Origin of the sequence: Flavobacterium tegetincola DSM 22377, assembly GCF_000425485.1 — a bacterium.
GTDB classification, from domain to species: Bacteria; Bacteroidota; Bacteroidia; order Flavobacteriales; family Flavobacteriaceae; genus Flavobacterium; species Flavobacterium tegetincola.
In genome coordinates this window covers 1-57,671 of record NZ_AUDN01000024.1, presented here as the reverse complement: position 1 = coordinate 57,671, position 57,671 = coordinate 1, and the positions used below count along the sequence as shown (strand labels likewise).

Sequence of the window (57,671 nt, the reverse complement as noted above, 5' to 3'; positions counted from 1 at the left end):
CTCCATGATCAATGAGCCATAATTCTTTGTGCCAAAGTAATAAGTTGGTATTTCTAAACGTGCGATCGACATTGGTAATAAAAGAATCAAGCCAGACGACTTGCGATGCTAATTTAGCATTGACTTCCTGTGTATTTGGGTCAAAATTTAAAGCACCAGAAAGAAAGTGCAAACCTAAATTGAGTCCGCGACTTTTTTGAAGTAATTCTTGGATTTCTTCATCGGCTTCAGTGCGTCCAAAAGCTTCATCGAGTTCAATGAAAACCAGTTCAGGAACGGGTAAACCCATTGCTCGAGCGATTTCTCCACCTAAATATTCGGCAATAAGTGCTTTTGTACCGTGACCGGCACCTCTAAATTTAAGTACGTACTTAAAATCGTCACTGGCATCTGCCAATGCGGGAAGTGATCCACCTTCGCGAAGTGCTTGAATGTATCGTGTAACGTGAACTGTTCTTAATTTCATTTTTTATAGGAAGTGTAAGGGCAATATTGGAAGCAAAAATAACAATTATTTTTTCTTTACCATGGCAAATAATCCTGCAATAGCAACGACAGCTCCGACAATGAGGAACGTCAATCCGGTCTTATCTTCCATTCCAAAAAATGATTTAATTTCGGATCCCGCCGAATTCATGTGATTGATCCCGTAAGCTGCCAAAGCAATTCCTATGATTAGAATGATTATTCCTGCTGCGTTTTTCATAGTATTTGATTTAAATATTAATTTTTAATAAAGCTATGAAATTTTAATTGAACGGCAAGAATCTAAGCTAAAATAGAAGTTAGAATGTGGGGAAGATAAAATTTTGAGATCAGTGTATCTTAGGACTGCGTGGGTTAAAATGACAGAAAAAAAACTCGAAACCATGTAGTTCCGAGTTTATGTAAATGAAATGCGAATTTAAAAGAAGAAGAAGCCAACGGTAACTTGCACCACAGCGTTTTGATTGCTTATTTTCTCACCAACATACTTATTGATGTTAGTAAGCCCGTGATAGTAACGTGCCGAAAAATTCAGTCCATTATCTAATTTATATCCAATACCAGCATTAACGCCAAGGTCAAACTTTTTTATATTGTGGCGCGCATCATATGGACCAATAGGAGTTTCAGCAATGGCAACAGTTTGAAAGCCCACCTGAGGTCCTGCTTCGACGCTAAAACCTTTAATCACATAATACTTAGCGATCAATGGTATGTTGACATATTTAATTTTTAATGTAATCGCATCACTTTTAAAACCTTGTCTTGAAAATACAAATTCAGGTTGAAAAGAAAACGTTTCAGTGAATTTTAATTCAGCCATTGCTCCAACCACAACAGCTGTAAGTGGGTCGAAATCACTCGAATTATCACCCGTAACCATGGCATAATTTCCACCTATTTTTGCACCAAATGTAACTTCTTGTCCACTTACGCGAATACATCCTAAAAGAAGTACTGCCGTCAAAATCAATATGTTCTTCATTGCTTTATTGTTTAAAGTGTGGCAAATTTATTGTTTTATAGTGAAATGTTTGTATTTATTTACCAATTTAATCAATAAAAGTTCTACATGTACCGAGGACTTAACATTTCACCGGGTAATAATGGGGCAAAAAGGTGCTTGCTATCTACAACTTTAGTAAAATCAGTGAAGAAGTCGATCAATTTTCCTTTTAATTTGTTGTGAAAAATGAATTAAAACCTCCCTTTCTAAATTTGAAAAACGAATCAATAGCGCAAGCGGCGAGCAAAATAATTGCCCCGATGTTGGCAATATTGGCTACATTTTCAAACGTTTCTTGATTTCGAACTCCAATCGCAATCAATGCCCAAGCGCCTACAACGGCAAATTCTCGTAGATTTCTACTTACAATTGCCCAAATATTTACGAGGACTGCCACCACGATCATGAGTATTGCCCAAGTCTCTTGAGCGAGTCCGAAACCATCCCAACCTGATTTATATAAGTAAGCAGAAATATTCGCTATGCTTGCTACAGTTACCCAGCCTGCATAAAACACGAAAGGCCAAGCTGTAAAGAGTAGTTTACTAAATGGTTCTAAATCCAGCTCTAACCTGCATCGGAAAATAATTTGCATAAGCGAAAATAGAAGTACCAATATGAACAAGCAAGACAGTCCGGTATATCCGTAAATCCATAGAAATACCCACCCACTGTTGGCTATGCAAGAAATCACAAACCACCAGCCAATTTTTAAAACCACCTCATCCGATGCAGTATTTGAAGAAAATAAACTTCTTCCTTGGTAGAAAATGAAGCCAAGTAGCAACAGGTAAATAAATCCCCAAATGGCAAAAGCATAACCTGCAGGAGTAAATAAAGTGGTTAATCCATTGGAAACACCGCCAATCGTTTTGCCATTCAGCAAACCAGTATTCGATAAATAATTGATGATTATCGTAGCTATCAATGCGATTCCGTTGGCAATTTGTAAAGTGCGTTTCATAAGTCGGTATTTTTTGATCTTAAAATTACATTATTTTAGAATTAGTACACTAAAAAAGGATAACGAATTTATATTTAGAAATCGAAAGGGGATTTTTACACTGTTGTTATAAATTGAAACAGATCTGAAATTAGCTGAAGTAATTTCATAATCTATAAAAATATTGGAGACTAAAAATTTGTGAAATGTGTCAAAAGAAAAGCCACTCTCACTTCGATACAGTCTTTATAAAAAAAACTATAGAATGACATTCTAAAGCATTGGTTATGAACTTAAGTACTCTTAATATTTTTATAAATATGCTTTTTAACGCTCGAAATTCAGTCTATAAATTGTACTTTAGATGAAATAAATGACTCACAAAATAAATTTTAATTAAAAATTCAATGCTATGAATGACAGAAGAATCTCCGAAAAAATGGAACAATTATTAAACAAACAGATGACACGCGAGGCTTATCAAGCTCAAGTTTATTTGTCCTACGGTTCTTGGGCCGAAGTAAATAGCTTTCCTGGAATATCGGCATTTTTATACAAGCACTCTAATGAGGAACGCCAACATATGTTCAAATTCCTGAAGTATATTAACGATCGCGGAGGGAATGCAACGATTGAAGCGATTCCGGCAGCACCAGTACACCCTAAAAATATTGGTGAATGTTTGAACGCTGTGCTTCAACATGAAATAAACAATTCAAAAGAAATAGACAAGATTGTAAATCTGGCACATGAAGAGAAAGATTGGGCTACTTTTAATTTTGGACAGTGGTTTGTGAAAGAGCAAATCGAGGAAGAAACACTAATCAAAGATGTGATTGATAAATACAATTTAGCGTCTACCGAAACGTCAAAAAATAATAACTTGTACGAAATGGATAAAGATTTAGGCAGTGCTTCACAAGAGGGAACTTTGCCACGCGAAGAAACACTTTAAGCTAAAATATAGTTGAAACAAAAAGGATGTGGGACAGATGTTGTACATCCTTTTTTTTGTGCCAAATAGTGCTAATTTCCCTGCAGTCTCTTCCACAACTTTTGCAGTAAAAGTCTGCCGTCCCTTTTTGCTTTTGGTACCTCAATTACAGTGTAAGTTCCATTTGAGTTGCGAACAAATTCATAGCTAAAAGCAAACTGTGGCGCCGCTGGATTATCGTTTAACAAGCCAAAACGTAAATCGTTAAAATAGACACGGTTTTCCTGCCGACTGACAATATGCCAGCCTTCCGAAATAGTGACTAATTGGTTGTATTTTGATGTTTTATTTATTTGTGAACCAGCGTATTTATCGGTTTTATATAAAGTAAAACTTATGGATTGTGAGTCCAATAAAGAGTAATCGCCTAGTAAATAGCCATCGTTGGTTTTTACATTTGCATTCCATAAAATCGTGTTGAAAGCGGTGGGTTTGACAATGATTTCGCTGTACGAAATGTGTTGACTTTTCAGTGCGTTTTCAAATTTTTGCAACGCGAATAATTTGATTCCACAGGAAATTAATAAGTAGCAAGAACTGAGGAAGAGGCCTCGAAATACATACTTTTTACGCAGTAATTCTACCTTAGTACGAAAGACAAAAATCAGTGAAATTAATAAGGGAATGGTGTACAATGGATCGATTACAAATATGGTTTTTAATGCGTAACGATTTGGCAACGGCCATAAGATTTGAGTGCCCCACGAGGTAAAGGCATCTAATAAAACATGGGTAAATAGACCGAAAAATGCGATTGCAATTGCACGTTGTAAACTGATTTTTCCCCGTTCTAATTTGGCAATAGCCCAACCCAAAATTGGAGCTAAAAGCAAAAATAAAAACAACGAATGACTAATACCGCGGTGAATGGCCACTCCAGAAACGGGATCCATAAATAAGCCTACCACCACATCCAAGTCGGGAAGCGTGCCTAAAATAGCGCCGTAAATAAAGGTTTTGTTCTTGAGTTGACGTCCCGCAATTGCTTCAACCGTGGCAATTCCTAAAAGTACTTGGGTGAATGAATCCATTCTATCTTCGTTTTCAAATGAGGTGTGAAATGCAAACCTATTAAAAAAGAGTCAAGTGACGAAAGTTTTTGAATAAATTGCTTGTCGTTTGCTTGATTTGTTGAGGTAGTAATTGGGCGTTGGGAAACAAATTGTTTCTCCACCATAAAAATCAGGTACTTCACAAGCAAAAATAGTAAGTTGTAAGTTGATGAAAGTTGAGAAGATTGTAGGTAATCCAAGTTGTAATTGTGTGTGGGTAGGTTTTATAAATGGAAGTTAAAACCGAGTCAGTGAGAATTTTTCAACCTTTGAAGAACTCATTGATGACAATAACTTTTTAAATGTCTTGCTTTCAAATGCAATCGTGACCGACTATTTTGAAAGGAATACAGTTGTGATAAAACTGTTTCATTAGTGTAAGAATTAGCAACAAGGTATCCGTGATGGAAATAATAATTTCATCATAATCTTATTTCACGTTAAACCTAAATTCTATAATTTAGTCTTATCACCAACTTTCAAACAGCAAATATGAAACCAGCCTCACTATGGTCGTTACGCTTGGGATTTTCCAATAAGGAAGCCCAAAAAATAGAATCTCTTGGCTTAGAGCGGTTTTTAAATGCCTCTTTCAAAACCAAATTCGATGCTGTTGTTCCTTCATTTTTAAAGGACAGCCCGAGAACTTTAGAAGAGTTAAAAGCAATTCGGCAGCAACTTAAAGGTCAATCGGCTGAAGAAGGTCAAGAGATGCGGAAGAAAGAAAACCAAGTTTCGCAAGAAATGAAAATTTGGTGGATGGAGAAAATGACGTCGGAGGAATTCCCCCTGAGAGAGAAAATGACGTGTTTTTGGCACAACCATTATGTATCCACCTTTCAAAAAGTAAAAGTCAATCATTGGATTTTTCAACACAATCAGATTTTAAGGGAAAATGCTTTTGGCAATTTCAAGACATTGACCAAACAAATCGTAAAGTCGAATGCCATGGTACGTTACTTGGACAATGTGGACAACCGAAAAGGCAAAATTAATGAAAACTTAAGTAGGGAATTGCTGGAATTATTCACACTCGGCATTGGCAATTACACCGAAGAGGACATTAAAAACGGTGCAAAAGGATTAGCCGGTTTAGGTTTGGGCGAATCAGAAGCTTTATATCGTAAATTTCAACAAGACAACGACCCAATTACCTATTTCGGGCAAAAAGGAACGTTTAAAGCTGATGAATTAATTGACATCATTTTTGAACAGAAATCCGCTCCTTATTTGATTACCCGAAAATTATTGAAATGGTTTATTTACGACGCTCCTTCGGAAGAATTGGTGAAGTATTACGGCGATTATTTGCGGAAAGTGGACTACGAAATCCAACCCCTTTTGCAAAAAATGTTTGCCGAAGAATACGCCAAAAATACGGCAGGTTCAAAAATAAAAGACCCATTGGTGTATGTTTTGCAATTGCAAGATGAATTGCATATTGACAAAATGAATGCACGTTTAATGCTCGCTTTTTTAAAACAGCAAGGCATGGATTTATTTGGTCAACCGAATGTAAAAGGCTGGAACGGCGGAAAGGAATGGCTTTCATCTCAAGTATATTTACAACGGAACACAGCTGCTGATTTACTTTGCAACGGAAAAAATTTAGGTCAGAATAATAAGGTGGAAGAAAATGAAATGATGCAAAATAAAGCAAGTAAACGACTCGATATTGCACTAAACTTTGACGCATCAGGAACCAATAAAACCATTATTTCTGAACTGCAAAACCGCTTATTGTTTCAAAACGATGCCGAGATGCAAACTGATTTTGAAACTATACTCAAATACGATTTTAATCCCAAAAGCGAAGGAGCAGAAAATGCCGTCCTTCGATTGTTTAACGCGATGGTAAAACGACCTGAATTTCAACTCATCTAATTATGAACAGACGTAACTTTTTATCCCTAACAGGTACTTTTACAGGAGGTTCTTTGCTTTTGCCCAACTTTCTACACGCTTTTGGCAACCAACCGAACTTGGTTGTGGGTGAACAATGCATGGTTTTCATCCAACTCAACGGTGGAAACGACGGCTTGAATACGTTCATTCCGTACGAAAACCCGATGTATTATGATTTGCGACCAAAAATTGCACTTGCCAAAGACGTGATTGTGGGAAAGACAAACGGAATGGGTTTTCATCCTGCTTTGAAAGATTTTGCAGCCATGCAACAAAATGGCGATTTGAGTGTAGTGCAAAACGTAGGCTATCCAGAGCCTGTGCGTTCGCATTTTCGAAGTCAAGAGATTTGGCAAACCGGAAGCGACAGTAACCAATACGGAACCAACGGCTGGCTCGGAAAATACTTGGATTTGCAATGCCACGACCACGAACCTACAGCTGGAATCAACCTCGACAGCATTGATAATTTGGCGTTGAAAGGGGAGGAGCCTAATTCCATAACGGTCAAAGACCCGAACCGTTTTAAAATCAATAAGGACAAAGAGGATGCCCTCCAACTTTCCGAAAATCCCCAATTGGATTTTGTGCGAAAAATAGCCAATTCGGTGACGGAAGGTTCAGCAGAAATCCAGAAAGCCTTGGCAAAATCAACCGCTGAAGTCAGCTACCCGAAAACCAATTTGGGTAAAAACCTCGAGTGGATTGCCCGATTGGTAAAAGGGAATTTGAATTCAAAAGTCTACTATACTTCACAAAACGGCTACGATACCCACGACAATCAGTTGATTTTGCACAATAGAAATTTAACCGAACTGAACGATGCTTTAGCAGGTTTTTACAAAGACATGAAGCAAGCCAAACTGCTGCAAAACGTCACGATTGTGGTATTCTCGGAATTTGGCCGACGCGTCAAAGACAACGGCAGCGGAACCGACCACGGAACAGCAGCTCCGATGTTTGTCATTGGCGGAAGTACAAGAGGAAAAGTACTTGGAAACAATCCCAATTTGTCCAACCTAGACAAAGGCGATTTGAAGCACGAGATTGATTTCAGGTCGGTATACGTCACTTTATTGCAGAATAAGATGGACTTTGACCCCAAAAAGATTGGAATAAAGCAGAGTGTGTTGAACGGGTTATTTTAGTATAATAGTATTTAATTGGAAAGGCAATTTATAGTGACAGTCCTTTCAAATGTATTTTCAATAAAAATGCCTCCAAATAGTATTGTTTTTGGTGGCATTTCATTTCTTATTTTTTATAAAAAGCTTCTTCTATTCCTTGTCTAAATGCTTCTTCGCCAACGGCAATTCGTTGTGCATACATTTGCTTGGCATCTGTTCCAGCCACATATCTTAAGGTAGATTTTTCAAACAATCAAATTTTTCTAAACTTCCTGCATCAAAATAGTACAAAATAACTACTTTTGCATAGTGAACAAATCAGTAAACATAGCATCTATTTTTCCTAAACACTTATTTTGGGATATGGACTATAATAAACTTAATCTTTCAAGAGACAAGGAAATTATAATCCCTAGAGCTTTGTACGCTACAACTCCAGATACTTTTGAGGAGGATATTAAAAAGTTAGAAAGTTTATATTCATCCAAAATGATTGTAAAATATCTAAAACAAACTACCGAAAATGTCAGCAATAAAATTTGTTTGTTAGTGGCAAAACGATACAATGTTGAACCATTCGTTCGCTTTTCGTTATAAAAAATGAAAGCAGTTTCTCCAGCAATTATCAAAATTATTTCTCAATTGCAAAGCATACCATCAATTTCAGAGTTTTCTTTAGGTGGCGGTACTAATTTAGCATTGCAGTTCAACCATCGCATTTCCGAAGATATTGACTTGTTTTGCTCAGGAATAGTGGGTAAACAAGGTTTTAAAATGATAGAAGAAGATGTGAAGAAAGTATTTGGTAAAAGCGCTAGAAACTTTGATGATCCTTGTGATATTAACGACCAGTTTTGTTTCATTCGATTTTTTATAGATACCCCAGAAGGAGAAACTATAAAAGTAGAGTTACTGCAAAATATGAAAAACCTGTATCAAATAGAGATTAAAGACGGAATTAAAGTACTTTCAAAAAAAGACATTGGTATATTCAAATTGATAAGTGCATCAAATCGCTTTGCCAAAAAAGACATCTACGATTTAGATTTCATTACCGATGAAATTCCATTAATAGATTTGTTTGAAGTATTAATGGTAAAGAGAATAAAATTCAACAAAGAACAAGACAGAACTATTTTTGACCTCAATGACAATCAATCTCCAATAGAGTTTCCAGAATTGCTTTTAAAATTTGATAAAAATACAACTTCAAGAAATTTACCAATGCACTCTCACGATCACATTAAAATTATTGAGGGGAACAAAAGTTGGATAGAAAGTAAAATTAGTTGGCGTTCCAAAGTCAGAAAATTGTTCACACATATAGGGAAAGACTTTCCTGGTCCGATCGGAATAAAAATTAAATAAAATTTAGAGTACAAAAAAAACTATTACTTTTGTCCGATTGAAGTTGCAATTTTTGCCACCATAGAACATTTCTTTTGGTGGCATTTCATTACTTATTCTTTATAAAAAACATCTTCTATTCCTTGTCTAAATGCTTCTTCGCCAACGGCAATTCGTTGTGCATACATTTGCTTGGCATCTGTTCCTGCCACATATCTCAAAGTAGATTTGCCATCAGTTGCGGCTTCATAAACTACAGCTGCAATTTGTTCAGGTGTCGAATACTCTTTGGCTCTTTCGGGGTCCATAAAAACCGACAAAACTTTGTTCATCTGTTTATTATACGCTTCATGTTGTGTCATTACCAAAGAACGACCTGCAAAATCGGTAGCAATTCCGCCTGGTGAAACTGTTTTCACCGTTATTCCAAATTCTTTTAGTTCGAATGCCAAACTTAGGCTAAATCCTTCCAAAGCCTATTTTGTAGCGTGATAAACGGAGTTAAAAGGCAAGGTAATCAAACCTCCTATAGAAGTGGTTGTTATAAAAGTACCTGCTTTGTTTTCTCTAAAATGCGGCAAAAACTGCTGTGTAACAAGCATGACACCTAAAAGATTAGTGTTCAATTGGTTCGTTAATTGGTCATCTGTTGCTCCTTCAAATGGCCCTGCAAGTCCGTAACCTGCATTATTAAAAACAACATCAATTTTACCAAGTCCCAAGGCCTTATTTACCGTTCCCTCGATTTGGGCAACATTGGTAACATCTAATGGCAAGAGCGTTATGTTTGCTACTTCAGCAAGTGCTGTTTCGTTTTCTGGTTTTATCATAGTAGCGATTACATTCCAGTTGTGTTTTGCAAAAAGCAAAGCCGTAGCTTTTCCTAAACCAGAGGAAGCTCCTGTGATAAAAATTGTTTTACTCATAATAGTATTGTTTTATTTTTTGTTTTACTTGCTAAGAATTTTTGGTTAATGTTTGGCAATAATCAGCTATACTGATGCCTATTTATAAGAGGCAAAAGCATAAATTAATTATAGTAATAACCATATTATTTAGGTGTATTCAAACCGAACGCTGCTTAATTCAAGCTCTGTCTGTACTCGTTTGGACTCATAGCCGTTTTCTTTTTGAACATTTTACTAAAGTATTGCGGATATTCAAATCCCAAGGCATAAGCGATTTCACTGGCACTCGTATTGGAATTCAGCAATTGATTTTTAGCCTTTTCAATAATAAATTGATGAATATGGTCTTGGGTACTTTTGCCGGTTTCTTTTCGCAATAAATCACTCAAATATTTTGGCGACATGTTCATCGCTTCTCCGCAATATTGCACCGTTGGAATCCCTAATTTAATTTGTTGATTCGAATGATAATACGTTTTCAAAACTTGTTCAAATTGGGTGACAAAATCCTGATTCAAGTTGGTTCTGGTAAAAAATTGACGGTCATAAAATCGGACGCAGTAATTGAGCAACAATTCTAAGTTCGAAATAATTAGCGTTTGACTGTGTGTATCGATATTACTGTTGTATTCGCGTTCGATTTTTTCTGCAATTTCAGTTACCGTTTTTCGTTCTTCGTCCGAAAGATGCAACGCTTCATTAGATGCATATCCAAAAAAAGAATACTGCTCAATCTTCTTTCCTAATGCTGATTTTCGAATTAAATCCGGGTGAAAGACAATGCTCCAACCGGTATCTTCACGATTTACATTTTGTTTTTCGACTTCCAAAACTTGATTCGGAGCCATAAAAACCATTGAACCCTCTTGGTAATCATAGGAGTTTCTGCCGTAATTGGTGATGGTAAAAGGACAATTGTCTTTTAAGCTAATTTGGTACAAGCCTACAGCATATTTAAATTTTTCAATTTCTAAATCTTTCAGCTCTTTCGCCAAACGAACTACCGAAACCAATGGATGTTTTGGCTTTGACATACCAAAAAAAGCATGTAATTCTGAAATGGTATTTATGGTGATGATTTCCTTCATGTCTTTCGAATTAAATTATAAATTTTCCCACCAACTATCGTAAATTTCACTTGTAGTGTTTATCAAAATCTCTTGTCCAATTTTTGGCGTAATCACTTCCAAATGGAGTTCTTTGGCTTTGGCCTGAACGCGCTTTATTGGATCTTTCCAATCGTGCATTGCTAGTTTGAAACCTCCCCAGTGAATAGGCATGATCTTTTTGGCCTGAACATCTATACCTGCTTGAGCAGTTTCTTCGGGCATCATGTGTATGTCTGACCATTTGTTGTCGTATTGACCACATTCCATTAAAGCCAAATCAAAAGGACCGTATTTATCGCCGATCTCTTTGAAATGCGATGCATAACCGCTGTCTCCACTAAAATAAAGGTTGTCGTTTTTGGACTGAATTACCCAAGAACTCCACAAGGTACTTTGACCGTTGTTTAACTTTCGACCCGAAAAATGTTGAGCAGGGGTACAAATCAAAGTTAGTGTTTCGAATTGAATTTCATCCCACCAATCGAGTTCTGATATTTTGGAAGCTGGAATTCCCCAGGCTTTTAAGTGTTCTCCAACTCCTAATGGCGAAAAAAAATGCGTGGTTTTATCTTTTATTTTCATCACCGTTTCATAATCCAAGTGGTCGTAATGGTCGTGAGAAAAAATCACGGCATCAATATGCGGTAATTTTTCGATGGCAATTGGTAATTCAGCATTAAAACGGTCCGCTCCTAATAATGGATGTGGTGCCGCGACTTTACCAAACATAGGGTCTAACAAAATCGTTTTGCCTTCTATTTGTAACAAGAAAGCCGAATGTCCAAACCATACCAATCGTGCTTTGCCTTTGTAATCGGCTACGTCAATCGAATCGATTTTTTGGACTTTCAAATCTTCTTTTGGGCGGCCATTTTCTACTTTGGTAGTAAAAAAATAATAAGCCACATCCAACTTTTCCGAAAAGCTAAGTTCTTTGGGAACGGCATTGGTATTATTAAATTTACCGTTTTTGTATTGTGCCGATTTTTGGTACACGAGCTGTTTTTCTTTCGAAACATTTCCTCCAAAATTGGGATAGAAGTTGGTAAAAGCCAAATATACAACTACCAAAAGGCTAATTATTAGGAGCGTTGGTATCATGATTCTTTTTATAATTCGTTTCAAATTTCTGTTCTTCATTTATTTAGGACAAAATTAGACGAATTATATCTTGTAGCTGTATACTAATTACTTTTCGTTGTATGCGTATTGCGGAATTTGGTAGTTTTTGCTTATTCTATTTTTAGTTCAAACCTATTTGAGGACAATAAATAGAATAACATTTAAGTTTTGGCACTTATAGGCATCCCATGGAACGCAAAGAAAATCTACCTAGTTTGTCATTCTGGAAGAATGGCACTCACGCATACTTATCCTTACTAAGCCACAATAGTTTTAATTTTCACTATTTTTCGACTTTATTTGTTTCGTTTTTTTTTATTTCCAATGATTCTTTTGCCCATCTAATAAACGCCTCAGAATCTTCTAATATAGCAGCTGGAATACTGTAAAATGAAAGCACGGTTGCATTACTTTTAAAAGGTTTTAATGGAACCGAACCTGATTCAATAAATTTAGCCTTATTGGTGTCATCTACTTTCAGATAAACCATATCGCTTGCAATAATTCCAAAAGCTAAATCATCCTGGTACAATGCAACACAACCAAACATTTTATTGATATGCACATTACTCCAACCCGATAATTGGTCCAGAACAAATTGTGTAAAATCCTTTGAAACAGCCATTTTTATTTATTTTTTGAATACAGTTTTGACGCTATCCAAGCTCCAATAATCATCTCTGCCCAAGCGATGGGGAATATAATAGCAGCCGCACTCCACGCTCCCAATCCTGAATTGACACTGGCAATCCAGAAAATACCAATGGTTGCAAAAGCAGTAATTGTACCTGAAATAATAATTGACTTTAAGTTATTCCCAAAAGCAACGGAACAAAGCCAAAATATAAATACTAAAATTACAGACAATAAAGTATCCCAAATTCCCCAAATCAAGGCATTACTCACTTCCATTGCGCCAATTGGTATTCTGCCTGCAAAGAATTTTTCTATCAAGGGGAAGGCAACAAACATAGCTCTTGCTACTTCTGCAATATGTATCCAAATGCTGGTTATTAGAGTGATAATAACAAATTGTTTCAAATTAAAAACTTTATTTTCCATGGTGATGCTGTATTTACATTGCACACAAAGTTAGATAAAATGAAGGAAAATAAACATTGCTATTTGCTAAGAAATGGATTGTATTGTTTGAAGTAACGCACTTGGTGTCGTTTTGTGAATTTTAACCTCTGAGCAATCATTAAAACGTTTGAATGCTGCTATCTCTTTTGAAAAGGCAACTTTAAACGCATCATTAAAAGAAAAATTTTCTTCAAAAAACAAATGATGAATATGAAGCGTTGCACTCTTTCTATCAGCCTTACAATCCATTCTGGCCACTAATTTACCTTCCCATAATACGGGTGATGAAAAATAGCCGTATTTACGTTTCGCTTCGGGAGTATAACATTCAATTTTGTATTCAAAATCAAATAAGTGCTGCATGCGTTTGCGCTGAATTAATAAATTATCAAAAGGAGATAGAATTTTCAGCTGACTTTTGATAGGGGTATTTACCAAATTCAAAGTGTCAGGAAAGGCGTAATATAGTTCTCCGTTTACACTTAGTTGCACTAATTCATTGTTTGAATGCATCTCCTTTAATTCGGAAGCGACAACTGTTTTGGTGTTTTTAAGTAAATAGGCTATTTCACTCGCTTGACCAATACCATTGGCCCTTAAATAGCTTGTAATTAAAAACCGGATATGTTGTTGCTGACTAGGACAAGTAGTATCAATGTTGTTGGGTAGGACGCGTTCCGTTAGGTCATACACTTTATGAAAATTCTTCCGACTCGAAATCATCAAATCGCCTTGCATAAACAAATTTTCTAAAGCTTGTTTTGCGGGTTTGCTTTGCCATTCTCCCAGTTTAGCCTTGTGTTCAAAGTCTTTTGCCATTAAAGGTCCTTCGTTTTCTATACGTTTTAGTATCGTATCCATTAGTTTGACATCTTTCTGAAACCAGTGGCTTTGTTCGTTTTTTAGAATAGCCTCTTTACGGGGAAGCGAATACTTATAGTCGCGCATCGGCAGATATGCTGCAGCATGCGACCAATATTCGAATAGTTGTTTAGATTCAATTAAGGTATCAATATGAGAAAGTTCGTATGCAGGATTTCTATTCCACAACGTATGATGATGGGCACGCTGAATAGCAGATATGGTATCTATTTGCACATAACCAAGATGTTCAATACTGGCCAGCGTAGTATCTATCGCAGTTCCGTTTACTGTATTTGGCAAAACGCGTTGGGAAAGCAACACTATCTTTTGTGCTTCTGATAGGGAAAGTATTTCTTTCATAGTAGAATTTTACTTTGTTGTATTTTTTAAATCCTGTAAGATATAGAAAAACATTTAAGTTTTGGCACTTAAAAGTAACTAACGAAACGCAAAGCAAATCCACCTAGTTTGTCATTCTACAAGAATCTTACACACGCATGCACAACGAGCATCCGCAATCAGGATCATTGCGAGGATTGCGGAAATCACGTACAGTGCGTCACCTTATTAAGAATTGTAAATTTGATTTTAAACGTCTAGTAATGGATTTATTTTGCGGGCAAAAAATACAATTTTACGCTAATGTACCGTTGAAATTGTAGTTATATTCGAACGCTCGGGGCGAATTCGGAGACATTTGCACAGCAGCTATACTATAGTAGAACACTTCGTATAGCTGGAGCACGTAATTTAGAAAATAAAAACCAAATAGAAAACAACCGAGTATTTTCGTAAGTAATCGATAACTAGGCAATTAATTATGCACGGTGTTGCCAGTATTTTTTATGTTCTTTGCACAATCAGATGCAATTATTAATCCAGCTGCCATCATAATAATGTCTTTTAAAACCAATCTTCCAGCTCCAGATAGAAAAGGAAATCCAAATTGAGGTGTTGGCATATCGCCTCCTAAATTTGGAACATATACTTCTGGAGTGCTTATGAGGAAGGTTAAGGTAACAATGGACATTCCAAATGTTAACAATCCTCCCCACAGACCGATTCTTGGAAACCAAATTCCCAAAAGTGTCAAAAGTCCTATAATAACAATTACACTTCCTAACCCATAAGAGAAGGTATACGTATTATTTGATTTATGCCATTCTATATTTTTCTCTACCATTTTACCTTCTGGGTTTTTGTGTAGCATGTATTCTTTAACGGTTTTTCCTTCTTCATTGATGGCTGTTTTGTTACTGTTTTCATAAAAGAAGCTCATTAAGGGACTATTTGCTACAAAAGGAACTATTCCATCTGCTTCGTATTGGTACGCTTTTAGACCACCAATCCAAACCATCACTATAAAAATGGCAATACGAATGAAATTGATAAAGTTGGATTGACTGTTTATTAATAAATTAAGTAAGATGTTCATAATTAAATTTTTTTGAGAACAAAATTATACATTAAGAATAAGCTAAAGAATGGATTAAAGCGGATGAACGATGGATTATTTTGCCACTATAGAAATCCCTACTTTCTCACGAAAATGAGTGGGAGACAATCCAACTTCTTTCTTAAAATACCTACTAAAATAAAATTCGTCATCGAAGTTTAGCTCAACTGAAACTTCTTTTACAGTTTTAAAAGTGAGGTGCAATAATTTCTTAGCTTCTATGATAACGCGCTCTTGGATGAGTTGCGTTGGTGTTTTTCCAACTTGAGATTTTATTTTTTTACTAAATGAAGAAAGGGACATATTTAACTTATCGGCATAGAATGAAGAATTACGTTCTGTATGAAAATGCAATTCTAACAAACTTTGAAACAGTAGCAGCTCATTTTCATTAGTTTGTGGTGTGAGTCTATTGCCAAGTTGTTCATCTTTTTCACTACTACAAATAGCTAATATGAGCTGTAGATAAGATTTTATAACAGATTCTGAAAACCTTTTATTGGCTCCAACTTCTTTTTCCATTTTATCGACTAGTTGGGATATTTCTTGAAATTTAATTGTATTGAGTGAAAGGTAGGGTTGCAAATAGATATTATTAAATAACAATCCATTACAAGCAACTTCTTTTTTATGATACTCAATACAATAAAAATCTCCGTGAAATTGTAGTAATTTCACTTTTGAAGAAGTAGAACCGAACCATTTTAAATTTTGATAAGGAGAAAGGAATAAAATAGACTTTCGTTTCGTTTTATATTTTACAATGTTGACAGAAAAATCCGACTCATCATCCAATAAAATAATGGAATACAAGGGAACATTATAATTTTTAATAAAATAGTTGGCTTCTAAAGATTGTATTGAAAACAAATTTCGATTTTTTTAATTGCTGGCCACTCATCTATATGTATCACAAAACGATACAAAGCCACCAATTTTCAGTTTATATTTATCACTACAATGATACTTCAATCATTATGCTAATGTAAGATAAAACAATGAAAATCGATACCAATAAATTGTGCGAAATGATTATAGCAATTGCAAATAGGGGGTTAAGCTCAATACGAGCTAATGATGAATACATTTCTTCTACTTCAAAAAAAACACCAATCTAATGACTGGTCCTTGTTGGTAGCTAATTTTGACCCAAGGGATTGGAGCAACAGTAAACGACACTACTTTAGCATTAGTTACCGACTATGATACACGCAGGGATTGTGAAATGTTGCTTTTCCTTTTATAAATCAGATTTAATATTCATTACGTCCTCTAAGGCATATTTTAACCGGTTTTGTGCTCCTTCCTGCGAGCCAAACAACGACCGAAAAAGAATACCTTCATGATTTATAATTAACCATTGCGGTGTTCCTTCTGAATTGAACTGATCGTAAACTTGGTGCTTTTCATCAATGTAAATAGGAAAAGGCAGTTCATCAATTGTAAAAATGCTTTGAATTTCTTCTTTAGTAGTTTTTGTGTTTCCAAAATTGGTATGAATGCCAATAACTTGTAAATCCTTAAACTCTTTTTGAAAGGCAAAGGCTAATGGAATGGCTCTTCCCGAGCAACCCAAACATTGATTTCGGTAAATGATAAGTAACAGATTTTTACCTTTGTACTTTGCCATTAAGTTGATTTCGTTTTCTTCAAAATCAGTTACCACTATCGACGTTATTTTACTGTTTTCTGTCATTTTCTTTAATTTTGAACTCTTTAATAAATAGCATTTTTCAGTACGCCAAGGACTACAACGGATAAAAAGATTTCGGTGCACCCTTTAGACACCTATAAATGTAGTTGTTTTTTTGTTTATTAGGAACTATGACAATAGTATTTGCAAATAATCCAATCCCAACTGTGTTACCAATCCATATAGAAATAAGGAACTTACAAACTCAAATGATTTCTTTTTTACGTTTAGGTCCGTGAAATAGTAGTTGAAGTAAATGCTTTTTGAAAGCACATCATAAGACTCACAAAATTCTTGGGCATCAATTTGTTCTTTGTACAACCCTTGTAGTTTGCCGTGTTCGATATTATCGACAATAAACTGCAAAATGATAGTGTCACTATAATTTATGGCATTAAAAAAACTATTGGCAGGCCCTTTTTTAATTTCGTTTTTGACCATTGGATAAACCCGATGCATTTTTTTATTGATGTAGGTAATAAAGTACATCAGTTCTTCTAAGGCATTGTGCCCTATCTGCTGAATTCTACTGATATTTTTCTTGAGTATTTTGGCTTGTTTTCGGATCGTTTTAATAACTAAATCTTCTTTGTTTTTGAAATATTTATAGATTGTTTTTTTCGAAATCCCACATTTTGAAGCAATATCATCTAGGGTTACATGATTGATTGCGCTGCTGTAAAAAAGTACAGCAGCGTTTTTCAATATTAGGTTTTTGGTTTGGTTTTTCATTCCAATTATTTTTATGTTATTCTAAACTTGAAGTCGCTTTTTTGTAATTGGCTTCGCTAATTTTGAATACTGCTTTGGCATCAATCACATCAGAGAAAGCGGTTTGCCACATCACTTGTGCTTCTAGAACATCTTTTCCTATCACCGTTCCGGCATCAAAACGATCATTGTTTAAGCGTAAGTTTTCATCGGCTTGCGCTAATGATTTTTGAGTGATTTCTATACGTTCTTTGGCACGAAGCATGTCAAGTTTTGCATTTGCAATTTCGATAGCTACTAATTCTTGGGTTTGTTCCAATTCAAATTTTTGTGCTTCTACTTTAAAATCTTGTTCTTTTACTTTTTGTTTGCGACCTCCCCAATCAAAAACGGGAACTTTCACGCTCAACATGGCATAGTACGAACTAAAATTATTATCGCCTGTAGCAAAATTAATTCCTTTGCCCAGACCGTATAATCCGCTTACGTTCATTGCTACTGTTGGTTTTCTGTCTGCTTCAAGTAGTTTTGATTTTAATTCTTCGATAGAAACCGCTTTTTCAATTATTTTAATTTCAGGACGATTTGCGATCGCGTTCTCCTGCGAAAGCTGACTTTCGATAGCATCAATCTCGATCTCAGCATCTTCGATGGTAAATTCAGTTTCTTTCGAACCAATTAATTGCGCCATTTTTAAATTTAAAATGGTCAAAGCATCTTTCGCTTTCGATAAATTTAATTGTGCTTGATTGAGTTGTACTTGCACACGCAAAACATCATTTTTGTAGATGATTCCGGCATTGTACGAGTTGTTTAAATCTTTCAATAATTGACTCAACATTGCATTGGACTTGGTGGCCAAATCAATTTTACCTTTGACATTGATAATTTGCCAATAAGTGGTCTCTACATCAAGAAGCACTTCGTTATTGGTCAATGTTTTTTGTGACGTATAAAGCGCCACTGCGGCAGTACTAATTTGTTTGGCGGTATTTATTTTGCCACCTGCGTAAATCACCTGTGTTACACCCAAGGTTACACTAGCATTGTACTCTGGTAACAATGCGCTCAACGGTTTACCAACATTTAGGCCAGTTGCACTCGCTTCTAAACTTGGTTTGTTAGCTGTAAAAGCACCTACTTCAGCGGCAGTGGCTGCTTCAATTGAAGAATTAGCTTTTTTGATTTTTTTATTGTTCGATAAAGCCTCTTTTTTAGCAGTGTCAAGGGAGAGATTTCTCCCCTGAGCAAAGCTGTTTGTGGTAAGGCTGGCAGCCAATAGCGTGAAAGCTACTATTGCCATCTTTATATTTTTTGCAGACATGATTATTTCCTTTTTTTTAATTTGTATCTAAAGACGTTTATTCTACGTACTAAATAGTTTTTCTTAGGTTTTGGTTTGTATAGAATGGGTTCAAAAGTTTCAGAATTAGGATGCGGATGTTTTTCTGGTGACACCTCAATGTCTACATATTTGTAATAAAGTACAGGAACAATAAACAAGGTCATTACCATAGAAACTAGTAATCCAACAGCTAAAACACTACCCAAAGGTGCCCATAGCGGAGATTTTCCGGCAATCATAGGCACAACACCTATCGCTGCTGCAACAGAAGTCAAGAAAATAGGACGCATACGTCTTTTTCCGGCTGCTTTGGCGGCTTCAAATTTGGAATAGCCATGTTCTAAAATTAATTCATCGGCATAATCGACTAGTATGATTCCGTTACGAACCACAATACCAATCAAACTAATCACTCCCATAAATGCTGTAAATCCGAAAGGGTTTCCTGTAAGATACAATCCTAAAAAGGCACCTAGTAAACTCAAAGGGAATGTAGCAACAACGATTAATACCTTTGTGAAGTTTTTGAATTGAAACAGGAGTACTAGGAAAATAAGAATCAAACTTATTCCCATTGAAGAAGCCATTCCAGGCCCCGTTTCATTGATGTTTTCAAATTCACCACCGTAATTTATACTGATTCCGTCAGGCAATTTAAGGGCCTCTATTTTCGGCATAATTTCAGCTTGAATTGTTGCTGCTTTCACACCCAATTGCGCTTCTGCTCTTACTGCTAGTGTACGTAAACCGTTTCTGTGCGCAATAACTCCCGTATGCCATTCTGGAGTAATAGTAGCAACTTCTCTTAGCGGAACTTTAGTCCCCAAAGCGGTTGAAATATTTAAAGCACCAAGTTCACCAACATTTTTTCGATCATTTTCATCATAACGCATTACAATATCAATCGGTTTATCACCTTCATAAATAGTGCTCACCGGATATCCTTTTAATCCTGCTCCTAAAGTTTGAGAAACAGCAGTATTGGTAACTCCTAATCTATTGGCAACATCGTCTTTTAATGCTACTTTGGCCCCCAGATAATCGTCTTGATAAGTGGTTCTAATCCAATTAAGCCCTTTAGTATCCCCAAGAATTTCTTCAATTTGTGAAGCGACTTGCTTTTGTTTAATCATGTCATCGCCAACGATTCTAACTTCAATTGGTGAAGGTGCTTCGTTCAAAGATAATTGACGCACTCGTATGTAACCGTCTGGTACAAAGTTTTTAAACTTATCCATATATTCTGCGGCTAGTTCAGTCGTAGCATCTTTACCTGTTGTGGTAATAAATATTTGAGCAAAGTTTTTTCGTGGAAATTCTGGTGCATAAGTGGAGTGAAAACGAGGAGAACTTGTCCCTACAAAACTAGCTACATTTACCACTCTGTCGTCTCCCTTAATTTTTTCTTCCACACGTTTTACAACGGCTTCTGTTTGTTCTAAAGTTCCTCCATTTGGCAACCAAACCTCTATGTTAAATTGGTTTCTCTCCGCTATAGGGAATAATTCTTGCTCTAATTGTGAAGCGACTCCAAATCCTACGAAGACTGATAAAAGTCCCAATAACATAGTCACATTTGGTCTTTCGAAACAAATATCTAATGTGCGGTTGAATAGATTTTGCAAGCGATCCAACATCGTTTCTTTCTTATTAGGATCTTTTTCTTTGTCCTTTAATCCTTTTTTAATGAAGATGTAACACAAATAAGGTGTTAATAAAAGCGCTACTAATAAAGAAGCAAATAAAGCAACTGCTACCGCAATAGGTAAGGCTTGAATAAATTCTTTTGAAATTCCGTTTAAGAAAAAAGCCAAAGGTAAAAACGAACAAATAATAGCCATAGTTGCTGTAAAAACAGGCACCATTAATTGTGTCGCACTTTGCCATCCTGCTGTCCACGGATCTTCGCCTTCGTCTAATTTTTCGACATAATTATCAACTACAACAATGGCATCATCAACCACCATTCCTAATACAATAATTAAGGCCGCTAGCGTTACTTGATGGATTTCGATTCCCATCATATTAAGTATTCCAAAAGTGATAAAAATAGATACTGGAGCCGCAACGGCTGATACTATTGCAAATCGAAACGGAAGCAATATAATTACTACTGAAATTACCGCTAAAATGGCAATGGCAAATTCTAGCATAAAGTGACTTATACTTTCTTTCACTACCTCTGGCTGATTCACAATCGATTGCACTTGTACATCTGGAGGCAACTCTTTTTTTATTTTATCTAAAGCTAGCTCTACCTTTTCACCAAATTGTACAATATTGTTTCCTGGTTGCATTTCGATCGCAATCATGGTCACTTTATCGTCACCTACTTTTATATAACTGGCTGTTTCTTCATAACGACGTTCTATAGTGGCAACATCTTTCAAACGCACTACTTTTCCTCCTGCTGTGCTGTAAACAATTTGATTGCTTAAATCAGTTGCATTTTTATAATGATTTTTTGCAAATACTGAAACCTCAGTGTTTTTTAATGTGATTCCACCCGCAAAACCAGTGTTATTTTGACTTTGAATAACCTGTGCAATAGTAGAAAAATCAAATCCATACTGTCTTAATTTTTCATCTTTTACAGTAACATATATTTGTTCTTTTTGCCCACCATATCGTTTAATTTTAGACGTTTCTGGAATGGTTTTAAGTCCGTCTTCTAGTTGATCCAAGTAGGTTTCTAATTCTGCATAACTTCTTCCAGGAGCAGAAACCGTAATCATTTGAGAAACAACATCTCCAAAATCACTATTCACCATCGGACCAATCATTCCCGGAGGTGTTGCGAAATTTTGTGGAAAAGTAGTACTTAATCCACGTTGTAAAGTAGACCAAAATCGATCAGTATCTTTTACATTTTCGTTTAATTCTACAGTAACAATAACCTGACCTTCTTTGGTGTCAGAAAATGTTTTTTCTTTTCTAATTTCTTCAAAACTAAACAAGTACTGTTCTAATTGATCGGTTAACTGCTTTTCTACTTGTTCCTCGTCTGCACCAGGAAAAGCAGCGATAACCAACCCTTTACGTACTGTAATTTGAGGATCTTCACTACGAGCCATTGTAGCTAGTGAATAAATTCCCAAAATCATAAGAAGTGCCGTAATTACAAGCGTTACCTGATGGTATTTCATAGAGGCTTCTATGAAATTTATTTTTACTTTTTTCATTTTTATCTTATCTTTCAGTTACATTTAAAGGCTAATGGCCTGACCTTCTTTTACATTCTTTTGGCCTTCAATTAGCACTTTATCGCCTATTTTTAATCCGGAAGTAATGATGATATCATTGTTTTTAAAATCACCAACAGTGACTCTTTTTTTAATCGCTTTCCCGTTTTCTGCTACATAAACAAATAGGATATTGTCTGCATTTCTAACAATAGCTACAGAAGGAATGCTTATCACATCCACAACATTTCCTGTTTCGATTTTGATGGTACTAATCATTCCAGGCAAAAGTTGGTTGTCGCTGTTGTTCAAACGCACTTTTACATTAAAGGTTCTCGTTAATTCGTCAGCACTTGGATTTAAAATATCTACTTTACCTTTGAAAGTTTTGTCCAATGAAGCGATGCTTACCGTTGCTGCTTTACCAATTTTTAATTTCGCGATTTCTGACTCGGTTATCGAAGCTTTGGCATACACTTTATCCGTTTTCATGATGGTAAATGCAGGAATACTTGGCGCAGCAGTAGCACCAACTTCAGCCGATTATGTTGTGATGATTCCTGTAAAAGGAGCGTACAATTTGGTATCAGAAAGATTTTTGGCAGCCATACTTTTATTAGCATTTGCTTGAGCAACAGCCACTTTTACGGCAATAAAATCACGTTCGGGTAAGCTTCCTTTTTGGTACAAACCGTTCAATCTTTTATAATTGTCATTATCTTGTTCGGCGCTTGCTTTGGCGATATAAAAGGCATTTTGGTAAGTAGTTGCATCGATTGATGCTAGTAATTGTCCTTTTTGAACTCTTTGTCCTTCATTGACAACTACGTTTGAGATTCGTCCTGCAACGGCAAATCCTATCGAAACAGTATTGTCTGCTTCGATTGTTCCGCTGTAGTTAAGCGTTTCATTTTCAGAGGTAGTAGTGATTTCTTTTACGCTAACTTTGGCAGCGATTTCTTCTTGTTTTGTTTCTTTTTTATCGGCACAACTATTTAGTAAAAAAATAAAAGTGGCTAAGAGAGCGAATTGTTTCATAGTGCAATTATGTGAGTATTTGTTTTAAAAAAATTTACTCTGCAAAATTGCTACAATACTAGCTGTTACAAAAGGTCTAAAAAAGGAGAGTTTTGGTCAATATCGATTATTTTAAAAATAATCATAGTAACTAATTTACCATAGATAGGCTTTTATGCGTGATTTATTGGTCTAAATACAGTTTTAGGCTATGTTTTTATATTTAGATGGAGAAAAACCGGTTTGCTTTTTGAAATATTTTCCAAAAAACGACTGATCACTAAACTGTAATTCGTCTGCAACTTGGGCAATAGTCATAGATGAATTATTTAATAAAAGTCGGGCTTCCATGATTACGGAGTCCTCAATTAGTTGGCTTGCTGTTTTTCCAGAAACATCTTTCAACACTTTAGATAAATGACCAGTAGTCACTGCAAGTTCATCGGCATAAAATTGCACGGTGCGTTCTTTTTTGAAATTAAGATTCAAAATAGCTAGAAAACGTAAGGTTAGATCTTCTTGTCTAGAAAATTCGGCTTCAATGTTTGGGTGTTCGGTTCTAAATATGGCTGCTAATTGGTACATTAAAGTGGTAAAACCATTGCGAATTATTTCTTTTCGAAAAGGCAAAGGATTCTCTGTTGTTTGGTTGTTTTTTGCCAATAGTTTGGCGATGGCAAGGGTAGCCACTCTTTCTTCCTTAGATAATTTTAATTTCGGAATGTTGCTTGCTGTGAAGAAATTAAAAGCATCATAATCTGTCTTTTTAAAGTTATTTTTAAGAATGAATTCATTCGAAAAACAAATGCCTACCAACTTTAAGTCGGTGCTCATTTTTAAAATATGCATTACGGTATGCGGTTTTACAACCACCATTTCATTTGGCCCTAACACATAGTGAATCAGATTCAGCTGAATGTGAACTTCACCTTTAAGGATTAACATGAAAGTCTGGTTGTCTGTTCGAAAAGGGTAACTAACCGGAATTTCGTTGAACTCGTTTTTCGCAATATACACATGCAGCCCTTCTGATTCTTGAGGTAAGTCCCCAAAAAAGTCAATGATGTCCTTGGTCGAATGGTGTTTTATTGTAGAGGGTTGCATACTGTATTCTGTTTTTTTTGATGGTTACAAAGATAATACATTTATCTATAGAACTATTTCTATCGAAAATCAATTAATGCTTTAGTATTGACCGAATAGAATTGAAGTAAAGGAGACATCGGCAACGCCGGAATATTGAAAACACAACCTTAAATGTTTCAGAATTTGCTGTTAAACTCAGCTAAGCCGTAGCTGATTATAGAAAATATTTATAGAAATTTGTAAGGAAGACGATTAACTAATTTTAGAAAATCTGAAAGAATAATTAGATCTTAAAAGTCTGAAATTATCATTGAAAAGCAGCACGACTAGGAGCTACTTTATTTGAAACAAATTAAAAAATACTACCATGATACATTTAAAAGGAAAAGTAGCCATTGTAACGGGTTCGTCAAGAGGAATAGGTGCTGAAATTGCCTATACACTTGCGGCAGCTGGGGCAAAAGTGGTTATCAACTATAACGGAAGTAAAGAAAGTGCTGAGGAAGTTGCTAAAAATATTTCGGACAAGGGCGGAAGTGCGGTAATTATTCAAGCAGACGTTAGTAAAGCGAGTGAAGCAGCACAACTTTTTGACCAAACAATGGACCATTTTGGGCAAGTTGATATTTTGATTAACAATGCCGGGATTATGATGAATAGCTTACTAAAAGACGTGAGCGACGAGGACTTTACAAAAATGTTTGATGTTAATGTAAAAGGCGTTTTTAATATGCTGAAACAGGCTTCTACCAAATTGGCAGAAAATGGGAGTATTGTGAACTTTTCGTCATCAACTACGCGACTTATGATGCCTGGATATGGTATTTATTCGGCAACAAAAGCTGCTGTTGAGCAAATGAGTAGGGTGTTTTCGAAAGAAATTGGCGAGAGAGGCATCAACGTCAACTCTATTTTACCCGGTGGAACCAATACGGAATTGTTTAAGGAAGGTAAATCAGACGAAGTAATTTCGAAACTAGCGTCCATGTCTGCTTTTAACCGCATTGGAGAACCAGAAGATATTGCGGAGATAGTGTTGCTTTTATGTAGCGATGAAGCAAAATGGATGACCGGACAGAATATTGGTGCCAACGGCGGTACTGCATAAAGGCAATTACTTTTTTTAGTTAATAAAATTAGTCCGCTCCAAAGGGAACGGACTTATATCTAAACCTCTTCTATCTTTTTGAACATGAGCCAGTCCTAAACCTTTATACTCTCATTCGAAAGATTGTAAATTAGACAGGCTTACCCTTTATTTTTAAAATTTGTCATCATTTTATACACTTTAGATAAATTATTAATCCTTTAAACATCTAAAAATGGTATTTGGTATAATAAATTAAAGAATTTAATATGAATGCTAAATTGCTTTTAAATGAAGTATATTGCTCAAATACAAAATTTATAATGGCAATTACCGTTATATAATCACACACAAAATAACTACAATATTGGATTTTACAAACCCGTTAGTCTATGGAGTTCCTTGTTTTTTGGGCTTTATCGCAATAGAACTTACTTACAGCAAAACTCATGACGACAAAGAATTATACAAATGGAAAGATTTTTTTTCCAGCTTATCACTTGGAATAGGATCTGCAGTAATTGGTGCTCTGGTAAAAACAGTAGCCGTAATTTTAGTATTTAATTTTGCTTATGAGCTATTTAATCCTATTGTGGATGGTGTTAGAACCAATATTATGGGTTGGCAATCTTTTGGATATGCTTGGTATGTTTGGATAATCTGCATGCTATTAGACGATTATTCTTATTATTGGTTTCATAGACAAAACCATATGGTCCGTTTTTTATGGGCTGCACATATTGTACATCACTCTTCAGACAATTTTAATTTAGGAACAGCGGTACGAAATGGTTGGTTTACTATTTTTTACAAGCCTTTTTTTTATGTTTGGATTGTTATAATAGGTTTCCCGCCAGAAATGTTAGTTGTTTGTATGGGGATTGAAGCTTTATGGCAATTTCAACTTCATACGCAGTATGTAAAAAACTTAGGGTTTTTAGAAACCTTTTTAAATACACATACCATGCACCAAGTGCACCACGCTCAGAATATTGAATACATGGACAAAAATCACGGTGGAATCCTAAATGTATTTGATCGCGTTTTTGGGACTTGGAAAAAAATAGACCAATCTATTGATATAAAATATGGTGTTTCTGTCCCTCCAGAATCTTATAACTTGTTTATAATTTTAACACACGAGTATAAAAACATTTGGGATGATATGAAAAAATCAAGTAATTGGTATCACAAATTTAAATACGCCTTTGCTGCTCCTGGTTGGAGTCATGACGGAAGCACACAAACGATTAAGCAAATTAGAAAAGAAATGGCAGAAGATGCTAATAACAATTTAGAAGTATCAAATCCTAAACCTATTTTGATGAAGAGTGATGTAAAATAAAGACACCTTTTTAGTGTTAAAAAACAAATGCTCCCATTAGTCACGTGATTAATGGGAGCATTTTTTTAGTATAACCTAGTTTAGCCCCTTAATAGTTCGGAGTGTTATTTTAAATTTCAAAATTATATATTTGAGATATGAAATTCAAGAAATGGACTTTAGCTCAGAAGCTAGAAATACTAGCTGCTTCAGAGGATACGGGTATTGTAGAAGCATGCCGTAAGTTTGGCGTGAGTACGGCAAGTTTATATAACTGGAAGAAGAAGTACGAACACAAAGGCGAGGCTGGCTTAAAGGTCACCTATGACACTAAGAGCAAAGAGCTTAAAGAGGCAGAAGAAGAAAATCGGATTCTACGCAAGTTATTAAGCAATAAAGAAATAGAATTAGAGGTGCAAAGGGAACTTTTAAAAAAAAAGCTTGGGACATCCGATCCAAGAAAGATTTAGTGAACTTTATTTATCAAAAGCATAAATGTAGCAAGGCTAAGATAATAGAGATGGTTGGTATAATTAGCAGTAGTTATTATAGAAAACCAAATTTTGGCAAGAAAGGCAATCATCCTACGGCAGTAACATTTCATCAAAAGTATAGTTTTGTGAAGCCAACGATTGGAGTAATTCTTTGGTTTTCAACCCATCACCCGCACCGAGTTCGATCAATTCGAAATACGTTCCAGGTTGCACTCCAAAACCTTCGATTAATTCTTGGGTTTTATTTTTAAAAATATCCAACTCCGAACGCGTCAAATAATACTCCGGCAAATTCATGATTTCGACAAAAAGCGCATCTCCTATTTTATCATAAAAATATTTAGACGACAGCGTTTTTGGACTTTCACTCAAGCCTTTTTGAACATCAATTTTGAAGGTTTCAATGAAGCTTTCTTCCGTTAACTGCTTGGTTTGTACTGTATCTGTTATCGTTTGCATGATCTTATTTAGCTAATCGGATTCCGGTGAATTGCCATCTTTCCGTTGGGTTAAAAAAATTGCGATAGGTCGGTCGGCTGTGTTCTTTTGAAGTTGCAACCGATGCGCCTCGCAATACCATTTTGTTACTCATAAACTTCCCGTTGTATTCGCCAACGGCACCATTTTCTTTTTTGAAATTTGGGTACGCCAAGTAAGCGCTATTTGTCCATTCCCAGCGTTTGCCCCAATCTAGTTTTGCTGCGGCAATTTCCCACTCAAATTCGGTTGGCAATCGCATTCCTTTCCACTCAGCAAAAGCATTCGCTTCAAAATAATTGATATGGCTCAGAATAGCATTTGCATCTACTTTTTGCAAACCAGCAAGGGTATAATTGTACCATTCACCTTCTATTTTGTGCCAATAAAGTGGCGCAATTATTTGGTTTGCGTTGACCCAAGACCAACCTTCGTCAAGCCAAAGGTTAAAATCGGTATAGCCTCCTTTTTCTATAAAATCGATATAATCACCATTCGTTACTAAAAAATTGTTGATTTCGAAATCGGCCACATACACCTTGTGTACACCCAACTCGTTATCATAACAAAAGTCTGTTCCTTGATACCCAATTTCGTAAATTCCAGCTTCGACTTTTATCGCATTTGACTCCGAATTTGTATCAGCAACCAAATTATACTTTTCGTTAAAAACAGGAAAAATAGGATTGTGTCCCAACATGTATTTCACATCGGTAATCAATAATTCTTGGTGTTGTTGCTCGTGGTTTAGTCCCAAAACGACCAAATCAAGTACTTTTGGATCGCTTTCCTTTTCTAATAATTCAAGCATTTTGGCATCCACATAAGTACGGTAATCTAAAATTTCGTCGGTACTAGGACGCGACATATTGCCTCTGTTGGTTTGCAAAATGCGAGTACCTACACTATTGTAATAACTATTGAATAGAAAATTGAAATCGAGGCTGAATTCTTTATAATTTTCAACCTTATTTTTGAGGATAAAAGTTTCAAAAAACCAAGTAGTGTGTGCCAAATGCCATTTGGGCGGACTTGCGAATTGCACAACTTGAATCGAATAATCTTCTACTTGCAAATGACTACAAAAGTGGATTGTATCTTGTCGAACTTGTTTGTATTTTTCGATAATATTCATTCGATTCTAGAAGATTAAAAGATTAATTGTCCAAGCAAGTTACAAAAACGGCCTTAAATAGAATGCCTTTTTGTGCCTTTTGCTGTTGCAACTCAAGCAAAATTATAAAAATGGCAGCTTTTAAAATACCAAAATTTCGGCAATAACTTTCATAATTACACTATAAAAGGAAGATGGTACTACTCCTGTTACTATTCAAAATAAACTTGCATCCCATTATATTCAAAGTTATTCTTAACCAAGAATAATTATTTTATTTTCGAAATTCAAAAATTTTATTTTTTACGAATGGTAATCGGATGATGAAACCCAGTCCCACAATTATTCCGTAAATAAGCCAAGTTTTTTCGAGAAGTATTATGTGCAGTAAACTCAGAATAATAGCTCCGTAGGCATAGGTTTGGATTTTTTTCCAGTTCTTCTTAAATTTCTTCATCGCTTTTCTATTCGATGTAAAAAACAACGGAATCAAAATCAATACAGCTATAAAACCCGCTATGTAATTGGCTTCGGTAAAGGTTTCTGCAAATCCTTCGGCCCAAATAAAGATAATAAAATGAATAAAACTCCAAACTGCTGCTGTGATACCCATGGCTTGGCGCACAAATAAATTGTTGACTCCAAACAGGATAAAAAAGGGCGTACAGGTAAGCACGGCGGTCATCCACCTAATGGCAAATTCTCCTGAGATATGGTACAGCATTTCTAGAGATGATTTTCCTTCGCCAGCGGTTCCTTCTACCAAACTAATCGAAAAACCATTGGAGAAATTTAGGGTCACCAAATTTAAAAGCGGGATAATAGGCAAGACACCAATTAGTGCGACTATCATCCAACCATAATTTTTTTTAATAAAACTCATTTGCTGCTTCTTAGTACATTTTATTAGAATTCAATGCCGTTTTGGGAATTTGCTGAATGCTGTCCCAGTGCTCCACTATTTTTCCATCGTCAGAAAAACGAAAGAAATCCATTGTGACATACTCGTCCTCATCTGGCCAAACTTGATGCGTGTGTAGCGCAACCAAATCACCTTCGGCAATGGTGCGAACGAATTCAATGGTTTTTACAGGGAACTCTTTTTGCATTCTCTCAAAGTAAGCTATAAATGCCTGAGGTCCATCACCCACCATTGGATTGTGCTGAATATAATCTTCGCCCACATACAAGGCGACCGCCTGAACGGGGTTTCCCTCGTATGCCATTTTGTAAAAAGCAATGGCATTTTTTTTATTTTGATCTAAATTCATACTCTTATTTATTTGATTTAAAAGCTGCTAGTTCTTTTTCTAAAGCTTCGGCTTTTGACTTGAATTTTTCCATCGCATTTTTTAATTGACCTATTTTTTTGATCAATTCTTCATCTTGAATGGGTAGAAAAGTTACTTCTCCGTTAACTTCTTTAATTTTTGAATTGTTGCCACAGGTTGGGCAAACTGCTACTTGACTCATGTTTTTTAATTTAATTTATACAAAATTGCATCTATATAACCATTTTATAAAGGTAAATCCACGGTTGAAAATGGTAAATATGCGACTGAACTTATTTTATGGTAATGAGTACTATTAATCTGCAACTAAGCTCGTGCCTCTATAAATACAAGAAAATTTCACAGATGAAAATAAATGATCTGCTGAAATTAGTAAAATCTGCGTGCTAATTTTTAAGCAAATGACGCATAAAATGGTAAAATTGGGTTACAACAAAGCTTTAAACTCTTTGGGAGTGAGATTGGTATGTTTTTTAAAAAATTTGGTAAAATTGGTTACCTCGTCAAAACCAACTGCAAAGGCAATTTCTTTAAGGCTATTATTCGAACTCACCATCGCTCTTTTAGTTTCGAGAATCACAAAATCGTCTATGAAATGTTTAGCGGTGTTCAAAGTGAATTCTTTGACTACTTGGTTGAGATGTTTGGTCGAAATAAACAATTTATTGGCGTAGTCTTTTACGTTGCGAGTGCTTGTATAATGGGCTTCAACCAAGTTTTTGAACTGAATAAAAATAGCGTAATGGTTTAAATTGTTATTTTCTAAAGTATCATTGAATTCTCGTTCCAATCGCAATAAATACAGGTTGAGTAAAGCAGCAACTATGTTTTCTTTGGCGTACTGGTTTTCGTTTTTCACCTCTACGATTAATTGCTCCAAAAAGATTTTATTACCCGCTTCATTACTAAATATAGGCGACGAAATATGGTAATTGTACAAATGCGAAATCATATTTATCGAAGATTTCGAAAAATGATTCACTACAAAATCCTCCGTAAATAGCATCAAAAAACCCTCATATTGAGCATTTTTCTGAAAAGCATGTACTTGTCCTTTTGCAATTTTAAGGACTGTTCCTGCTTGTAAATCGTATTCTTTTAAATCTATTTGATGCGTACCCAATCCTTTGGTTACTAATAATAAAGCAAAAAAAGATATGCGATGCGGTTGTGTAGGATTGTGATCGACAATATCGGGCATTCTGGCAAATAAATCGGATAGATTCAAAAACTCAAAATCTTTTGATTTCTCAACACTTTGAAATGATATATTGGGAATGTTTTTCAACCGCTATTTTTTTTGCAAATTACTAAAAATTTTGGCGTTTTGGAATAGTAGAAAAAGGATTAACAAAAGGTTTTAAAACAAACTATTAAAGTACTGCAGAAATTCGAATCCTAGTTAAAAAATAACAGAAACTGATGTATTGTTTTAATCAAATAATTTCTGGGTTTCAATTCCATTTAAAAGGATAGACCACTTTTAGAAATAACAATCTAAACTAAATAAGTACCTTGCAAAAAATTCAGCTTTAAATTAAGACAATAAAAAATACGATTTGTAATGGAAGAGTATCTACAAAAATTTAATCTATTTACCAGTCAAGAAATCATAGATTTCTTAGCTCTTTGTGAATACAAAACGATAAAAAAGAATGATTTTTTCTTGCAACAAGACGAAATTTGTGATAACCTATCTTATGTGGTGTCAGGGATTTTTCGGTCTTTTTATTATTCGAATGCTGACGACCAAATTACCTATTGTTTTACTTTTCAAAATAGTTTACTAATGGCGTACTCGTCGTTTATATCTGGAAACAAATCTCAGGAAAACTTGCAAGCTATTTCCGATTCTGAGATTATTTCGATCCCAAAAAAGAAGTTGGAAGAGTTAGCCAAGTCAAATACCAAATGGTTGGAATTTTTAAAAATCATTGCAGAAAAAGAGTATGTTGATCTTGAGAGTTGGATTTTCAACCATCAAAAAGATAAGGCACAGCAGCGTTACTTAGATTTATTGAACAAGCAACCCAAATTGATACTAGAAATACCTTTGCAACACATTGCTTCCTATTTAGGAATTACCCAAAGGCATCTAAGCCGCATTAGGGCCAATATCACTTATTAGACAAATGTCCTAGTCCTACTCTTTACGTCCTTCATAAATTTGCATATAATTTTAAAACAAAAAATATATGAAAACGATAATCTTAATTGGAGCAAACGGAAAAATGGGTCAAGCAGCATTAAGCGGCTTAGGAAAACATAAAGTAATCACTGCAGGTCGTTCGGCTGAGGGTTACGATTTTCAAGTTGATATCACAAGTGAAGCATCTTTAAGAAAATTATACAAAGAGGTTGGACATTTTGACGCCGTAGTAAATACTGTTGGTGTTTGCGAATATGCTAATTTCACTGAAATGACCGAAGAACAATGGATGACTACCATTATGAGCAAAATGATGGGGCAAATTAATCTTGTACGTATTGGTCAAGAATACATTGCTGATAAAGGTTCGTTCACGTTAATTACAGGGATTTTAAATACAAAACCAATTCCGTTTGCAATTGCCGATGCAACTACAAGTGGTGCAATAGATACGTTTGTTAAATGTGTGGCTTTTGAAATGCCGCGCGGTATTCGTATCAACTCTATAAATCCAACGGTTTTAGAAGAAGCTTGGGATGTTTATGGTGAAATGATGCCTGGGTTTGAACCCGTTCCTGGTAGATTAGTAGGGAAAGCTTTTGAGCGTTCTGTTGATGGATTCATCACCGGTCAAGTACTTTTTGTTGATGCTTATTAATCAATTTTCTAAATAATAAATGGCGTTTGATAGTTATTCAAACGCCATTTTATTTTTACTTTAAATTTCAGAACTTATCCGAGTAATTTTTATATTCTAAAGCAATCATACTTTGTACTCTAACTATAATTATACAGATGCTTTTCATAAATAACACTGTAATTTTCTATAGGACAATGCGAACTATCCCAAAGTAACAATCACTTTCCCAACAGTTCTTCCTAATGCTACCTTTCTAAGCGCATTTGCCATATCTTCCAAGGCAAAAGTTTTAAAATGCTAGGCTTGATACTTCCGTTTTGTTACTTCTCATCAACTATTTTACTTGTGCTAAGGTCTTTTGGCAATGAAAAGGATTCAATTTTATCACTAAAAAGAATTGGAGCATATAACGTATTGCCTTGAATGCTGATATCTGCTAAACCTTTTGGAAAAGTTCCTATTTTTCTACGAGTGGAATCATTAACAAAAAACAAATTACTAACCGTACCACCTGTAACCAAATAACCCTCTTTAACAACTGCTAATCCATCCAAAGCGCCTAGTTGGTAGCTACTTTTAATCATCGAAAATGTTTTGTCCTTTAGGTTTACTTTATACATACTTCCATATTTGTCAGCAGTTAAGGATAACGATAATTCGGTACCATAATTGGCTATCACTAAAGAATCACCGTCTACAAAAAGTCCGTTTGGATGCATAATTTCGGATGCTTGAAACCAAACCACTAGCTTATTATTTTCAAGAGTGAAAATTTTTCCGCTAGCAATATCAGAAACAAAAACTTGCCCCTCTTTAGAAATCGCAACATCATTTAAAGCCATTGCCTTTTTTGAAGAAATACTTTCTATTAACTTGCCTTTTTTTACATCAATTATATGTAACTCTGTTCCATCACCCACATATAATTTGTCTTGATACAATGCCAAACCAGCAGGGTTATTTAAACCCGTAACCCATTTGTAATTATCAACTTTTCCGTCTTTTGTGATTCGACTGATGTATCCTTTTTCGTTTTTATTTACATTAGAAACATACAACCAATTTTCTGTAGGCGATGCTACAATAGATTCAGGCATAGAAAAACCATTCAATTCCCAGTTTTTGGTTAATTTATCCGTAGCATTTGTTTTTGCAGTTTCGGTATAATTCACTTCGCTTAACACCTCTTTTAATGCAAACATTCCATTGTTTGCAGTAGGAAAACCTGTGTACAGACTTAACAAAATCATGGTTTCAGAAATCTCGTTTGGTGTTACACCTACGTTCAAAGCCGCCTTCATGTGCGATTTTAATTGTGACGTTGCATTGGCTTGAGTAGTAAGACTTGCGATGATGAGCAGTTCTTTTGTTTTAAAATCCAAACCTGGTCTGTTGTAAATTTCGCCAAAACCATAACGAATGATGTATTCTGCCATATCTGGCGACACACTTTTAAATGCCGCTTCTAGACCTTTTGCAGCGCCTTCGCCATTAACTTCGTTTACAATTTTTACGCCTGTTTTATAGTTGTCTTCTTTTGTTGTTTGTGCTACTGTTAGGAAATTAATTCCTAAGGCAAAAATTAAGACAATTTGTTTTTTTAGTATGTTCATTTTTTATCTGGTTTTAATTTCTTCTAGTTGCTTTTATACTACAAGATGGGCAATTTACTTCGTCGCTCATCGATTAAAATTTTCCGTTTTCATTTTTCCATTCTGCTTTTGGTGCTATAGTTTCCATCACATCCCAATGTTCCGCTATTTTGCCATTCTCAACTCGGAACAAGTCGTAAAACGAAGTCGGTTTATTAGCAAATGATCCTTCACTAACCGTCAATACAAAATTACCTTCGCCCAAAACTTTATGCACTTTGTTATATTTCATAGTAATTCCTTGTGAAGCCATATTTTCCAACGCTTTTCCAAGTCCTGAAAGTCCATTCGCAATTTTTGGATTGTGCTGAATGTAATTGTCTCCATCGAAATATCCAGTCAGTTTTCCCATTTTACCGTTTACTAAAATATCATTTACGAAAGTGGTCACCAGGTTTTTGTTTTCGACTGTTTTGTCAATATCCTTTATTACAGTAGTCCCATTAATCATCGTGTTACCACTCGGATTTGGATTTGCTGGTGTTTCTTGTAAATTGTCCCAATGTTCAACTATTTTACCATTTTCAAATCTGAAAATATCGAAACCAATTTTTGGTCCGAAAAAGTTGTAATCCGTTTGAGTAAAAACTAAGGCGCCATCTTCAAAAGCTCTAATTGTGTTTACTTTCGCAGAGTTCGGTGGAACTTGTTGTAATAAAGCCCCAAATCCAGCTAGTCCGTCTGCAACTCCAAGATTATGTTGAATGTATTTATCAGGGTTAATGTAACCTGCTGGTTCTTGAGCAGCAGTTTCTATGCTTTTTAAAAGTGCAATTACTTTATCTTTATTTGAAATTTCCATTTTTTCTTCTTTTTTAATGTTTGAATTTATTTTTTGACTATTACAGGATGTAAAACCTATTGCCAAAATTACCGTTGCACTTAATAGTATCTTTTTCATTTTTAATTGTTTTGTTTGATGATTATAATTTTGTAATAATAGTCTCTTCTGGAAATCTCGATTTTGGCAATTTTGAATTGAAATCAGTTTCTTTTCTATACCCTAAAGACACCACTGCAAGCGCTGTATAGCCTTTTTCGCGTAAGCCAAACTCTACATCTAATGCTTTTAAATCTATACCTTCCATTGGGCAAGCATCAATACCTAAAGCAGCTACACCTAATAAAAGTGACCCCATATTTAGATACACTTGTTTTTCCATCCAATGTTGTAAATCTTTAAGATCGTATTTATGAAGGTCTACAAACAACTTACGACCGCCTTGTACTTGATCTTTGAATTGTTGTGCCGCAAAACGACCATCTTCATCTTCTTGTTCTAAAATACTAGTCAAATAGGCTTCGTCTGCATTGGTTCGAGCAGCATATACGATTACATGTGAGGCGTCTACAATTTTAGGTGTGTTGAACGGAAAAGAAACCTCAGTACCTTTTGCAATACGTTGTTTACCTTCTGAAGTATCTGCAATAAGAAAATGCCAAGGTTGTAAGTTGATACTCGACGGACTTAAACGCAATACATCTTTTACTTGTTGGAAATCTGCTTCTGAGATCTTCTTAGTAGCATCAAATTCTTTTACTGAATAACGGTTGTTTAATAGTTCTCTTAAATTCATATTTTTATATTTCGCTGATTTTTTATACTATCAATTTTATAGCGACAAAAGTATATATAGTTTATAATGTATGCAATAACGGTCATGATGTATAGTATAAAATATTTTCATAATTCGTTATATTTCAATTATTTATAAAATAATAATTAACTATAAAAAATATAGTCGCACACTAATTATTAGTGCTATATCTTTGTAATTGATAATATATATGTAAATGATGCTATAAACAGAAAAGAACTTTTCGAAAAAAATCAAAAATAAAGATCAACGACAAAAGAGCGTTAGTGTTACACGAGTGCCGCTACGGAACTGATAGGAGGGAAGTGGAAGAGTTTGATTATGGATCACTTGATTATGGGAGCCAAGCGCTACTGAATATGAAAATAGAAAGTGGAGTTTAAATCAAGTGACATTTTAGTAATTATATGCTTGATTGCTAAATTCCTCTAGAATCATATATTCTAATACTGAATGTCTTCTGTTTTGTTTACATCAAATTTCAATGCATTCAAAAACGTAAAATTTCATTTGTCTTTTAGATAGCAGCTTATTGTCGAAAATTGATTCAGTTTTTAATGATTTAATGAACCTTTCAGCTACCGCATTGTCCCATCAAATTCGTATAGTAATAAAAAGTAGTATAGTAAAAGATTTTTACAAATCAATCGCGTAGTAAACCGCCAAAAATTAAAAAAAAATAGATAAACCCCATCATTTTTTTTAATTAAAGAAATTGATTAATTCACTTTTGTCTAAATGCTAGGCACCCTAATCATGAAGTAATCGAGGCGAAACGAGTAATAATTTTGATTTTTTATTTAGACTGGTTTAGGTGTGTATTGATTCAATATTGTTTTTAATAATGCATTTATTTCAAAGGGTTTTATTACAAAATCATTCATACCAGCATCCAAACATTCCGATAATTCTTTTTCTCCCACATTTGCTGTTAATGCTATGATTGGTATGTTTTTTTTGTTTTCGTCTTCCAGCTTTCGAACATGACCTGTAGCGGTTATACCATCCATAACAGGCATAATGACATCCATTAATACCATATCATATTGGTTTTCTTTAATTAAATTTAATGCTTCTAATCCATTCTTAGCAGTGGCAAAATGGCAATTCTTTAATTTGTTTTTTAACTGTTTTTCTAGAACTACCAAGTTGATTTTATTATCATCAACCAAAAGAATATGTATTGCTGTTTCTTGAAGACTATGTTCGTCTTTTGCTAAATTCGTGGCGTTGTTTTCTATTACAGGTAACGGGATTGTAATGTAAAAAGTTGTTCCTTGATTTGGTTTAGAATCAAATTTAATACTTCCCTTCATCAGATCAATTAATCCTTTGGAAATCGTTAATCCTAGTCCCACACTGTTTTCGGAAGTATTGGAAGTGGCATATTTTTGAAAAAGTTTTTCGCCTAGTTCTTTATCAATTCCCTTTCCGGTATCAGAAATGGTAATTTGAAGTTCGAATTTATTCTTGTTATCTGGATCGTAATTTCCATCTACGAGCATTTTTACCGATCCTTTTTTGGTGTATACGATGGCATTATTTAAAAGATTCAAAACAATTTGGTTGATTCTGTTTTTATCTCCATAAACAAAATTAGGAATGTTGTTTGCAGTTTGAATTTCAAATGTTAAGCCCTTTTCTAATGCGAGTCTTTCATTCATTTTGAATAACGAATTTAAGGCAATACTTAAATTAAACTCTGAATATTGTAATGAAAAAACACCGTCGTTTAGTTTGGTAAAATCTAATATGTTATTTACTAAAGCTAATAGATGATTAGACGAATAATCCATAAGTTCCAAGAGATTCTGATCTTCCTCGCTTTGTATATTGTTTTTAAGGATGTCCGAAATTCCTTTAATTGCGTTTAATGGAGTCCTTATTTCATGACTCATTATTGCAAAAAAGGATTCCTTATTGATTTGTAATTTCTTCAGTTCAATTCGAGATTCTTCTAATTCAAGATTTTTAGCTTTTAAGTCATCTATAACGTATTTTACTATGTTTGTTTTTGCGGTAAGTAAAACAATCATAAAGATCATCATCATTAATACAATAAAATAAAAAAATAGAGTGGTAAAATTATTTTCAAAATATTTTGCGTTTCCATAGTCAAATCCAAAGAAATCATAATACAATATAATGGATACAATTGCCACTATAAAGAGGCATAAAAATAGTAGTAATTTATAATGCCGAATTATGATAAGTAAAATAATAGGCATTAAATAAAGTAAGACAATAACGCTAAATGATTTTCCGTACAATAAAAAAGAAAAAGTATAATATACCAATACAAAAAAAACGGATACTATCGTTTTTTGATTAAAACTAAGTCTTTTTGAAGTTGAAAAGTATAAAAATAAGACGATTGTGGGTAAGCTACCCCAAGCAGAATAAGATAGTTTATAGTAAAAAAGAAATGTGGTTACAATTAGAAATTGGATCGCAAAAAAAATAAAACTAAATTTATTTATTTTACTAAACTTGTACATGTTTTTAGCATTTTTAGAAGAGAGAGTACTGTTCATTTAAAAATATTTAAGATGTAGATGATGTGAATGGGTTAGTATTTCTTTTTTAAATTTACGTTGATGTCGATAAGACTTTAAAAAAACTATTAAATAACACTAGTTTTAATAGTTTTATTGAAGCAATTTAAATTCGAATCTAAATTTAGATAAAATAGTGGAAAATAAAATACTAATGAAATATTATTTCAAAAAACATATAGTTTTAACCCATTCTGTCCTAAATAAAATTAAGACATACCAAAGAATACTACTTCATTGAGTTTAGTTTATGAAATGGTAACTTTTTAAAATTGAACACTTTGTATGTCATCCTCTGAGATTTTATATTAGCAGCAAATTCTTTTACGGGTTAATTAATTTTTCGAAATTCACTTAAAATCATATTTTTAAATTTAGCTGATTATTTATACTGTCATTTCTACAGTTAAAAAAGTAGGTGTAGTTTACAATGTACACAATAACGGTCATGAAGTATAGTATAAAACAATTTCTCAATTAACTATATTTCAATAGTTTAAATAATTAAAATTAACTATAAAAAATATAGTTGCACACTAATAATTAGTGCTATATCTTTGCACTTTATAATGTATATAAAAATAATGTTATGGACAGAAAAGAACTTTTCGAAAAAAAACCAAAAATAAAGATCAACGACAAAATATCTTGGTGCCCCACAAGTGCTGCCATGGAATTGATAGGCGGAAAATGGAAGAGTGTAATCCTGACCCACTTGATTAGTGGTACCAAGCGCTACAATGAACTACGCAAAGAAATTCCAGGAATCACAGAGCGTACCTTGAGTTTGCAACTCAAACAACTGGAAGAAGACGGTTTTGTAGTTAGAAAAGTATTCACCAAAAAACCACCTTTGCGAGTAGAATATACCTTAACGGAATTTGGTTTAACGTTATCTCCAATTTTAAATTCAATTGTAGAATGGGGACTTATGGCTGCTGAAACCAAAGGCGAATTTATTTTTGAAGAATAACGATCTAGGAAGCGTTTAAATAGGCACTTGCCTAACTATTCTAAACAAAAAATAATATATTTAGGGTTGCATACCATCTCATGCTTCCTAAATAATTATTATGACAAATGACCTAATCCAACATCTGAGTAACTACATCAAGTTATCTGATGAAAACACAGCATTGATACTTAATCATACCGAAGTACAGCACTATAAAGCTTCGGATTTTTTTATTGAAAGTGGTGATAAATGCGATCAAATGGCATTTTTAATAAGTGGCGTTTTTCGTTTTTGTTTTATGGATCATAAGGGAAATGAAATAACGTCGTATTTTATGAAAGAGGACGATTTTGTTTCTAATATCACCAGCTTTTTCGAATTTTCTGTAAGTTCGGGCTCGATACAAGCAGAAACAAATTGCGAAGTTATTCAGTTTTCGAGAGCCTCTTGGGATTTATTTTGTGCCGAAATACCAGAATGGGAGAATTCTTTTCAAAAAATAGTGAATGAAACATTAGTAAATAAAATCAATTTTCAAAGAAGCTTACTTAATCTTGATGCCAAGGATTCTTACTTAAAATTTTTGAAAACCTATCCGTCCATCTTACAAAGAGTGCCTTTAAATCATGTGGCTTCCTTTTTAGGAATAACACCCTTCTCTTTGAGTAGAATTCGAAAATCAATTGCCAGCATTTAGTATTAATTGCCAAATGACAAGTCCGTTAACTTAAAAAAACGGTTCCTTTGCGAATATAATTTAATACAAAAACATATGGAAGCTTTAGAGCAACAGCGAATTTATAGAGTCAAAGCAATGATGCACCGTTTCTTTTCATTGTATGAAAGCAAGAATACCGATTTCTCTTTGGTAAATGAACTACTTTATAAAGATGGTTTTGAATGGTTGAGTCCTAGTGGAAACCTAGAAGGAGTGGCAGCATTTGAAAACAGCTTTAACGAATTGAATAAAGAATGGGGACATTCGCACCGACCGTTTGAAATGGCTGTTACCCTCATTGATGATACGACTGCCTCATTAAGTTTTAACTACATCTATCAGCACGTTCAAGATGGTACTATCGTTTTACACGCAAAAGGTCATTATGAAATTACTTGTATTGACAATGGCGAAGCGTTTCCACGTATTCAAAAATGCAATCTTAGCTTACTAAAAATGATCGAAGTTGGTGGCTTTATTGATATGTTCGAAATGAACAAAACTTTATATCTAGACTATCAACTGAAAGCTGAACAGATCATAAAAGCATAGTTTTTGAAAAGTAAAACCTTAATTAATAGGCAAATTTTTGAATTGCAAAAAAACACAAAGAATTCCGTAAGTATAAGATAAACAGGTGATTAATTGTACACCGTATTATCAGTAGTTTTTATCTTCTTTGCACAGTCAGATGCAATTATTAATCCAGCTGCCATCATAATAATGTCTTTTAAAACCAATCTTCCAGCTCCAGATAGAAAAGGAAATCCAAATTGAGGTGTTGGCATATCGCCTCCTAAATTTGGAACATATACTTCTGGAGTGCTTATGAGGAAAGTTAAAGTAACAATAGACATTCCAAAGGTCAACAATCCACCCCAAAGACCGATTTTTGGAAACCAAATTCCCAAAAGTGTCAAAAATCCTATAATAACAATTGCACTTCCTAACCCATAAGAGAAGGCATATGTATTATTTGATTTATGCCATTCTATATTTTTCTCTACCATTTTACCTTCTGGGTTTTTGTGTAGCATGTATTCTTTAACGGTTTTTCCTTCTTCATTGATGGCTGTTTTGTTACTGTTTTCATAAAAGAAGCTCATTAAGGGGCTATTGGTTACAAAAGGAACTATTCCATCTGCTTCGTATTGATACGCTTTTAGACCACCAATCCAAACCATCACTATAAAAATGGCAATACGAATGAAATTGATAAAGTTGGTTTGACTGTTTATTAGTAAATTAAGTAAGATGTTCATAATTAAATTTTTTTGAGAACAAAATTATACATTATGAATAAGCTAAAGAATGGATTAAAGCGGATGAACAATGGACTATTTTGCCACTATAGAAATCCCTACTTTCTCACGAAAATGAGTGGGAGATAATCCAACTTCTTTTTTAAAATATCTACTAAAATAAAATTCGTCATCAAAATTTAGCTCAATTGAAACTTCTTTTACAGTTTTAAAAGTGAGGTGCAATAATTTCTTCGCTTCTAAAATAACGCGCTCTTGTATGAGTTGCGTTGGTGTTTTTCCAACTTGAAATTTTATTTTTTTACTAAATGAAGAAAGGGACATATTTAATTCATTGGCATAGAATGAAGAATTACGTTCTGTATGAAAATGCAATTCTAACAAACTTTGAAACAGTAGCAGCTCATTTTCATTAGTTGGCTGTGTGATTCTGTTGCCAAGTTGATCATCTTTTTCACTACTACAAATAGCTAATATGAGCTGTAAGTAAGATTTTATAACAGATTCTGAAAACTTCTTATTGGCTCCCACTTCTTTTTCCATTTTATCGATTAGTTGGGATATTTCTTGAAATTTATTTTTATGGAGTGAAATGTAGGGTTGCAAATAAATATTATTAAATAACAATCCATTACAGGCAACATCTTTTTTATGATACTCAATACAATAAAAATCTCCGTGAAATTGTAGTAATTTCACTTTTGAAGAAGTAGCACTGAACCATTTTAAATTTTGATAAGGAGAAAGGAATAAAATAGACTTTCGTTTCGTTTTATATTTTACAAAATTAACCGAAAAATCAGACTCATCATCCAATAAAATAATGGAATACAAGGGAACATTATAATTTTTAATAAAATATTTTGCTTCTATAGATCGTATTGAAAACAAATTTCGATTTTTTTTAATTATTGGCAACGCAAACGTTCTTGTATATGAAAAGTAGCAGATTTATGTGTTCCACTTTTCGGATTAAAACAAAGATAGCAGAAAAGAACCAAACTTTTGGTTAGCTCTTAACTGCTATTTTTTATATAGTTTGTTGGCAACTGGCTTTATTCCGCTTTAATTTTTCCGTTGGTTCTTATATATACTATAATATCGTTCTCTGTTTTATTTTTTGGATAAGCAGGTACATTATGTTTACTTCATCTTTGCTGTAAATATATTTCGAAGCACCGCTAGTTCTTTCTTGTATTTCAAATCTGTTCTTAAGGCAAAATACAACGTGTTTTCGGTTTTTACTTTTCCTTCCCAAACTACAATGATCTCTTTACTCGAAATCTCCTTTTGACATAGAAAATCAGGCACTAATGCCAATCCGTTCTCATTAGATAAACATCGAATGATAGAAGTGATATTAGGCAAAATATAGTTGGGTTTAAAAGAAGGTTTTTTATTGAAATTCTCAAACCAAAAACGTCTAAAATGCTCCATTTCGTTGGAGGAACTATACCAACTCTTTTTCAATAATTCCGCTTCTAAGGCATTCAAATTATTAGCTTCGATCTGCTTTTTTATCTCGGTCGTATCCGTTTTATTTCCTGCAATGAGAATAATTCTTTCTTTCGAAAAAGGGACATACTCCACCGGCGATTTTTTATCATTTTGTTTTCTGGGCGTAATCACTAAATCTAAAATGCCATTATTCAAGTCTTTTATTAAATCGGTATGAGCACCAAATCGTGCCACTAAGTCAAAATCCAACTTCGGAATTTCGGGTTCAATAATGAGTTGGAACATCTCAGAACACATACCAATATTTATAGAAGGATTTGTTTCTTGCGTTGTTCTTTTAAAATGCTGTTCGGCAATTTCCAGCTTGTTCAGCGATTCTATAATGTATTCGTATAAAAATTTTCCATCCTCTGTAGGAATCATTTTTCTCGACGTGCGTTCAAATAATTTTTTCCCAACATAGGCTTCTAAGGCATTCAAGTGCACGCTAACACCAGGTTGAGAGGAATATAAAGCAATTGACGCTTTAGTTAAAGTGCCGTTTTCATATACTTCTTTAAACGTTCTGTACCATTCTAAATTGACCATAACTATTACTATTATAATAAAAAGGTATGATTTGTATTATTTTCACAATACAAAAAAGCAACTTAATTTTGTCCCATAATTAAACAAAGAAAGATGAAAAATATATTTATAATAAATGGAGGTCATCCATTTGCACATTCTGGAGGTCGATTTAACGAAACACTTTTCAATAATACAGTTGGTTACTTTGATTCAAATGAGAATTTTGCTGTAAAATCTACTCAGGTTGGTGACGATTATGATGCAAAGGAAGAAGTAGAAAAATTTAAATGGGCAGATATCGTTATTTACCACACCCCTATCTGGTGGTTTCAGATTCCATTTGGTTTCAAAAAATATATCGATGAAGTTTTTACCGAAGGGCATCAAAATGGAATTTATAAAAGCGACGGAAGAAGCAGAACAAATCCAGATATCAACTACGGAACTGGTGGATTGATGCACGGAAAAAAATACATACTCACCACTAGTTGGAACGCACCCAAAGCAGCTTTTACCTTAGAAAATGAGTTTTTTGATCAAAAAAGTGTTGATGAAGGGGTTATGTTTGGGTTTCACAGAATGAATGCTTTTACAGGTATGGAATTGATAGGTACACACCATTTTCACGATATGGAAAAAAATGCAGATGTACCTCTTGAATTAGAAAATTACAGTGGCTTTTTAAACAAAATTACTTTGAAGATGTAATTAGGATGACTTTCTAAAAGTTGATTTTTAGATCTATAAAACAACTTTTAGTATGCAATCGAGCGAAGCCGAAATCTAGTATTGATTATTGACTTCGCTCGATTTTGTAATTGTTCACGATGAAATTGTGCTTTGAAAATTGAATTGGGAATTAAACTTTGCGGAGCAGAAACCTTAGCGGTTGCCAAATATTTTTTTATTTAAAAATTTTATTTATTTTTTGGACTAGAGGGTAGAAGTTTTCAAAAATTGTTAAATTATTATTTTGTTCTTCAACTTTAAATGCCTCTAATACTTTAGTTTTAAATAGTGACCTCGCATCTTTTCCTTGCTCTGAATTTTCCATAGATTGTCGAACTAAATCGACATTTTCCGAATAGACTTTTGTAAATATTGCATCAGGGATTAAACCTTCTATTGATTTCTTTCCAGTTTCATTTTTTCCAATTATTAAATATTCTTTATTTTCAGTTAAACCTAAAGATTCAAAAGTTTTTTTAGTTTCAGAATATTTATCCATATCTACTGTTACTACAAATCTTTTAAATCTCTCCTTTATAAATCTTAATAATATGTTGTTTTTTATATTCCCTGCTCCGCCATAAGGAAAAATTTCACCATCAAAGTTTAACTTATTTTTTCCGTGCTTTGCATTTTTTAATAATTCAAAATATTCTTTATCTGAAGTTCCTTCAACTAAAATAATATCGCTTTTTTCACTAAATATAGTAGATTTTAAAGGACCAAAATCATCCCCTGAAATACCTAAAGCTAAAGCAAAAGGTTCGTACCAATTTTCTCCTTCTGTATTAACTAACTTTGAACCTTTATCTTTATTTGATAAATCCCTTTCAAGTAGTAAATTAGCTTTTGATTCTTTGTGACTTAATAAATAGGGACTATGTGTTGCAACAATTATTTGTATTTTAAATTCAAGTGCTAAATCTTGTAAAATTCTTCCAAACTCTGCTTGCGCAGATGGATGTAGAAAACTTTCAGGCTCTTCAATAATAACTATAGGTGTTAGTTTTTTATTCAAATTTGTGCTCTCTTGAATACGTTTAGCATTCATTAAATTTAATAAAATAAGAGTTCTGTTTTTAGTTCCTGAACCCCAATCTTCAAGCGAAACTTCAATTCCTTTTTCTTTTAAAGATATTTCGATACTTTCTCTGTCTATATTTAGGTTTGGTATACCTAAAGAAACATCATATTTTTCAGTCAATCTACCCAACAGTGAACTGAACTCTGTTTGATGTTTTTTTAGAGATTTTTTTACCGTCGATTCTAACTGTTGCTTTTTATTTGTAATAGTTTCTAAATCTTCAGTAGTCAGGTAAGAGGACAATGAATCTCTTTTTCTTTGAGAAAATAGGAATGGTTCATTTTCAGTTGAATTATGAAAAATTATACTTTCAGAACTTCTTAAACGATTTAGTAATTCTTCTCTTTTATATTCATCTATAATTTTCACATCGCCAAAATAAATATCAATAATTGTATTACTATTATCGTGTTTATGTTCAGCTTTAATATGAAGAGTTTCATTCTCATTTTCAGAAATCTCATCTTCTTTTAAAATTAATTCTTTAATAAACTTAAAGATTCCAGCATCATTTTCTCTATTTAATTCAATACTTATTTCAATTTGTATTGACTCTTTTGCTTTATCTTTTGTTTTCCAATAAGGAAAGTCAGAAGCATAGTTTATTGGTCCATTTCTAAATGAAGCAAACATTCTCATATCGTATGTTAAAAAGGATAAAATCGTTTTAATTATATTAGACTTACCACAATTATTTTTCCCAGAAAGGGCATTGTAATATGGGTTGAATTCTATTTCAACATCTTCTAAACTTCTATAATTTATCGCTTTAATTTTCTTAATTCTCATAATTTGTAGTAAAATATCTAGTAACGTGTTTAAGCACCTAATTTAGCAATTAAAAACCGAATAGAAAATCTGCAAAGATTTTCGTAACCGAGCTAAAACCAGCCATTAATTATATATGGTGTTGGAAGTAGTTTTTAATTTTCTTTTCAGTTTCTTAAGGTACTTGTGAAAACGATTCTTCTTTTTCCAATGTTCTCCTCTTATCGTACTTTCAATTAATTTTGATTTATAAATATTATAATCTGCTTGGTCTAATTCAACCTGATTGGCTAATATTTGTTTATACCGTTTATTAAAATAAAAAAGGAATGGTGTTTTCGTATTGTCAATTTTAAAATTACCAGAATTTTTAAAGACTGCTAAATCATAAATAATTTGGTAAATAGCTTTAAGTTGTTTTCGTTTTAATTTAAGAGTTAATACATTTTCTTTTCTAACATTTTGGCTAATAAAAGGATCAAATTCGATATTGTAATTCGCATCATTTTTCTTGTATGAATATTTCCATTCTCCATGCTGTATTTTATTACGAATTACAATAGAAGGAATTAATTTTTCTTCTATTAAATCATATAACTTGATAAACCTTTCTTTGTCTTTTATACTTATGACACTTAAATTGATAATATTTCGTTTTCTTTGAGTTGGGGAATTAGGATTATATGGTTGATTTGAAAATGCTTTCCAAAAAGCACAGGTTATTGCTCCAATCCATTGCTCTGCATTTATTCTATCTAATAAACTATTTATTTGTTCATTTTCAAAGGCGCCATGCTCATATAATAACCATTTAATCAAACTTTCACTCCATATAATAATCAACCCAGATAAGATATTAGTTTTGAGGTCAATAATTTGTTCAATATTTTCTTTTTCAGCTAAATCAGGTATGAAACCTTGTTTTTTAATTAATTCTTTAACTTCAGTTTCAGTTAATTTAATTGCCCTTTCAACAGCTAGAGCATTCTCTTTACGTTTAATAAAATCTTGTTGCTTGATTGATAAGGACATATATTTTAATTGAATTTTGGCCAATCCAGCGTGAAAAGAAATTTGCTTTAATCTTTTCACGCTGGGAATCGAACCCACTTTCCTCCAGTTTTTTAATTTTGAAGGGAATGCCCACCTGGGCGTACATGCTATCAAATAGATAGTTCTTAAATATTTTAATATTAGCCAAATCTTGTTGGCACAGTTTTATATTTCTTGATGTAATATTATAGCTGACCATTCTTTTAAAAATTGGAATGCGACACTTTGGACATTTTCAAGTCTGCTTATAACGTCTTCTACATAATCAATTTCTACCGGAATTAGTCCGTGAGCTATATTATTTCTAATTTCATTGTTCTCGTTAATCCATCTGTCATTATTAATATTTGGCCATATAGTAGAATTAGTTCCCCATAATGTTTCAAAACAGTTCCAAATTTGATTTATTATCCCACTTCTTGTTCGGTCATTTGGTGTGTGGTATTTTCCAGCGACCACACTTATAGAGTTCCAAAATGCAAGAAATTTATCAAATGGGTCATCTGTATATAGACCTTTTCTATACCAATTTAAAGCTCTTAAAAAAGCAGTATGTTCTAAATTCAATGTTCTTGAGATTTCGAAACATTGTTTGAACTCTGCTTCATCAATAATAGCACGAACTACGTTTTTGTCAATAAAATTTCTAATATCATTATTGGATGTAAAAACAGAAGTATTCACTTTCAAAGCTAGAACATCAAGCATCTTTCCAATGAAAAGCAAAGCAACTTTATATGCTCTATCTGGGTCAGAAGTGTATACTGTCGAAGAAATTTTAATTCCTTGTTGGTAGGGTTTAATTACGATATCACTTCTGAATACATTTCCGACATCCAATTCTTTATCTGTGTTAAAATCAATAATCTTTGTTGGGATTATTTTACCAAATACAGTTAATTCTACATTATATGTTCGCATTGATTCTTTTTATTTGGTACGTTTAGTCAAATTACTGCCAACTCGTTTATATGTATCATAAAGCCATACAAAGCCACCCAATTATGGGTGCATATGTATCACACCTACGATACTTCATTCATTACGCTAATGTAAGATAAAACAATGAAAATCATTACGTCTATACGAGCAAAACAAACATATGTTAAAAAAATATTCCTCGCACCCCAAAATCCCTAGCCCAGATAGAAGTGGAGCTCTTTTTAATCTTGCCTTTTTTGGCAAGATTAAAAAAGCGGGAACGGATAGCTGGAAATAGCTCCAAAAAAAAACTTCTATCATCAAATTTCACCTAACAAAAAAAAAGAGCTTTTGGACCATGTATTCACATTGGTCGCAAAAGCTCAATTTTCAAATTAAATGGTGTATTAGTTATGCAAGCATAGTCATTTTGTTGACTGCAAATTCGGCAATAGCATCTTTGGCCGCAGTTTGGAACGCTACGTAATGAGGCGTTGCAGAATGCAAAGTAAGTGCCTCAGCATCTTTCCAGTTCTCATACATTGTAAATGTATTGGCGTCGTCATTGTCTTGAAGGCAGTTGTAGTTGATACAACCCGCTTCTTGAACACTACTGGCAACTAATTTTAGTAATTCGGTTTTAACCAATTGTCTATTTTCTTCTTTGGCTACAATTTTAGCCACAACAGTTATTTTACTCATGATTTGTCTATTTTTATGGTAACAAAATTACAGCTTTCAGATGGCTTTACTGCCTAATTTAACGTTCTCTTCTCCGTTAAATTTGGATAGCAAAGCCAATCCATCTGCTGCATTTTTATCGCTATTTATTAGATTTTACTTTGTTCAAGTAATCTGGAACTTCTTTTGAAAGCCAATCTTCGCGCACGGGTACATGTACATCTAGATCCACGGTTTGCTCCAAAGCCCAGAATTCATGCGGTACATTTTCGGGGAAAACAATTACTTCGCCAGCACCAACTTCTACAAATTGTTCTTTGCCATCGATGATCGTTTTAATTTTAACCTTACCCGACATGATGTAGGTGATTTGCTCGTTTGGGTGTTTGTGCCATGCAATATGAGCTCCTTTTTCGAGATTAAAAAGCGTCATTTGGCCCTTTTCTCCATGAAACCACTTGCGCTGAATTCCGTCACCAATAGTTTCTGACTTCATTTTGTCGAAATTGAAGTGCTGCACTTTTGAAGTTGCAACAGAATCTATGGTGTTTACTTGTGCCGCTGTGTTTTGAACGCTACATGCGCTTATCAAAACCGCAGTTGCGATCGCTATTTTTAATTTCATTATTTATTATTAGTTTTTAAAACCTTCTAGAACAATTTTACCTTTTGCTTTTCCTGTTTCCAAGAAGGCATGGGCTTTACGCAAGTTTTCGGCGTTGATGGTTCCGAAATTCTCACCTAAGGTTGTTTTAATGGTTCCGTTGTCAATCAAAGTGGCTACTTCGTTCAAGATATTGTGTTGACCAATCATATCTTCGGTTTGAAACATCGAACGCGTAAACATAAATTCCCAGTGCGTAGAAACCGATTTTGCTTTGAATGGCATGATGTTGAACGATTTTGGATCATCAATGAAACCAAATTTCCCTTGTGGTTTGATCACTTTTACAATCTCTTCAGCATGTTGCTCAGTAGCATTTAAGCTTACAATATAATCTGGAGCGGCAAGCTTATATTTTTCGAATTCTTCGCTCAATTTATTTTGATGGTTGATTACGGTATCTGCACCTAATTCTTTCAACCAATTTGTGGTTTCTTCGCGTGAAGCGGTTCCAACAATTTTTAGTTTAGTCAATTTCTTAGCCAATTGAACCAAAATAGATCCCACACCGCCAGCAGCACCAATAACCAAAATGGATTTGTTGGCGTCATCTTTAGCCACTTCTAATCGGTCAAACAACATTTCGTAAGCAGTAAGAGAGGTCAATGGCAAAGCAGCAGCTTCTGCATAGGACAAACTAGCTGGTTTTTTACCTACAATGCGTTCGTCTACCACTTGATATTCGGCATAACTTCCTTGGCGTGTGATGTCACCTGCGTACATTACTTCGTCTCCAACTTGGAACAAAGTCACGTTTTCACCCACTTTTTTCACGATTCCGGTTGCATCCCAACCAATGATTTTCCAGTTGTCGCCATCGGCAGGCATATTGGCACGTACTTTATAATCAGCTGGGTTTACAGAGATGGCTTTGATTTCGACAAGAATATCTCTTCCAGTTGCTTTAGGCGTTTCTACGGTTACATCTTGTAGTGATTTTACATTATCTACAGGTAAATTTTCTTTATATCCAATTGCTTTCATAATTTTATTTTTGATTTTTTATACTATCATTTTTATAGTGACAAAAGTAAGTATAGTAATTAAAACGCACAAGAACGGTCATAAAGTATAGTAGTGACTATTTTATTTAACTAGATGTATGTTAGGTTATTATAAGGTTAATTTTTTACTATAAAAAGTATAGTGGTGTGATTCATTATAGTGATTTGTTATTACTTTTTTTAAAATTAAGGAGCAGGTATGCCTTAAGCAGAACCGGATTTCTATGTTGTGCTATAGTACAGCATCTTACTTTTATTGTACAAGAAGGAGTTGTAAACTTCCGGACGCTACTAGCAGGCTACTTTTATCCGAAGCTTGTTTAAAATAGTGTAGTATTAGGAGCTAATTCCAGCTATCCGCTATATCTTTTTATTTTTTTTCAAAAAATAAAAAGGATGCCGCTACTATCTGGGCTATGGGAATTGGGCTAACAGGAGTTTTTTTAAAATGATACTATTCATTTTTTTAACTACTTTTTTACCTGAAATTTAATCATTTATGCTAATCGTATTTTTGATTGGTTGATCTGTTTATAGTTAGGAGTTTTACATTTTTTTTAGCCTTGATTCATCGCCGCTTATGTTTTAGTACCTAAAATAAAGCACGCAGCTATGACAATACTAAATTTGTAAACTAGAAACTATTTTCTCCAAATAGAAGTAGGATTATGATTTGGGGATAGTTTAAGAGGCAGAGCTGCTTATTTAAATATAAATCAGTGTTGCCTCCTTAAAAACCGAAAAAAGCGGTAAATTTATAGTATCATTAGTTATTGATTTTTATTAAATACATGAGAATGAAATTCAGATATTGCTCTTATTTTACCATTTTGGTTGTGGTGCTTTCTTGTTCGAAAAAAGCAGAAGGAATACAACCCACCGTTAGTGACGTAACCGAAAGCGTCTATGCATCGGGAGTCATCAAGGCGGACGATCAATACACCGTTTTTTCTACCGTAAATGGTATTCTACAAACTATAAAAGTCACCGCTGGACAATCGATTAGTCAAGGGCAGTTATTATTCGAAATAGAAAGCAAAAAAGCCGACCTTGATACCCAAAACGCGCAATTGACATACCAATTGAGTACAGAAAATAGTCGCTATATTCAGGATCGAATTGCGGAAATAGAAATGAAGGTGGAGGCTGCAAAAGACAAACTGACTCTTGACGAATCTATTTTGAATAGAAATAAAAAATTGAGGGCTCTCGAAGTAATTTCTGAAGTTGATTTTGAAAAAATCGAACTGGCTTATAAAAGTTCTAAAATCAATTACGAAAGTACCAAAAAACAATTGGCACAACTCAAAGCACAATTAGAAAACGATCAAAACCGCAATAGTAACCGACTGAAATACTCGCAAAATTCGCAAAGTGATTACAGTATAAAAAGTGCTTTTACAGGACGTTTATTTGATGTTTTGGTCAAAGAAGGAAGCTTGGTGACCAATCAGACTCCGCTTGCCATTATTGGTAAATCAGATTCGTTTTTATTGGAATTAGAAGTAGATGAAAATGATATGGTTCGAGTAACTATTGGTCAAAAAGTGGTGGTAACGATGGACAGTTACAAAGGACAAACTTTTGACGCTACGGTCGATAAAATTTATCCCATCATGGACGAGCGTTCCCGTACGTTCAAAATCGAAGCGCACTTTGTAAATCCACCTCAAAAACTATATCCCAACTTAACGGCCGAAGGCAATATCGTTATCAAAACCAAGAAGAACGCTATTACTGTTCCAAGAAGTTATTTGGTAGATAACCAATATGTACTGGTAAATGAGGATGAAAAAAGAAAAGTAAAAATAGGATTGAGCGATTACGAAAAAGTAGAGATAGTAGCAGGATTGAAAAAAGAAGAAACTATTTATACTCCCAAAAAGTGAATTACAAACTAATTTTAGATATCGCTATTCACTTGCTTAGAGCCAGACTAAAACAAACTATTGTTGCCGCAGTTGGGGTTACTTTTAGTATTGCTATGTTTATTTCTTTAGTCAGTTTTATGAGCGGCTTGAATGGCTTACTTGATGGCTTAATGCTCAATAGAACGCCACATATCCGAATGTTTAATGAAGTAAAACCATCGGATAATCAACCTTTGTCTTTGTCGAAAGATTACAAAGGAAATACTGTTTTCATTCATTCGATAAAACCAAAAGATAGAGGAAAATCGATCTACAATAGCATGTCGATTATTAGTGCTTTGAAGCAAGACAAACGCATAATTGATGTCGCACCTAAGGTAACGGCTTCGGTTTTATATAATTCGGGAACTATTGAGATTTCGGGTATGGTGAACGGAATCGATGTTTTGGCAGAGAATACTCTTTTTAAGATTAGCGACTATATTAAAGAAGGTAAATTATCAGATTTATTTCAGAATAATAGCATCATTATAGGTAAGGGATTGTCGGACAAAATGTTGCTTTCGGTTGGGGATATAATCAAAGTTTCTACTTCCAACGGTACTTTATCCTCTTTGAAAATTGTCGGAATTTCTGAAACTGGCATTGCCGATATCGATAATATGGCGAGTTATACTTCTTTGGCTACAGCCCAAAAAATAGTTGGTCAGCCTAAAAATTATATCACCGATATTCAAGTTAACTTGTATAAAAAAGAAAATGCAGTGGCTATTGCCCACGAATTTCATACCGTTTATGATGTCGATACTATTGATTATTTAGCAGCAAATGTGCAATTTGAAACCGGAAGTTCAGTCCGAAGCATTATTTCGTATGCAGTTGGGATTGTTTTATTGATCGTGGCTGGTTTTGGGATTTATAATATTTTGAATATGATGATTTACGAAAAAATGGATAGCATTGCAATTCTCAAAGCAACAGGATTCTCAGGCAGTGATGTAAAATGGATTTTTATATCCCTTTCTATAATTATTGGTGTTACGGGAGGTGTATTTGGGTTAATTTTTGGCTTTATCTTTTCGAGTATAATTGATGTGATTCCTTTTTCATCGCCATCAGTCCCTTCGGTAACCACTTATCCCATTGATTATAATGGTAGTTACTATGTTATCGGACTTGTATTTGCACTTTTCACAACCCTCATCTCTGGTTTTTTTCCAGCCATGAAAGCCAGTAGAGTAGATCCGGTTGAAATTATTAGAGGAAAATAAGATGAAAGAAACGATATTAGAAACCAAAGGCTTAATTAAATATTTCTATAATCCCAGCAAATTTCAGGTGATTAAAAATGTCGATTTAAAGATACAGCAAGGAGAGTTTGTTTCGATTGTTGGGAAATCGGGTTGCGGTAAATCGACTTTGTTGTATTTATTATCGACCATGGATACCGATTATGAAGGGCAATTATTCATTCATAATCAACTAATCACAGGTCAATCAGATCAAAATTTAGCGAAAATCAGAAATGAGAAAATTGGTTTTGTATTTCAATTTCACTACTTATTACCCGAATATAATGTACTCAACAATGTAATGCTTCCAGGGTTAAAACTAGGGAAGTATTCTAAGAAAGAGTTAGAGCAAAGAGCGTTGAAGCATTTAAAAACGCTGGAAATTGATCAGCATGCTTTGAAAATGCCCAATCAATTGAGCGGTGGAGAAAAACAGCGCGTTGCCATTGCCCGTGCCTTAATAAACGATCCTTTGATTATCATGGGCGATGAACCTACGGGGAACTTGGATCGAAAAAGCGGGGATGTTGTATTTGATATCTTCAAAAAATTAGCTACCGAGTTCAATCAAACAATCCTAATTGTTACCCATGATCCCGATTTTGCCCATAAAACGGATCGAATTATTACTATGGAAGATGGTAAAATAATTTCGTAAAGATTAGATCTAATTCTAGTGTTTCTACATTTTTTTTAATTTTTAAAATCTATAGTGCTAAATTAATGAATAAATTCTGCTAGCTGACCTAAGTCATTTTAAACAGTGCCTGATTGAGATACTTTTGATGAATATTTACTACACTAGTACTAACATTAAAATCCTAAATCATGAAAAATGAAGTTTTATACAACAGCAACATGCATTTTGAACACGAACAATGGAAAGGGGAATTGGCCTTTTGGAAAGACGAATTAGTATTCTTCAATAACAAATTGAGCGAACTCGTGACTCGCTGGACAGACAAAGATGTATTGGCTCAATTAGAACATTATCAAAACGAATTTGTGTTGCACGGTGGTGTAATCGAAGATCTACAAGAAATTATCGAAAAACACGAGGAGCGTATCGCTGGACAAAGCATGACGGGTGAGAATGCTTTAGATATTCAATCTACTAAAGAGCATTTGGCCTTTAGAGACAAAATAGAAACGCAAAGACATATTTACGCCGAGCTTAAAAAAGACTTTTTTAGATTCCTTGAAAAGTACATGTAATACTAAAAATACTATTTCGTTTCTCGAAAAAGAAGAATAAAAACAAAGGTTGACTACTAATTTTAATTTGGTAGCCAACCTTTTTTTGTAGCAGTACTTTTAGAAATAGAGTTGCAGTTACATTATAAAAATTGTTTGGGCGTGTCCACAAGGGCCGGGCTTTACGCTGCAATTCCTCGCTGCACTCCCGAAAAAAAATCGGGAGTTTGCTGTGGGATTTCCACTTCAATCCCTCACGCAGCCTCTTTGTCGAGATACTGCATTAAATTAATTTTTTATTTTTTGTGAGGTTGATCTAGGTCAGTGCAACCGTTTTTATAACGCCTTAATTTTGTTCTTTGAAAACTTGTCAAGAGTTGTATTCGATAATTGTAAAAGGCATTTTAAATGATTGAATAGTAATTCTATAACATGGTTTTCATCAGTAGTAAACAAAAAACTAACATTTTAAAACAATAAGCATGGCAAATATAATAGTGATTCCGTTTACTGAAGAAGAAAATGCAATAGCAGCTTTACATAAAATTAAAGAACTAGATGGGTATGGAGATATCACGCTCTATGAACACATGATGATTCGTAAAATAGAACACAATCATTACGAAATTTTATTTTACAAAGAACAAGGGGAAGGGTGGCGTACAGTAACAGGGATGGCTCTTGGTGGCTTAGTTGGCGCATTAGCAGGGCCCATAGGACTCGTCGTAGGATTGTATACAGGTACGGTCGCAGGTGCAGCATGGGATGTTAGCCGTCATGATTTTGAGGATGACCTTATCCAGAAAGTGAGTAATAAAATGAACATTGGAACCATCGCAATTATTGCTGAGGTTGGTGAAGAAAGCTCTATATTTATTGACGACGCATTGAAACCTTTTACTTCAGAAATTATCAGAGGTGAAGCCGGACTCGAATTTGATGATTATATCGATGAGAAAATCGAAAAGATCGAAGAAAAAATTGAATTACAACGCAATAAACTTAGAAAAGCAACTGCCGAAGAAAAAGATAAAATTAAAGATAAGATTTCAGATTTAAAAGAAAAAAGGAAATCAAGGATCACAGCGTTCGAAAACAAAAAGAAGTCGGTATTAAAAGAAATAAAAAATAAAACAAAAGATAGAATTAAGAAACTACAATCCCGTCTCGAAGGATATGAAAATGCTATTGAAGATGCCTATTCCAAAGCAAAAATACACAGACTGAAAACAAGGTTGAAAAAGCAACAAAAAAAATTGGGGCAGTTGCTAGGAGATTTTGTTGAAGAAATTACAGATTAAGCAAATCATAAATTAAACTACAATGGGAAAACTGATACTGGTAAGGCACGGAAAAAGTGTGTGGAATATAGCCAACATATTTACGGGCTGGACAGATGTAGACCTTGCTCCAGAGGGAATAGAGGAAGCAAATATAGCGGGTGAAATTATTAAAGAGCACCATATTGCTATTGATATCTGTTATTCCTCTTATCTGAAAAGAGCCATCCGTACAGGACTAATCATTTTGGAACATGCTGATAAGATGCATGTAGATTTTATTAAAAGTTGGAAACTAAATGAGCGCAATTATGGTGCTTGGCAAGGCAGAAATAAAGACGAGGTAAAAAGAGAAGTTGGAGAAGAGCTTTTTTTAAAAGTGCGAAGAGGCTTTGATACTCCGCCGCCTAGTTTGCAACTTACTGATGAAAGGCACCCCAAATTTGATCATTTGTATGATACTGTCAACAGTAGCAATTTACCAGCAGCAGAATCCTTAGAACAAACGGAAGTGCGAGTAGTGGAATACTTTTTTGAGGTTATTATACCTGAATTGGTTAAAGGAAAAACCGTTTTGGTAGCTGCACATGGAAATTCAATTAGAGGATTAATGGCGCATATTGAGAATATTAACTCCTCAGAAATTCCTAAAGTAACTGTGCCAACAGGAGTGCTGCAAGTGTACGAGTTTGACACTAATATGATTTTAAAAAAGAAATACAAACTAGAAGAAAAAAGTAAAATTAAACTTTAATACAACCAATTATGAAAACAAATTTTTTGTCCTTAACCATGATAACATTGATGGCAGGAACTATTTTAACAAGCTGTGGAAAAACAACAAAAGATGATGCATCTGCCGTAAAAGAGGATGTAACAGAACTGAACAAAGATTTAGTACAAGGAGCAAAAGATACAGGTACAGAAACCAAAGAAGCGGTAGAGGCAGACTGGAAAAAGTTTGAAGCAACCTCAAAATTGGCGATCGAAAGTTCAGAAGCTCAGATTAAAGAACTTAGAACTAAAGTAGCAACAGTAAACAAAGCAGAAAAGGTAAAATTGACGGCAAAATTAGATGAGCTGGAAAAAAAGAATGCAGAGTTAAAAGAGAAATTAGAAAAAAGAGGCATAGCATTCAAAGAGGATGTTAATGAAATTAATCAATCTGGAATAACTACAAAAAATGAGACAAATATACTCAGGCCGCTTTATTATTAAAATTTCTTAATTTAATCTCCATTTCTAGCGGAGAAATATAACCTAGAGTAGAATGTAGTCTTTTTGTATTGTACCAATTTATATATTCTTTTAGACACGCATTTAATTGTTGAAAAGAAGAAAAATGATAC

At 34.1% G+C, this 57,671-nt stretch carries 62 protein-coding genes and 1 pseudogene (1 of these 63 running past the window's edge); 21 read left to right on the top strand and 42 right to left on the bottom strand.

From position 1 onward, the window contains the following. From H602_RS0106995 to H602_RS18320, 4 genes are all read right to left on the bottom strand, one after another. Nucleotides 1-466 carry the 5' portion of a HipA family kinase gene (locus H602_RS0106995; protein ID WP_026977378.1) on the bottom strand. It extends 317 nt beyond the left edge of the window, so 466 of the gene's 783 nt are visible here — the first part of the coding sequence; it begins with the start codon at nt 464-466; the stop codon falls past the left edge of the window. A gap of 45 nt (nt 467-511) precedes the next feature. Then, a complete protein-coding gene (locus H602_RS0106990; RefSeq protein WP_026977377.1) occupies nt 512-706 on the bottom strand; it encodes a DUF3185 family protein in 195 nt (64 codons plus the stop codon). Nucleotides 707-904: 198 nt separating this feature from the next. Continuing rightward, nucleotides 905-1,471: a porin family protein gene (locus H602_RS0106985; RefSeq protein ID WP_026977376.1), complete on the bottom strand. Its 567-nt coding sequence runs from the start codon at nt 1,469-1,471 to the stop codon at nt 905-907. A 190-nt stretch (nt 1,472-1,661) separates the two neighbouring features. Further along, nucleotides 1,662-2,456, bottom strand: a complete 795-nt coding sequence (locus tag H602_RS18320; RefSeq protein ID WP_051224236.1) for a hypothetical protein — start codon at nt 2,454-2,456, stop codon at nt 1,662-1,664. 391 nt (nt 2,457-2,847) lie between these two features. Between H602_RS18320 and H602_RS0106975 the strand changes: the two genes are divergently transcribed. Next, on the top strand, nt 2,848-3,390 hold the full coding sequence (locus H602_RS0106975; protein ID WP_026977375.1) for a ferritin: 543 nt from the start codon (nt 2,848-2,850) through the stop codon (nt 3,388-3,390). Between the two features lie 71 nt (nt 3,391-3,461). Here H602_RS0106975 and H602_RS0106970 read toward each other — a convergent pair whose 3' ends face one another. Beyond that, on the bottom strand, nt 3,462-4,460 hold the full coding sequence (locus H602_RS0106970) for a metal-dependent hydrolase (protein ID WP_026977374.1): 999 nt from the start codon (nt 4,458-4,460) through the stop codon (nt 3,462-3,464). A gap of 513 nt (nt 4,461-4,973) precedes the next feature. Between H602_RS0106970 and H602_RS0106960 the strand changes: the two genes are divergently transcribed. Both H602_RS0106960 and H602_RS0106955 read left to right on the top strand, forming a co-directional pair. Continuing rightward, nucleotides 4,974-6,365 (top strand): DUF1800 domain-containing protein, encoded by a 1,392-nt coding sequence (locus tag H602_RS0106960; protein WP_026977373.1) that lies wholly within the window; start codon nt 4,974-4,976, stop codon nt 6,363-6,365. Nucleotides 6,366-6,367: 2 nt separating this feature from the next. Next, the gene (locus H602_RS0106955; RefSeq protein ID WP_026977372.1) at nt 6,368-7,534 is read left to right on the top strand and encodes a DUF1501 domain-containing protein; all 1,167 of its coding nucleotides are present in this window, start codon (nt 6,368-6,370) and stop codon (nt 7,532-7,534) included. Nucleotides 7,535-7,640: 106 nt separating this feature from the next. On the opposite strand, the gene H602_RS20415 is transcribed toward H602_RS0106955, so the two are convergent. After that, on the bottom strand, nt 7,641-7,766 hold the full coding sequence (locus H602_RS20415; RefSeq protein WP_281170773.1) for a hypothetical protein: 126 nt from the start codon (nt 7,764-7,766) through the stop codon (nt 7,641-7,643). Nucleotides 7,767-7,822: 56 nt separating this feature from the next. Here H602_RS20415 and H602_RS0106945 point away from each other — a divergent pair, with 56 nt between their 5' ends. Next, nucleotides 7,823-8,110: a DUF6922 domain-containing protein gene (locus H602_RS0106945; RefSeq protein WP_026977371.1), complete on the top strand. Its 288-nt coding sequence runs from the start codon at nt 7,823-7,825 to the stop codon at nt 8,108-8,110. A gap of 3 nt (nt 8,111-8,113) precedes the next feature. Further along, nucleotides 8,114-8,881 (top strand): nucleotidyl transferase AbiEii/AbiGii toxin family protein, encoded by a 768-nt coding sequence (locus tag H602_RS19315; RefSeq protein WP_051224233.1) that lies wholly within the window; start codon nt 8,114-8,116, stop codon nt 8,879-8,881. Between the two features lie 92 nt (nt 8,882-8,973). Here the strand turns inward: H602_RS19315 and H602_RS20455 are convergent, their stop codons facing one another. The 16 genes and pseudogenes from H602_RS20455 to H602_RS0106865 form a co-directional block, all read right to left on the bottom strand. Further along, complete coding sequence (locus tag H602_RS20455; RefSeq protein WP_342663485.1) at nt 8,974-9,333, bottom strand: Rossmann-fold NAD(P)-binding domain-containing protein; 360 nt, start codon at nt 9,331-9,333, stop codon at nt 8,974-8,976. Between the two features lie 3 nt (nt 9,334-9,336). Further along, nucleotides 9,337-9,786: an SDR family oxidoreductase gene (locus H602_RS20450; protein WP_342663484.1), complete on the bottom strand. Its 450-nt coding sequence runs from the start codon at nt 9,784-9,786 to the stop codon at nt 9,337-9,339. 155 nt (nt 9,787-9,941) lie between these two features. Next, entirely contained in the window at nt 9,942-10,856 is a 915-nt protein-coding gene (locus H602_RS0106930; protein ID WP_026977369.1) for a helix-turn-helix domain-containing protein, read from the bottom strand. 15 nt (nt 10,857-10,871) lie between these two features. Further along, the gene (locus H602_RS0106925) at nt 10,872-12,017 is read right to left on the bottom strand and encodes an MBL fold metallo-hydrolase (protein WP_245574931.1); all 1,146 of its coding nucleotides are present in this window, start codon (nt 12,015-12,017) and stop codon (nt 10,872-10,874) included. Nucleotides 12,018-12,282: 265 nt separating this feature from the next. Next, entirely contained in the window at nt 12,283-12,624 is a 342-nt protein-coding gene (locus tag H602_RS0106920; protein ID WP_026977367.1) for a TfoX/Sxy family protein, read from the bottom strand. A gap of 2 nt (nt 12,625-12,626) precedes the next feature. Next, entirely contained in the window at nt 12,627-13,061 is a 435-nt protein-coding gene (locus H602_RS0106915; RefSeq protein ID WP_026977366.1) for a hypothetical protein, read from the bottom strand. Nucleotides 13,062-13,127: 66 nt separating this feature from the next. Then, nucleotides 13,128-14,306: a winged helix-turn-helix domain-containing protein gene (locus tag H602_RS0106910; RefSeq protein WP_026977365.1), complete on the bottom strand. Its 1,179-nt coding sequence runs from the start codon at nt 14,304-14,306 to the stop codon at nt 13,128-13,130. A gap of 454 nt (nt 14,307-14,760) precedes the next feature. Continuing rightward, nucleotides 14,761-15,381, bottom strand: a complete 621-nt coding sequence (locus tag H602_RS0106905; protein WP_026977364.1) for a DUF417 family protein — start codon at nt 15,379-15,381, stop codon at nt 14,761-14,763. Nucleotides 15,382-15,456: 75 nt separating this feature from the next. Then, nucleotides 15,457-16,215 carry an AraC family transcriptional regulator gene (locus H602_RS0106900; protein WP_051224254.1) on the bottom strand — a complete coding sequence of 253 codons (759 nt, stop codon included), beginning with the start codon at nt 16,213-16,215 and terminating at the stop codon, nt 15,457-15,459. Nucleotides 16,216-16,642: 427 nt separating this feature from the next. Continuing rightward, nucleotides 16,643-17,098, bottom strand: coding sequence for a TlpA family protein disulfide reductase (locus tag H602_RS18310; protein ID WP_035759081.1), 456 nt, complete (start codon nt 17,096-17,098; stop codon nt 16,643-16,645). A 126-nt stretch (nt 17,099-17,224) separates the two neighbouring features. Then, nucleotides 17,225-17,827: a TetR/AcrR family transcriptional regulator gene (locus tag H602_RS0106890; protein ID WP_026977362.1), complete on the bottom strand. Its 603-nt coding sequence runs from the start codon at nt 17,825-17,827 to the stop codon at nt 17,225-17,227. Nucleotides 17,828-17,843: 16 nt separating this feature from the next. Beyond that, on the bottom strand, nt 17,844-19,109 hold the full coding sequence (locus H602_RS0106885) for a TolC family protein (protein WP_169516025.1): 1,266 nt from the start codon (nt 19,107-19,109) through the stop codon (nt 17,844-17,846). Between the two features lie 23 nt (nt 19,110-19,132). Further along, nucleotides 19,133-22,333: an efflux RND transporter permease subunit gene (locus H602_RS18305; RefSeq protein ID WP_245574930.1), complete on the bottom strand. Its 3,201-nt coding sequence runs from the start codon at nt 22,331-22,333 to the stop codon at nt 19,133-19,135. 24 nt (nt 22,334-22,357) lie between these two features. After that, nucleotides 22,358-22,861, bottom strand: a pseudogene (locus H602_RS19310) (efflux RND transporter periplasmic adaptor subunit); the annotation flags it as partial. Nucleotides 22,862-22,876: 15 nt separating this feature from the next. After that, complete coding sequence (locus H602_RS19305) at nt 22,877-23,371, bottom strand: efflux RND transporter periplasmic adaptor subunit (RefSeq protein WP_026977359.1); 495 nt, start codon at nt 23,369-23,371, stop codon at nt 22,877-22,879. A gap of 183 nt (nt 23,372-23,554) precedes the next feature. Continuing rightward, nucleotides 23,555-24,454, bottom strand: coding sequence for a helix-turn-helix domain-containing protein (locus H602_RS0106865; RefSeq protein ID WP_026977358.1), 900 nt, complete (start codon nt 24,452-24,454; stop codon nt 23,555-23,557). A gap of 349 nt (nt 24,455-24,803) precedes the next feature. Between H602_RS0106865 and H602_RS0106860 the strand changes: the two genes are divergently transcribed. The 3 genes from H602_RS0106860 to H602_RS0106850 all read left to right on the top strand — a co-directional run bounded on the left by H602_RS0106860 (nt 24,804) and on the right by H602_RS0106850 (nt 27,317). Further along, on the top strand, nt 24,804-25,544 hold the full coding sequence (locus tag H602_RS0106860) for an SDR family oxidoreductase (RefSeq protein ID WP_026977357.1): 741 nt from the start codon (nt 24,804-24,806) through the stop codon (nt 25,542-25,544). Between the two features lie 346 nt (nt 25,545-25,890). After that, a complete protein-coding gene (locus H602_RS0106855) occupies nt 25,891-26,868 on the top strand; it encodes a sterol desaturase family protein (RefSeq protein ID WP_026977356.1) in 978 nt (325 codons plus the stop codon). 137 nt (nt 26,869-27,005) lie between these two features. Beyond that, entirely contained in the window at nt 27,006-27,317 is a 312-nt protein-coding gene (locus tag H602_RS0106850) for a transposase (RefSeq protein WP_026977355.1), read from the top strand. Nucleotides 27,318-27,431: 114 nt separating this feature from the next. On the opposite strand, the gene H602_RS0106845 is transcribed toward H602_RS0106850, so the two are convergent. From H602_RS0106845 to H602_RS0106820, 6 genes are all read right to left on the bottom strand, one after another. Continuing rightward, nucleotides 27,432-27,800, bottom strand: a complete 369-nt coding sequence (locus tag H602_RS0106845; protein WP_026977354.1) for an L-histidine N(alpha)-methyltransferase — start codon at nt 27,798-27,800, stop codon at nt 27,432-27,434. A 4-nt stretch (nt 27,801-27,804) separates the two neighbouring features. Beyond that, complete coding sequence (gene egtB, locus H602_RS0106840; RefSeq protein ID WP_026977353.1) at nt 27,805-28,953, bottom strand: ergothioneine biosynthesis protein EgtB; 1,149 nt, start codon at nt 28,951-28,953, stop codon at nt 27,805-27,807. Between the two features lie 253 nt (nt 28,954-29,206). Then, nucleotides 29,207-29,785 (bottom strand): ferric reductase-like transmembrane domain-containing protein, encoded by a 579-nt coding sequence (locus H602_RS0106835; protein WP_245574929.1) that lies wholly within the window; start codon nt 29,783-29,785, stop codon nt 29,207-29,209. 40 nt (nt 29,786-29,825) lie between these two features. Next, nucleotides 29,826-30,203, bottom strand: coding sequence for a nuclear transport factor 2 family protein (locus tag H602_RS0106830; protein ID WP_026977351.1), 378 nt, complete (start codon nt 30,201-30,203; stop codon nt 29,826-29,828). 4 nt (nt 30,204-30,207) lie between these two features. Continuing rightward, entirely contained in the window at nt 30,208-30,405 is a 198-nt protein-coding gene (locus H602_RS0106825; protein WP_026977350.1) for a hypothetical protein, read from the bottom strand. 246 nt (nt 30,406-30,651) lie between these two features. After that, entirely contained in the window at nt 30,652-31,512 is an 861-nt protein-coding gene (locus tag H602_RS0106820) for a helix-turn-helix domain-containing protein (RefSeq protein ID WP_026977349.1), read from the bottom strand. Nucleotides 31,513-31,788: 276 nt separating this feature from the next. Here H602_RS0106820 and H602_RS0106815 point away from each other — a divergent pair, with 276 nt between their 5' ends. Both H602_RS0106815 and H602_RS0106810 read left to right on the top strand, forming a co-directional pair. Continuing rightward, nucleotides 31,789-32,352 carry a Crp/Fnr family transcriptional regulator gene (locus H602_RS0106815; RefSeq protein WP_026977348.1) on the top strand — a complete coding sequence of 188 codons (564 nt, stop codon included), beginning with the start codon at nt 31,789-31,791 and terminating at the stop codon, nt 32,350-32,352. A 67-nt stretch (nt 32,353-32,419) separates the two neighbouring features. Then, a complete protein-coding gene (locus tag H602_RS0106810; protein ID WP_026977347.1) occupies nt 32,420-33,031 on the top strand; it encodes a short chain dehydrogenase in 612 nt (203 codons plus the stop codon). Between the two features lie 302 nt (nt 33,032-33,333). On the opposite strand, the gene H602_RS20085 is transcribed toward H602_RS0106810, so the two are convergent. The 4 genes from H602_RS20085 to H602_RS0106790 form a co-directional block, all read right to left on the bottom strand. After that, nucleotides 33,334-34,626, bottom strand: a complete 1,293-nt coding sequence (locus H602_RS20085) for a carboxymuconolactone decarboxylase family protein (protein WP_051224231.1) — start codon at nt 34,624-34,626, stop codon at nt 33,334-33,336. A gap of 73 nt (nt 34,627-34,699) precedes the next feature. After that, nucleotides 34,700-35,566: a nuclear transport factor 2 family protein gene (locus H602_RS0106800; protein ID WP_169516024.1), complete on the bottom strand. Its 867-nt coding sequence runs from the start codon at nt 35,564-35,566 to the stop codon at nt 34,700-34,702. A 22-nt stretch (nt 35,567-35,588) separates the two neighbouring features. Beyond that, on the bottom strand, nt 35,589-36,242 hold the full coding sequence (gene nfsB / locus H602_RS0106795) for an oxygen-insensitive NAD(P)H nitroreductase (protein WP_026977345.1): 654 nt from the start codon (nt 36,240-36,242) through the stop codon (nt 35,589-35,591). An 821-nt stretch (nt 36,243-37,063) separates the two neighbouring features. Then, entirely contained in the window at nt 37,064-38,797 is a 1,734-nt protein-coding gene (locus H602_RS0106790) for a response regulator (RefSeq protein ID WP_084404217.1), read from the bottom strand. A 610-nt stretch (nt 38,798-39,407) separates the two neighbouring features. Here H602_RS0106790 and H602_RS0106785 point away from each other — a divergent pair. The 3 genes from H602_RS0106785 (at nt 39,408) to H602_RS0106775 (ending at nt 41,043) form a co-directional block, all read left to right on the top strand. Then, the gene (locus H602_RS0106785) at nt 39,408-39,791 is read left to right on the top strand and encodes a winged helix-turn-helix transcriptional regulator (protein ID WP_035759080.1); all 384 of its coding nucleotides are present in this window, start codon (nt 39,408-39,410) and stop codon (nt 39,789-39,791) included. Nucleotides 39,792-39,891: 100 nt separating this feature from the next. Next, a complete protein-coding gene (locus H602_RS0106780) occupies nt 39,892-40,470 on the top strand; it encodes a Crp/Fnr family transcriptional regulator (RefSeq protein ID WP_035759079.1) in 579 nt (192 codons plus the stop codon). A 75-nt stretch (nt 40,471-40,545) separates the two neighbouring features. After that, nucleotides 40,546-41,043, top strand: a complete 498-nt coding sequence (locus tag H602_RS0106775; protein ID WP_026977341.1) for a nuclear transport factor 2 family protein — start codon at nt 40,546-40,548, stop codon at nt 41,041-41,043. Nucleotides 41,044-41,132: 89 nt separating this feature from the next. On the opposite strand, the gene H602_RS0106770 is transcribed toward H602_RS0106775, so the two are convergent. The 3 genes from H602_RS0106770 to H602_RS0106760 form a co-directional block, all read right to left on the bottom strand. Next, nucleotides 41,133-41,753 carry a DUF417 family protein gene (locus H602_RS0106770; RefSeq protein ID WP_026977340.1) on the bottom strand — a complete coding sequence of 207 codons (621 nt, stop codon included), beginning with the start codon at nt 41,751-41,753 and terminating at the stop codon, nt 41,133-41,135. Nucleotides 41,754-41,828: 75 nt separating this feature from the next. Further along, nucleotides 41,829-42,452: an AraC family transcriptional regulator gene (locus H602_RS0106765; protein ID WP_342663483.1), complete on the bottom strand. Its 624-nt coding sequence runs from the start codon at nt 42,450-42,452 to the stop codon at nt 41,829-41,831. 444 nt (nt 42,453-42,896) lie between these two features. After that, entirely contained in the window at nt 42,897-43,799 is a 903-nt protein-coding gene (locus H602_RS0106760) for a LysR family transcriptional regulator (protein ID WP_026977338.1), read from the bottom strand. A gap of 93 nt (nt 43,800-43,892) precedes the next feature. On the opposite strand from H602_RS0106760, the gene H602_RS0106755 reads away from it, so the two are divergent. After that, nucleotides 43,893-44,489: an NAD(P)H-dependent oxidoreductase gene (locus H602_RS0106755; RefSeq protein WP_026977337.1), complete on the top strand. Its 597-nt coding sequence runs from the start codon at nt 43,893-43,895 to the stop codon at nt 44,487-44,489. Nucleotides 44,490-44,685: 196 nt separating this feature from the next. On the opposite strand, the gene H602_RS0106750 is transcribed toward H602_RS0106755, so the two are convergent. The 6 genes from H602_RS0106750 to H602_RS0106720 form a co-directional block, all read right to left on the bottom strand. Next, entirely contained in the window at nt 44,686-46,383 is a 1,698-nt protein-coding gene (locus H602_RS0106750) for an ATP-dependent nuclease (protein ID WP_026977336.1), read from the bottom strand. Between the two features lie 105 nt (nt 46,384-46,488). After that, entirely contained in the window at nt 46,489-47,472 is a 984-nt protein-coding gene (locus H602_RS0106745) for a hypothetical protein (protein ID WP_157504950.1), read from the bottom strand. A 108-nt stretch (nt 47,473-47,580) separates the two neighbouring features. After that, the gene (locus H602_RS0106735) at nt 47,581-48,336 is read right to left on the bottom strand and encodes a methylamine utilization protein MauJ (protein WP_026977333.1); all 756 of its coding nucleotides are present in this window, start codon (nt 48,334-48,336) and stop codon (nt 47,581-47,583) included. A 411-nt stretch (nt 48,337-48,747) separates the two neighbouring features. Continuing rightward, on the bottom strand, nt 48,748-49,038 hold the full coding sequence (locus H602_RS0106730) for a putative quinol monooxygenase (RefSeq protein WP_026977332.1): 291 nt from the start codon (nt 49,036-49,038) through the stop codon (nt 48,748-48,750). Nucleotides 49,039-49,159: 121 nt separating this feature from the next. Beyond that, the gene (locus tag H602_RS0106725; RefSeq protein WP_026977331.1) at nt 49,160-49,642 is read right to left on the bottom strand and encodes a cupin domain-containing protein; all 483 of its coding nucleotides are present in this window, start codon (nt 49,640-49,642) and stop codon (nt 49,160-49,162) included. 9 nt (nt 49,643-49,651) lie between these two features. After that, on the bottom strand, nt 49,652-50,665 hold the full coding sequence (locus tag H602_RS0106720; RefSeq protein WP_026977330.1) for a zinc-binding alcohol dehydrogenase family protein: 1,014 nt from the start codon (nt 50,663-50,665) through the stop codon (nt 49,652-49,654). Between the two features lie 817 nt (nt 50,666-51,482). On the opposite strand from H602_RS0106720, the gene H602_RS0106715 reads away from it, so the two are divergent. From H602_RS0106715 to H602_RS0106685, 7 genes are all read left to right on the top strand, one after another. Next, nucleotides 51,483-52,574: an efflux RND transporter periplasmic adaptor subunit gene (locus tag H602_RS0106715; RefSeq protein WP_026977329.1), complete on the top strand. Its 1,092-nt coding sequence runs from the start codon at nt 51,483-51,485 to the stop codon at nt 52,572-52,574. Beyond that, nucleotides 52,571-53,827, top strand: coding sequence for an ABC transporter permease (locus H602_RS0106710; protein ID WP_026977328.1), 1,257 nt, complete (start codon nt 52,571-52,573; stop codon nt 53,825-53,827). Before H602_RS0106715 ends, H602_RS0106710 begins: the two co-directional genes overlap by 4 nt. 1 nt (nt 53,828) lies before the next feature. Beyond that, nucleotides 53,829-54,506: an ABC transporter ATP-binding protein gene (locus tag H602_RS0106705; RefSeq protein WP_026977327.1), complete on the top strand. Its 678-nt coding sequence runs from the start codon at nt 53,829-53,831 to the stop codon at nt 54,504-54,506. Between the two features lie 170 nt (nt 54,507-54,676). Further along, on the top strand, nt 54,677-55,063 hold the full coding sequence (locus tag H602_RS0106700) for a hypothetical protein (protein ID WP_026977326.1): 387 nt from the start codon (nt 54,677-54,679) through the stop codon (nt 55,061-55,063). A gap of 461 nt (nt 55,064-55,524) precedes the next feature. Beyond that, on the top strand, nt 55,525-56,343 hold the full coding sequence (locus tag H602_RS0106695) for a DUF1269 domain-containing protein (RefSeq protein ID WP_026977325.1): 819 nt from the start codon (nt 55,525-55,527) through the stop codon (nt 56,341-56,343). A 22-nt stretch (nt 56,344-56,365) separates the two neighbouring features. Next, nucleotides 56,366-57,076 (top strand): 2,3-bisphosphoglycerate-dependent phosphoglycerate mutase, encoded by a 711-nt coding sequence (locus H602_RS0106690; protein ID WP_026977324.1) that lies wholly within the window; start codon nt 56,366-56,368, stop codon nt 57,074-57,076. Between the two features lie 11 nt (nt 57,077-57,087). Next, entirely contained in the window at nt 57,088-57,540 is a 453-nt protein-coding gene (locus tag H602_RS0106685; RefSeq protein WP_157504947.1) for a hypothetical protein, read from the top strand. Here H602_RS0106685 and H602_RS18290 read toward each other — a convergent pair. Further along, nucleotides 57,521-57,671: IS3 family transposase (locus H602_RS18290; protein WP_035759077.1), on the bottom strand; the 151-nt coding region annotated here is incomplete at its 5' end. The two genes, H602_RS0106685 and H602_RS18290, sit on opposite strands and share 20 nt — an antisense overlap.

Coding starts and splice junctions, on each gene's coding strand:
- H602_RS0106750 (WP_026977336.1), bottom strand. CDS start 46,383: ATGAGAATTAAGAAAATTAAAGCGATAAATTATAGAAGTTTAGAAGAT.
- H602_RS0106815 (WP_026977348.1), top strand. CDS start 31,789: ATGGAAGAGTATCTACAAAAATTTAATCTATTTACCAGTCAAGAAATC.
- H602_RS0106695 (WP_026977325.1), top strand. CDS start 55,525: ATGGCAAATATAATAGTGATTCCGTTTACTGAAGAAGAAAATGCAATA.
- H602_RS0106910 (WP_026977365.1), bottom strand. CDS start 14,306: ATGAAAGAAATACTTTCCCTATCAGAAGCACAAAAGATAGTGTTGCTT.
- H602_RS18320 (WP_051224236.1), bottom strand. CDS start 2,456: ATGAAACGCACTTTACAAATTGCCAACGGAATCGCATTGATAGCTACG.
- H602_RS0106705 (WP_026977327.1), top strand. CDS start 53,829: ATGAAAGAAACGATATTAGAAACCAAAGGCTTAATTAAATATTTCTAT.
- H602_RS0106990 (WP_026977377.1), bottom strand. CDS start 706: ATGAAAAACGCAGCAGGAATAATCATTCTAATCATAGGAATTGCTTTG.
- H602_RS0106690 (WP_026977324.1), top strand. CDS start 56,366: ATGGGAAAACTGATACTGGTAAGGCACGGAAAAAGTGTGTGGAATATA.
- H602_RS0106700 (WP_026977326.1), top strand. CDS start 54,677: ATGAAAAATGAAGTTTTATACAACAGCAACATGCATTTTGAACACGAA.
- H602_RS0106890 (WP_026977362.1), bottom strand. CDS start 17,827: ATGAAAAACCAAACCAAAAACCTAATATTGAAAAACGCTGCTGTACTT.
- H602_RS0106735 (WP_026977333.1), bottom strand. CDS start 48,336: ATGCGAACATATAATGTAGAATTAACTGTATTTGGTAAAATAATCCCA.
- H602_RS18305 (WP_245574930.1), bottom strand. CDS start 22,333: ATGAAAAAAGTAAAAATAAATTTCATAGAAGCCTCTATGAAATACCAT.
- H602_RS0106770 (WP_026977340.1), bottom strand. CDS start 41,753: ATGAACATCTTACTTAATTTACTAATAAACAGTCAAACCAACTTTATC.
- H602_RS0106760 (WP_026977338.1), bottom strand. CDS start 43,799: ATGGTCAATTTAGAATGGTACAGAACGTTTAAAGAAGTATATGAAAAC.
- H602_RS0106725 (WP_026977331.1), bottom strand. CDS start 49,642: ATGAAATTAAAAATAGCGATCGCAACTGCGGTTTTGATAAGCGCATGT.
- H602_RS0106810 (WP_026977347.1), top strand. CDS start 32,420: ATGAAAACGATAATCTTAATTGGAGCAAACGGAAAAATGGGTCAAGCA.
- H602_RS0106720 (WP_026977330.1), bottom strand. CDS start 50,665: ATGAAAGCAATTGGATATAAAGAAAATTTACCTGTAGATAATGTAAAA.
- H602_RS0106930 (WP_026977369.1), bottom strand. CDS start 10,856: ATGAAGGAAATCATCACCATAAATACCATTTCAGAATTACATGCTTTT.
- H602_RS0106905 (WP_026977364.1), bottom strand. CDS start 15,381: ATGAACATCTTACTTAATTTATTAATAAACAGTCAATCCAACTTTATC.
- H602_RS0106915 (WP_026977366.1), bottom strand. CDS start 13,061: ATGGAAAATAAAGTTTTTAATTTGAAACAATTTGTTATTATCACTCTA.
- H602_RS19305 (WP_026977359.1), bottom strand. CDS start 23,371: ATGAAACAATTCGCTCTCTTAGCCACTTTTATTTTTTTACTAAATAGT.
- H602_RS0106865 (WP_026977358.1), bottom strand. CDS start 24,454: ATGCAACCCTCTACAATAAAACACCATTCGACCAAGGACATCATTGAC.
- H602_RS0106970 (WP_026977374.1), bottom strand. CDS start 4,460: ATGGATTCATTCACCCAAGTACTTTTAGGAATTGCCACGGTTGAAGCA.
- H602_RS0106985 (WP_026977376.1), bottom strand. CDS start 1,471: ATGAAGAACATATTGATTTTGACGGCAGTACTTCTTTTAGGATGTATT.
- H602_RS0106920 (WP_026977367.1), bottom strand. CDS start 12,624: ATGGCTGTTTCAAAGGATTTTACACAATTTGTTCTGGACCAATTATCG.
- H602_RS0106975 (WP_026977375.1), top strand. CDS start 2,848: ATGAATGACAGAAGAATCTCCGAAAAAATGGAACAATTATTAAACAAA.
- H602_RS20085 (WP_051224231.1), bottom strand. CDS start 34,626: ATGAACATACTAAAAAAACAAATTGTCTTAATTTTTGCCTTAGGAATT.
- H602_RS0106785 (WP_035759080.1), top strand. CDS start 39,408: ATGGACAGAAAAGAACTTTTCGAAAAAAAACCAAAAATAAAGATCAAC.
- H602_RS19315 (WP_051224233.1), top strand. CDS start 8,114: ATGAAAGCAGTTTCTCCAGCAATTATCAAAATTATTTCTCAATTGCAA.
- H602_RS0106685 (WP_157504947.1), top strand. CDS start 57,088: ATGAAAACAAATTTTTTGTCCTTAACCATGATAACATTGATGGCAGGA.
- H602_RS0106885 (WP_169516025.1), bottom strand. CDS start 19,109: ATGGCAATAGTAGCTTTCACGCTATTGGCTGCCAGCCTTACCACAAAC.
- H602_RS20450 (WP_342663484.1), bottom strand. CDS start 9,786: ATGAGTAAAACAATTTTTATCACAGGAGCTTCCTCTGGTTTAGGAAAA.
- H602_RS0106715 (WP_026977329.1), top strand. CDS start 51,483: ATGAAATTCAGATATTGCTCTTATTTTACCATTTTGGTTGTGGTGCTT.
- H602_RS0106780 (WP_035759079.1), top strand. CDS start 39,892: ATGACAAATGACCTAATCCAACATCTGAGTAACTACATCAAGTTATCT.
- H602_RS0106830 (WP_026977351.1), bottom strand. CDS start 30,203: ATGAATTTAGATCAAAATAAAAAAAATGCCATTGCTTTTTACAAAATG.
- H602_RS0106825 (WP_026977350.1), bottom strand. CDS start 30,405: ATGAGTCAAGTAGCAGTTTGCCCAACCTGTGGCAACAATTCAAAAATT.
- H602_RS0106955 (WP_026977372.1), top strand. CDS start 6,368: ATGAACAGACGTAACTTTTTATCCCTAACAGGTACTTTTACAGGAGGT.
- H602_RS0106730 (WP_026977332.1), bottom strand. CDS start 49,038: ATGAGTAAAATAACTGTTGTGGCTAAAATTGTAGCCAAAGAAGAAAAT.
- H602_RS0106925 (WP_245574931.1), bottom strand. CDS start 12,017: ATGAAGAACAGAAATTTGAAACGAATTATAAAAAGAATCATGATACCA.
- H602_RS0106860 (WP_026977357.1), top strand. CDS start 24,804: ATGATACATTTAAAAGGAAAAGTAGCCATTGTAACGGGTTCGTCAAGA.
- H602_RS0106845 (WP_026977354.1), bottom strand. CDS start 27,800: ATGCAAACGATAACAGATACAGTACAAACCAAGCAGTTAACGGAAGAA.
- H602_RS0106800 (WP_169516024.1), bottom strand. CDS start 35,566: ATGAAAAAGATACTATTAAGTGCAACGGTAATTTTGGCAATAGGTTTT.
- H602_RS0106835 (WP_245574929.1), bottom strand. CDS start 29,785: ATGATAGTCGCACTAATTGGTGTCTTGCCTATTATCCCGCTTTTAAAT.
- egtB (WP_026977353.1), bottom strand. CDS start 28,953: ATGAATATTATCGAAAAATACAAACAAGTTCGACAAGATACAATCCAC.
- H602_RS18310 (WP_035759081.1), bottom strand. CDS start 17,098: ATGACAGAAAACAGTAAAATAACGTCGATAGTGGTAACTGATTTTGAA.
- H602_RS0106790 (WP_084404217.1), bottom strand. CDS start 38,797: ATGAACAGTACTCTCTCTTCTAAAAATGCTAAAAACATGTACAAGTTT.
- nfsB (WP_026977345.1), bottom strand. CDS start 36,242: ATGAATTTAAGAGAACTATTAAACAACCGTTATTCAGTAAAAGAATTT.
- H602_RS0106960 (WP_026977373.1), top strand. CDS start 4,974: ATGAAACCAGCCTCACTATGGTCGTTACGCTTGGGATTTTCCAATAAG.
- H602_RS0106850 (WP_026977355.1), top strand. CDS start 27,006: ATGAAATTCAAGAAATGGACTTTAGCTCAGAAGCTAGAAATACTAGCT.
- H602_RS0106755 (WP_026977337.1), top strand. CDS start 43,893: ATGAAAAATATATTTATAATAAATGGAGGTCATCCATTTGCACATTCT.
- H602_RS0106775 (WP_026977341.1), top strand. CDS start 40,546: ATGGAAGCTTTAGAGCAACAGCGAATTTATAGAGTCAAAGCAATGATG.